General features: G+C 62.8%; 27 protein-coding genes. 11 read left to right on the forward strand and 16 right to left on the reverse strand.

What is annotated here, in order from left to right:
• Positions 1–1,233 (forward strand): LamG domain-containing protein (locus BV071_RS18750; RefSeq protein WP_035610598.1); only part of this gene is annotated, 1,233 nt, incomplete at its 5' end.
• Positions 1,234–1,470: 237 nt separating this feature from the next.
• Positions 1,471–3,870 carry an autotransporter-associated beta strand repeat-containing protein gene (locus BV071_RS18755; protein ID WP_035610600.1) on the forward strand — a complete coding sequence of 800 codons (2,400 nt, stop codon included), beginning with the start codon at positions 1,471–1,473 and terminating at the stop codon, positions 3,868–3,870.
• 60 nt (positions 3,871–3,930) lie between these two features.
• Here the strand turns inward: BV071_RS18755 and BV071_RS18760 are convergent, their stop codons facing one another.
• The 8 genes from BV071_RS18760 to BV071_RS18790 form a co-directional block, all read right to left on the reverse strand.
• Entirely contained in the window at positions 3,931–9,732 is a 5,802-nt protein-coding gene (locus tag BV071_RS18760; RefSeq protein ID WP_035610602.1) for an AAA domain-containing protein, read from the reverse strand.
• 166 nt (positions 9,733–9,898) lie between these two features.
• Positions 9,899–10,930: a recombinase RecA gene (gene recA, locus BV071_RS18765; RefSeq protein WP_035610604.1), complete on the reverse strand. Its 1,032-nt coding sequence runs from the start codon at positions 10,928–10,930 to the stop codon at positions 9,899–9,901.
• A gap of 174 nt (positions 10,931–11,104) precedes the next feature.
• On the reverse strand, positions 11,105–12,139 hold the full coding sequence (locus tag BV071_RS33260) for a thioredoxin family protein (protein ID WP_265594600.1): 1,035 nt from the start codon (positions 12,137–12,139) through the stop codon (positions 11,105–11,107).
• A gap of 185 nt (positions 12,140–12,324) precedes the next feature.
• Positions 12,325–12,504: a hypothetical protein gene (locus tag BV071_RS35520; protein WP_265594601.1), complete on the reverse strand. Its 180-nt coding sequence runs from the start codon at positions 12,502–12,504 to the stop codon at positions 12,325–12,327.
• Positions 12,505–12,578: 74 nt separating this feature from the next.
• Positions 12,579–15,005 (reverse strand): DUF87 domain-containing protein, encoded by a 2,427-nt coding sequence (locus tag BV071_RS18780; protein ID WP_035610608.1) that lies wholly within the window; start codon positions 15,003–15,005, stop codon positions 12,579–12,581.
• Positions 15,006–15,056: 51 nt separating this feature from the next.
• Complete coding sequence (locus tag BV071_RS18785; RefSeq protein ID WP_265594602.1) at positions 15,057–15,350, reverse strand: energy transducer TonB; 294 nt, start codon at positions 15,348–15,350, stop codon at positions 15,057–15,059.
• 67 nt (positions 15,351–15,417) lie between these two features.
• On the reverse strand, positions 15,418–15,558 hold the full coding sequence (locus BV071_RS35525) for a hypothetical protein (RefSeq protein ID WP_265594603.1): 141 nt from the start codon (positions 15,556–15,558) through the stop codon (positions 15,418–15,420).
• A gap of 67 nt (positions 15,559–15,625) precedes the next feature.
• Positions 15,626–17,878 (reverse strand): glycosyltransferase family 4 protein, encoded by a 2,253-nt coding sequence (locus BV071_RS18790; protein WP_035610612.1) that lies wholly within the window; start codon positions 17,876–17,878, stop codon positions 15,626–15,628.
• 359 nt (positions 17,879–18,237) lie between these two features.
• On the opposite strand from BV071_RS18790, the gene BV071_RS18795 reads away from it, so the two are divergent.
• Both BV071_RS18795 and BV071_RS18800 read left to right on the forward strand, forming a co-directional pair.
• Positions 18,238–18,546 carry an RNA-binding protein gene (locus BV071_RS18795; RefSeq protein WP_035610633.1) on the forward strand — a complete coding sequence of 103 codons (309 nt, stop codon included), beginning with the start codon at positions 18,238–18,240 and terminating at the stop codon, positions 18,544–18,546.
• A gap of 186 nt (positions 18,547–18,732) precedes the next feature.
• Positions 18,733–23,664, forward strand: a complete 4,932-nt coding sequence (locus BV071_RS18800) for a chitobiase/beta-hexosaminidase C-terminal domain-containing protein (RefSeq protein ID WP_081886094.1) — start codon at positions 18,733–18,735, stop codon at positions 23,662–23,664.
• A gap of 39 nt (positions 23,665–23,703) precedes the next feature.
• Here BV071_RS18800 and BV071_RS18805 read toward each other — a convergent pair whose 3' ends face one another.
• Together BV071_RS18805 and BV071_RS18810 are read right to left on the reverse strand one after the other, a co-directional pair.
• Positions 23,704–23,970, reverse strand: a complete 267-nt coding sequence (locus BV071_RS18805; RefSeq protein ID WP_035610616.1) for a hypothetical protein — start codon at positions 23,968–23,970, stop codon at positions 23,704–23,706.
• 95 nt (positions 23,971–24,065) lie between these two features.
• Entirely contained in the window at positions 24,066–26,021 is a 1,956-nt protein-coding gene (locus BV071_RS18810) for a hypothetical protein (protein ID WP_052573558.1), read from the reverse strand.
• Between the two features lie 110 nt (positions 26,022–26,131).
• Here BV071_RS18810 and BV071_RS18815 point away from each other — a divergent pair, with 110 nt between their 5' ends.
• Together BV071_RS18815 and BV071_RS18820 are read left to right on the forward strand one after the other, a co-directional pair.
• Positions 26,132–26,365 carry an AbrB/MazE/SpoVT family DNA-binding domain-containing protein gene (locus BV071_RS18815; protein WP_035610637.1) on the forward strand — a complete coding sequence of 78 codons (234 nt, stop codon included), beginning with the start codon at positions 26,132–26,134 and terminating at the stop codon, positions 26,363–26,365.
• On the forward strand, positions 26,362–26,769 hold the full coding sequence (locus tag BV071_RS18820; RefSeq protein WP_035610617.1) for a PIN domain-containing protein: 408 nt from the start codon (positions 26,362–26,364) through the stop codon (positions 26,767–26,769). The genes BV071_RS18815 and BV071_RS18820 overlap by 4 nt, the downstream gene beginning before the upstream one ends.
• A 21-nt stretch (positions 26,770–26,790) precedes the next feature.
• Here the strand turns inward: BV071_RS18820 and BV071_RS18825 are convergent, their stop codons facing one another.
• Entirely contained in the window at positions 26,791–27,324 is a 534-nt protein-coding gene (locus BV071_RS18825; RefSeq protein WP_081886095.1) for a methylated-DNA--[protein]-cysteine S-methyltransferase, read from the reverse strand.
• A 150-nt stretch (positions 27,325–27,474) separates the two neighbouring features.
• Here BV071_RS18825 and BV071_RS18830 point away from each other — a divergent pair, with 150 nt between their 5' ends.
• Positions 27,475–28,932: a DNA-3-methyladenine glycosylase 2 gene (locus tag BV071_RS18830; RefSeq protein WP_035610640.1), complete on the forward strand. Its 1,458-nt coding sequence runs from the start codon at positions 27,475–27,477 to the stop codon at positions 28,930–28,932.
• Here the strand turns inward: BV071_RS18830 and BV071_RS18835 are convergent.
• The 3 genes from BV071_RS18835 to BV071_RS18845 are packed head-to-tail and all read right to left on the reverse strand — an operon-like array spanning position 28,915 to position 32,986.
• Positions 28,915–29,586, reverse strand: coding sequence for a metallophosphoesterase family protein (locus BV071_RS18835; RefSeq protein ID WP_035610642.1), 672 nt, complete (start codon positions 29,584–29,586; stop codon positions 28,915–28,917). The two genes, BV071_RS18830 and BV071_RS18835, sit on opposite strands and share 18 nt — an antisense overlap.
• Positions 29,587–29,591: 5 nt before the next feature.
• Positions 29,592–31,655: an ATP-dependent DNA helicase RecG gene (gene recG / locus BV071_RS18840; RefSeq protein ID WP_052573560.1), complete on the reverse strand. Its 2,064-nt coding sequence runs from the start codon at positions 31,653–31,655 to the stop codon at positions 29,592–29,594.
• Positions 31,652–32,986, reverse strand: coding sequence for a hypothetical protein (locus BV071_RS18845; RefSeq protein WP_035610619.1), 1,335 nt, complete (start codon positions 32,984–32,986; stop codon positions 31,652–31,654). The genes recG and BV071_RS18845 overlap by 4 nt, the downstream gene beginning before the upstream one ends.
• A 129-nt stretch (positions 32,987–33,115) precedes the next feature.
• Here BV071_RS18845 and lepA point away from each other — a divergent pair, with 129 nt between their 5' ends.
• A complete protein-coding gene (gene lepA, locus BV071_RS18850; protein ID WP_035610621.1) occupies positions 33,116–34,915 on the forward strand; it encodes a translation elongation factor 4 in 1,800 nt (599 codons plus the stop codon).
• Positions 34,916–34,951: 36 nt separating this feature from the next.
• Here lepA and BV071_RS18855 read toward each other — a convergent pair whose 3' ends face one another.
• Positions 34,952–35,689, reverse strand: a complete 738-nt coding sequence (locus BV071_RS18855; RefSeq protein ID WP_265594604.1) for a hypothetical protein — start codon at positions 35,687–35,689, stop codon at positions 34,952–34,954.
• A gap of 459 nt (positions 35,690–36,148) precedes the next feature.
• On the opposite strand from BV071_RS18855, the gene BV071_RS18860 reads away from it, so the two are divergent.
• The 3 genes from BV071_RS18860 (at position 36,149) to BV071_RS18870 (ending at position 39,278) form a co-directional block, all read left to right on the forward strand.
• A complete protein-coding gene (locus BV071_RS18860; RefSeq protein WP_265594605.1) occupies positions 36,149–37,219 on the forward strand; it encodes a hypothetical protein in 1,071 nt (356 codons plus the stop codon).
• Between the two features lie 105 nt (positions 37,220–37,324).
• A complete protein-coding gene (locus BV071_RS18865) occupies positions 37,325–38,032 on the forward strand; it encodes a hypothetical protein (RefSeq protein ID WP_265594606.1) in 708 nt (235 codons plus the stop codon).
• 157 nt (positions 38,033–38,189) lie between these two features.
• Positions 38,190–39,278: a class I SAM-dependent methyltransferase gene (locus BV071_RS18870; protein WP_052573562.1), complete on the forward strand. Its 1,089-nt coding sequence runs from the start codon at positions 38,190–38,192 to the stop codon at positions 39,276–39,278.
• A gap of 114 nt (positions 39,279–39,392) precedes the next feature.
• Here the strand turns inward: BV071_RS18870 and BV071_RS18875 are convergent, their stop codons facing one another.
• Positions 39,393–43,049, reverse strand: coding sequence for a LamG-like jellyroll fold domain-containing protein (locus tag BV071_RS18875; protein WP_035610629.1), 3,657 nt, complete (start codon positions 43,047–43,049; stop codon positions 39,393–39,395).
• Between the last annotated feature and the right edge of the window lie 227 nt (positions 43,050–43,276).

Here is a 43,276-nt window from a genome sequence, read left to right on the forward strand (position 1 = left end):
ACGGTCACTTATTCGAAGGTCGGTGGGCCCTCATGGCTCACCGTGGAAGCGGATGGCCGCGTCTCCGGTGTGCCCGGCATCAATGACAGCGGCAACTCGCCCTTCCGCGTCCGCGCCACCGCATCCGGCGTCCTGTGCACCGACTTCGAGTTGCGCATCCCCGTGACCGCACCCGCGGATCTGCGTGCGCACTACGAATTGAACGGCGCTCTCACCGATACCGCGGCCAGCTATCATGGCAGCGGGCAGGGCGGCGGCCCGACCTACCTCAGCGGCTGGTTCGACAAGGCCGCCGATCTCGACGGCACCGATGACTATGTGCAGCTTCCCGCGGGCTTCCTCAATGGCGTAACGGACTGCACCTTCGCCGCGCGCTTCCGCTGGGATGGCGGCAACAGTTGGCAGCGGGTCTTCGACTTCGGCAATAACACCACCCAGTACATCGTCCTCACCCCGAATTCCGCGGCGGGCACCCTGCGCTTCACCATCTCGACGACGGGCAATGCCAGCGAGCAGATCCTGGAGACCCCCATGCCTGCTCCCGGCGACTGGACCACGGTGGCCATCGTGCTTTCGGGGGATACTGGCACCCTCTACGTGAACGGAGCTGTCGCGAGCACAGGGACCATCACGCTCGACCCCGCGAACATCGCGCCGGTCTTGAACTACCTCGGCAAGAGCCAATGGCCGGATCCCTATTTCAACGGCGCGATCGATGACCTCCGCATCTACAACCGCGCGCTGAATGCCACCGAAGTCCGCAGCCTCGCCGTGCCACCGGCAGCCACCATCGTGCCACGCAGCGGCTACTCGGCCTGGAAGGCCGGCTTCACTTTCCCCGTCGGCCAAAGCCAGCCGGAGGCCGACCCCGATCAAGACGGCCAAGCCAACCTCATCGAGTGGCTCCTCGGCACTGATCCCCTTGTTCTCGGCCCGGACAGCGGCAAGACCCTCGCTGCCCAGCGCCTCACCGCGGAACAAGTCGGCCTCACGGGTGACAAGACTTACCTCGGTCTGGCCGCCCGCATCCGCAAGGACCGTCCCGCGACCACTCTCATCCCCGAGGCGGCCGCGACTCCCGACGGCCTCGCTGCAGCCCAAGCCGCCACCCAAGTCCTCCAAGCCGGCCCACCTGTGGACGACGGCGACTTCGAGATCATCACCTGGTACTACACCGTCCCCATCGAGGACGGAGCGACCGGCTTCATTCGCCTCCGCGTCATCCAGAACTGATCTCAATCCCCCACGAAGGGGCGAAAAGATCTACTCCAACAAAAAGGGGATAACTGCCCGGACAGACAAAAGCGTGGCCAAAATCAGCCTGAAATAGCGGATTTCACCCAAAGCTCATCCGCTATTCCAACAGCTCCATCCTCGGTAATTTGGCGAAATCATACCAAGCCGGGCAGTCCCATACAAGCATCCGGAATGCTATGATTTTCGCAACCCAAGACCTCCCAAGTAAGCCCCATGTACCAGCCCAAGTTCCGTACTGTCTGCCGCTACCTCGGCGTAAGCGCCCGCATCTCGATCGGCGCCGCCATCTTCGCCACCCCTGCTCTGGCAGGCAATCTCTGGGTCGGCGGCACCGTCGGTGCCGAGCAAGACTGGAATGACATCGGCAACTGGGGCGGTGCTTTCCCCGTCGGCAATACGAGCGTCAATGTCGCCACCGGCAACTTCCCGATCATCACCGCGACCCCGTCCTTCACGCCCGTCGATCTTCTCGTCGGCACCGCGGGTGCAAGCGGTCGCCTCGATCAACGCGCGGGCACCGTCGCCACGGGCAACGGCAACTGGCTCTTCGTCGGCCAAGGCAATGCTGGCAATGGCACCTATAACCTCGCCGATACCTCGCTGACCACCGGTCCCGCGATCGGCTCCCTCACTGGCTTCGGCGTGGGCAGCGGCAGCATCAATGCCGGCGGTACCAGCACCACCGGCGGTCGCCTGGTCGTCGGCGATGCCGGCAGTTCGGTCGGCAATTTCAACATGAACACCTCGGGCACGCTGAAGACCGAGGAAGACGCCATCGGCATCATCCTTGGCAACGGCGGTACCAGCACTGGCAACTTCAAGCTCGATGGCGGCACAGTGCAGGTGAACTCACTTGCCACCACCGGTATCGGCATGCTCGTCGGCACCAACGGTGGCGATGGCAATTTCCGCATGAGCGGCGGCACCGTGACCGTGACCGGTGGCATCTGGGCCGGTGACAACAACGTGGGTAGCCAAGGCCTGTTCGAGGTCAGCGGCGGCAACTTCAGTGCGACTGCCAGTGGCACCAATGCCCAGAATGGCCAACATGCGATCGGGCGTGGCCTCGGCCAAGGCACCCTCAATGTCAGCGGCACCGGCAATGTCTCGCTCACTGGCCTGACCCACGTCGGCTATTCGGGCACGGCGACTGCGGGCACGACCGGCATCGTGAACGTCACGGGTGGCAGCTTCACCAATACCGGCGAACTCCGTGTCGGCTCCGGCCTCTACAACAATGGCGCGGTCATTTCCGCTGGCAGCGGCACGCTGAATGTCTCCGCTGGCTCCGCCACCGTCACCGGCAACCTCAAGATTGCCAGCGGCAATGACTCCAGCGACGTGGTGACCGGCACTGCCAACATCAGTGGCACGGGTACCTTGAACGCAGCGGGCGATCTGATCCTCGGCTACGCGGGCAACAGCAACCTCGGCAAGCTCGTCATCAGTGAGAATGCCACCGTCAACGTCGGCACCTCCGCGGAGCGCTGGCTCATCGTGAGCCAATACGATACCGCCAAGGGTCAACTCGACATCAGCGGCGGTAACCTGCGTTTGCTGAACAACTCCGACATCCGTTTCACCACCGGCAATACCAGCACCAACAGCACCAACGTCATCAACCAGACCGGCGGGGCAGTGACTTCCTACGCGGATGGCACCGGCACCACCTTGGGTGGTTCCGGAGTACTGGACATGCAGTACAGCGGCGCCGCCGGGGTCAACAACACCTACAATCTCAACGGCGGCACCCTGACTCTCTCCGGGGTTGGCTCGACCCTGGCGACCGGCACCCGCACCTTCAACTTCAACGGCGGCACCCTGCGCGCCACCACCGCGACCGCGAACTTCATGAGCCTTGGTGCGGGCAATGCGCGCGCCAATGTCCGTGACGGCGGCGCGATCATCGATACCAACGGCGTCGACATCACCATCGGCCAGTCCCTGTCGCACAGCAATATCTCCGGCGACAACGCGGTCGACGGCGGCCTGACCAAGAACGGCGGCGGCAAGCTGACCCTCACAACCACCAGCAACTACACCGGTGCCACCACGGTGAATGGCGGCACTCTCTCCGTGAATGGCAACATCGCCACTAGCAGCCTCACCACCGTCAATAGCGGCGGTACTTTGGCTGGTACTGGCACCGTGGGTGCCCTTACCGTGGGCTCCGGCGGCTTCCTGACCCCTGGTAACAGCGCTGGCATCCTCAACACCGGCAGCGTCAATCTCCAGTCCGGCGCTCAAATGGGCATCGAGGTGCTCGGCGCGACCGCAGGCAGCGGCTACGACCAGCTCAATGTCACCGGTAGCGTGACCTTGGCCGGCTTGCTGAATGTCACCAGCAGCTTCACCCCGACCGAGGGCAACCTCTTCTTCATCGTCCTCAACGACGAGACAGATGCCATCAACGGCACCTTCAGCGGCCTCGCCAATAACTCCATCTTCAATGCTGGCGGCCAGCTCTACCAGATCAGCTACTTCGGTGACAGCGGAACCAACAGCTTCACCGGCGGCAACGACGGCGTGCTGATGGCTGTCCCCGAGCCCGGGGCTCTGTTCCTCGGGACCATTGGTATGCTCGGCCTGCTGCGCCGCCGCCGGGCGGCTTGAGGCTCGCGCGATCTCCGGAGGAGGATTCAATCCTTCCTCCGGATACGAATTCCGGCCGCCTCAGTTCGAGCCGGGGTCTGACTCGAGCATTCCGCGGATCCGGCGGATCACTCCGGCGGGATCACGGTGCCATTGGCGGCTGGTGATCCGCAGATGACGCCAGCCGCGGTGAGCCAGGACATTCGGGACGTGGACGTAGTCCTCGTAGATATCGGCTTCCTTCTCGCCTTCCTCACACAGGATGGCTAGGGCGTAGCGGTGATGATCCCCGCGGGATACGACTGCTACGGGCAAACGGAACTCTGAAGTTCCGACCAGGGTTTCGACCGTGAGTCCTTCTTTTTCCAGTGCGAGCGAGAGCTGGTGGTGCAGGGGCAGGTGGGTATCGCCTGCGGATTTCGATGCCTTGTTTTGTCCAGTTTTGGGCAAGTCGTTGACTAGGGAGAGAATCTTCTCGGCCTGGGTGCGGCGGCCTTCGCCGAGGTGGCGGGCGAATTCGACGAAGGCTTTGAACATGCGCGGCCCGTCATGCTTGGTATTCGCGACCGAGAGCATGGAAGGCTCAAAGGATGAGACCACGATGATCTCGGACTTCGCGCGGGATACGGCGACGTTGAGCCGTCGCTCGCCGCCTTTCTGGCCGAGCGGCCCGAAGCGGGCGGGCACATAGATCTCGTCGCTGCCGTCCTTCCGTTTCCGCGGCACCGGCGCGTAGCCGAGCGAGAAGAGGATCAACTCGCGCTCATCCCCTTGGACGCTCTCCAGGTTTTTGACGAAGGGCCGCTCGTCGAGTGATTCGCGGGTGCTCGCTGCATCCCACAGCGCGGAGAAGGCGGGATCGCTGCTGCGCCGCGCGTCGATCTCGTCGAGGATCGTGCGGCGCTGGGAAAGGTTGAAGGTGACGATGCCGACGGTGGGTGGCTTGGGCCGGGCCAACAGATCGGCCAGCAGATCGACCACGCGTTTCGCCTCAGGAGCATTCGATCCTTTGTCCCAAGTGCCATTCTCTACCCGCACCCAGCGGATGGCAGGCGGGGCGGAACGCGAGAGTGTGGCGGGAATGGTGAGCAGCGAGCCGCCATACATCGAATGGTTAGAGAAGGCGATCAGCTCTTCGAAGAGCGCCCGGTAGTGCCAGCGGAGCGGGGCTCCAGACCCTGTGGCCCGGGCGAGGACCAACAAGGATTCGGAATCGAAGGCATCGGGTGCGACCTCCGCCTCGCTCATTTCATCGATCTCCAGGCTGCTGCCGGCTTTGAAGAAAGATGAGGGCGGCATCTGCTTGTCATCCCCGGCGACCACCGCGCGCTGGGCACGGGTGAGAACCGGCAGGCCATTCTCCACGGTGCACTGCGAGGCCTCATCGATGATGAGAAGGTCGAAGATCGGCTCGCGCGGGAATAGGATCGCAGTGGTCTCCGGTGACATCAGCCAGACCGGCACGACATCCAGGATTTCGCGGGCATGCTGTCGGACCAAGGTGCGCATCGCCGTGACCCGGCGCTGCTTGCGGGTCTCCTTGATCAGATTCTCGCGGGCGGCTTGTTCGGGGCTGCGGCGCACCCGGGCCTCTGCGGGCAACACGGCCATCAAGCCGGTCCGATCACCTGCGGCGGAGATGCGCAGCGATTCTTCCGCGGCGATGAGTTGATGAAGCTCGAGCAGCCGGCTCGAAGCGGCTTCCGGCGAGCCCAGGGGAATCGCTTGGTCGAGCATCGCCAGCGAGGGATCGGTGAACTCGGCGGCTTTCAAGTGGGCCTCAGCCCATGCGCGGTCGGCTAGCTCGCACCATTGCTGGGGTGCAGCATCCGCAAAGGAATCGGCGAAGCTTGCCACCAGTGGCAAAGGATTGGGAAGGGTAGCAGTCAGTTGCGCGAAGGATTGATCGGCGAGCCGCAGTGACACCGCCTCGGCATGAAAGGCTGCTTCGAGCGCTGCAAGACCAGCCGGAGGCAGCTTTCCTGCTACTGGGAAATGAAGTGCCGCGATCCGGGCGGCATCGAAGTAGGCCTGTTGCGCGGCGAGTAGATCGAGTGCTGCCTGGCAGCGACTGGACCAAGCGGTCCAGCCACCTGCCGGGCTATCCGTTCCCGTGGCGAGCGGCCAGAGGCCCAGCGATTCGAGTGAGGGCCGGGCCGCCGACAGGCGATCGGCGGTTTCCCACAGCCCGAGCATCTCCGAATGGCGGGTCGCCAGCGTGGCGGCATCGGCAGGCAGTCGGGAAGGCATGCCGAGGGCCTCGAAAAGCTGGGCGGCGGCGGTCCAACCACGAGCGGCAGAAAGGCGGCGTTCGATCGCGGCGAGCAGTGCCGGGTCGAGCTTCGCGGCTGCCTTATCCGGCCAGTCGCGGTGAAGTGCTTCGAGCACGATCGCGCGGGCACGCCGCCAAGCGGGCTTGAGGAACTTCAGCCAGGACGAGACGTGCTGGCGGGCAGTGGCCAAGGCCGCCGTGAGTTCCGGGCTGTCGGCGAATTGGACTCGGGATTTCTCTTCCAGCAGCAGCGGCAGGCTCTTGCCCACCGCGGCGAAGGAATTCTCCAGCGTGGCATGAGCCGGCGGATCGAGGCGGCGGCCTAACAGAACCGGGAACAGCGGATCCGCGACCGGGGTCTGCACCGCAAGCTGAAGCGCCTCGCGGGCGGCGCTGAGGGCGGGAGCAGGAAGTGGCTGTACGGCGTAGGCGCGCTCGTAGGCCTCCGCCGTTTCGCGAGTCGTGCGAAGCGCTGCCAGAATGCTCCTCAAGTCATCATCGGTTGAAGTGGCGAGCGAGGCGCGTGGCGGCTCGCTGTGAAATGGCGATGACTTCGCGAAGTGCCGCGAGTGCGGATGCAACTCCCGAAGGTGTCGGTGCAGCGCGGGCAGGCGATCCAGCGGGAGGCTAGCCAGGGAAGGGGAGTCGCAGCCGGGGAAATCGGGCTTCGCCGCGGCGAAGGAATGCAGGCCGCCAACGCTCAAACCAGAGGCCGTGGCGCTTGCGAGCAGGCGCGAACGGGCGGCCAGTTCCGTCTCCAAGGCGCGGGCCTCCCGGCGGAGTTCCGTAAGACGTGCCTCACCGAAGCTCCGCCGCTCAGGATTCTCCAAACGATCGGCGATGTGGGTGTAGAGCGGCTTGCGGTCCTCATGCACATCGTGGACCACGGCGGCGAGATGGCCGAGCCCGGCGGCATCCAGCCGCTGCTTCACCACATCCAGAGCGACACGCTTTTCGCAGACGACGGCGACCTTCCCGCCACGGGCGAGGGTATCCGCGACGAGATTGACGATCGTCTGGCTTTTGCCAGTGCCCGGCGGGCCATCGACCACCAGCAAGCGGTGGGCGCGGGAACTGCGCACTGCGGCCCGCTGGGAAGGATCGGAGTAGATGACCGGCTGATCCGGCTCCCCCGCGTGGGCAGGGATCGCAAAGGCCGGACGATGCGAGGCGGGCAGGATGTCGCAAGCGGCATTCAGGGAAGATTCCAGGGAGCTGCTGGAAGCCGGATCGAGACGCGTGAGGAGTTCGTCGTAGTCCTGCAGCAGGTCGGAGGACGATTGGGGGAAGAAGCCGATCACCGCATTCTCGGACAGCGCGATTCCCTCCGGCAGCAGCTCGGTCGCGGCCGGTGAGAGGTCTTCAAATTGGCCGACCGCGCCGGTGAGCGGGCGGGCATCCAAGCCCAGATTGCGCAGTGCGGCGAGCAGGGCTTCAGGAGACTCCGCGGCTTTCTGATCAAGCTCGGTGGCGAGTTCCTCCGTGAAGGGGAAGCCCTTCTTCGCGAACAGCAAACGCAGCAGAGCTTGGTTGGCGAGTGGTGTGTCATCGCTGGCCCGCTTGAGCTGATAGTGCCCGCCGCCGCGCGAATCGCCGTGCAGGGCGAAGGGATGAAGGATGAGAGGCGCGCGGACGAAGAAGGGGCCGACCTTTCCGATCAGGAAGGGATAGCCGAGATGCAGGTCGCGGGCACCGGTTTCCTCGACCCGGGCGCGTGCCTCGCGATCCAGCGCGCGCAGGCTGCTCGCGAGTTCCGCGGAGGTCTTTGATAGCCCGGCTTCGTCCCCGCCGAGGAGTGGCAGCGTGGTGGAGTCATAGAGCTGGGTGACGATCCGCTCGGAGCGACCGGCGATCACCGCGTCCAGCCGCGCGAGGTCGAAGTGCCGGCCTGCGCTGGCGCGGTACAGACGGATGGAAGGACTGCGGCCGTCACCGGAGACAAGCCGCTCGCGGAGATGTTTCAGCGCGGTGAGCAGGGAGTCCCGGTCCTTGGCATTGGCCAGACCGTCCGTGGGCTGGAGTTCGGCGGCCTTCTCGCGACGATGCCGCTCCGAATCGGTTAGGCGGAATAGCAGCGGCTGCTCCAGTCGGATCCTGCCATTCTCATCGGTAATCGGCCCGGCAGCGGGCTCCAGGTGATGGGGCGCGGCTGCCGTGACCAAGGTCTGGAGCAGCGCGGGCTGCCATACTTTCTCGCCGAGGATGCGGAGCAAACGGGAAAGGGCGACGCTACCACCGCCCCGCCGTGACAAGCCCGCGAACAAGCCTCCCAAGGCCGCTCGCGTTTCGCCAGTCCCCGGTGGCAAGGCGGGTAAGGGGCGCTCTACCGGACGCTGGGAGCGGTCCAGCCGCAAATCCTGTGCGACCGCGGCCAATAGATAGTGGAAAAGATGCTCCTGTTGCAGGGAGCGGCCGACTGCGGCGAGGACCTCAAGCTCGCGGATGTGGATTTCCCGGTCGGCCAGCGTGATGTGGAGCAGGATGTTGAAGATCGCCAGGGCCACCGGCTCTCCGCCGGAAATGGCCAGCGGCAGCAGTTCATCGAAACGTGCCAGCGCGACGGCGGGATCGAGCAGGTCCTTCCAATGGGGGAGCAGGTTGGCGAAGGTTTCCTCCAATGCCTTGGCTTCGGATTCGTCGAGATCATCGTCCGATGTCGCGACGAGTACGGCGGCCGCGAGGGCAAACTCCTGCAGTTCGGGCGGCAGCGTGGCCTCCTCGGTTTTGTCGAAGAGCTTCTCTCCGGATGCGGTGAGGATGCCCGCTAGGATCGCATCCACATCGGCGATGGAACGCGTCCCGGGACCTTGGCCGGTGATTGAGCGGAACAGGTCACTCTCTCCGAAAAGCGATAGGGCGTAGGCGCGCAGCAAGTGTTCCGGATGAGAGCCCAGCGCGGCGGTAGCAGACTTCGCGGCATCGTCGAAGATGGCGTGAGCTTGGGCCAGATAGGTCGGCACATCATGGCCCAGGCGTTCCGCGGGAAGTCCGGTCACAATCGCCATCAGCAAACGGATCGGACCTTCGATGCTGCCGGCGGCAATGGCACCGAAGCGGTCGGCGGTGAACTCCATGGCCATCGAGACCCGCGAGCCGAGGACCCGCGCCTCCAAAGGCAGGCCGGTATCCCGCGCGATCGCCGCGGCATGCCGGATGGCGGCTAGCCGCGGTGTCCCGGCGAACGAATCGGTATGCGCGAGATGATGTCCGAACTCATGTCCCAACAGCGCGAGAAAGGAGCCCTCATCCAGCGATGAGATCAGCCTGCCTTGCAGACTGACGAAGACGACGTCGGCACAGATGTGATTGGCGGCATTCTCATCCCCGGCAGCCTGATAGAGCTCGACCGGCTTGGTCAGGCCAAGCGCGGCAACCGCACGGGCGGACCATGCGAAAATCTCGGGCGCCATGTTTTCGGAAAGCCGGAGATGCCCCGTCAGCAAGCCACGGCGGATCTGATCGGCATCCGGCAGCACGGGCACCGCGGCCCGGGGGAAGAAGCCGGTGCCAGCCAAGGCATCGGCGAAGGCAACCTCTCCCGAGAAACGGAGACGCTCCGGATCGGGAGCGGGTAGAGATGTCTCTGGAGCCGGCGGAAAGGGTGCAGCCATAAGTCAGCGGGATGTGGCAGAATGATAAGGAAAAGTCCAGTATCTGGCAGAGCGCCCGGACCCTGCTGTCGCTAGTAGCGCGCGCTGCGAAAACGAAAAAGCGGCGGTCAATGACCGCCGCCCCATCGAACGCGAACTCGATGTGAAACCGTTTATTGTTCGCTCCTTACTTCTTCTTCGCTGCGTCGAGCTTCTCGCGGACCTTGTCGGAGAGCTCGGTGTAGAGCGCCTCGTCCGCCTTGAGGGCGTCCTTGGCGGCGTCGCGGCCTTGGGCGAGCTGGCTGCCATTGTAGGCGAACCACGAGCCCCGCTTTTGGATCAGGTCCATCTCCAGCGCGAGGTCGAGCAGAGAGCCGACCGAGGAGATCCCCTCGTTATACATGATGTCGAACTCGCACTCCGTGAAGGGCGGCGCGACCTTGTTCTTCACTACCTTGATCTTGGTCCGGCTGCCTTGGACCGAGCCATCGGTGGACTTGATCTGGCCAATGCGGCGGATATCCACACGGACCGAGGCGAAGAACTTCAGCGCCCGGCCACCAGGAGTGGTTTCCGGATTGCCGAACATCACCCCGATCTTCTCGCGGATCTGGTTGGTGAAAATACAGACGGTGCGGGCCTTCGAGATGAAGCTGGTCAGCTTGCGCATCGCCGCGCTCATCAGGCGGGCTTGGGCGCCCACGGTGGAGTCGCCGATTTCGCCGTCGAGTTCCTGCTTGGTCACCAGCGCGGCCACCGAGTCGAGGACGATCACGTCGATCGCATTCGAGCGCACCAGCGCCTCGCAGATTTGCAGCGCTTCTTCACCGGAGGAGGGTTGGGAGACCAGCAGGTCGTCCAGATTCACGCCCAGCATCTTGGCATACTGCGGGTCGAGCGCGTGCTCCACGTCGATGAAGGCGGCTAGGCCACCCTTCTTCTGGGCTTGGGCGATTGCGGTGAGGGTCAGGGTCGTCTTACCGGAGGATTCCGGGCCGAACACTTCGATGATACGGCCGCGGGGGAAACCACCCACGCCCAGCGCCCGGTCGATCAGCAGGTTGCCGGTCGGGATGACATCCACGTCGACGCGGTTGCCATCGCCCATCCGCATGATGGCGGCTTCTCCGAACTCCTTCTGGATGCTGGAGATAGCCATGTCGAGGTTACGCTTGCGGGCGTCGGCGAGCTTGTCGGATGCGTCATCGGTTTTAGCCATAAGTCAGTCTGGTTGGGAATGCCGGGTTCTCTCAGGCCTGAACACCTACGTCAACGAAAAAGCTGTTCGCTCGAACAAAAATGAGACTTTTGGATGCTCCCGTGCGGGCACAAAAAAGCCGCCCGGCTGGCTGCCGGGCGGCTGGAATTCTTTGAATTTCAGAGCGATCAGCGATTATTCGCCAGCCTTCTTTTCGGCCGGATCTTCCGCTTCCTCTTCTTCACCGCCTTCGGCACCACCACCGTTCTTGGCGGCCTCAAGCTGCTTCTTGAAGCCCGGGATGCGGGCGGCCAGATCGCTGTTCGGAGCGGCAGCCAGCGACTCGTCGATCGCCTTCAGCGCGTCGTCGAACTTGCCGGAGTTGGCGTGGATGCTGGCCTTGGCGAGCAGGACCTTCTGCTTGTTCTCACCGGTGAAGGAACCGTCGGCCAAGGTCTTTTCCACGAACTTGATGGCGTCGCCCATGGCGGACTCCATCGCCTTCTTCATGTCTTCCTCGGACTCGGCTTCCTGGCCCTTCTCGAAGAAGCCCTTCAGCTTGGCATCAAAGTCGGCGAACTTCTTGCCTTCTTCCATCTTCTTCACGTAGCCGGTTTCGTCCTTCGGATCGGCGGCTTTGATCTTCTCGACGGTGTCGCCGTAGAAGGTGGCGACCATCGCGCCTTCCAGTTCCATGGCATCGAGCGCGGCGATCAGCGCCTTCGACTTGGCCGGACCTTCTTGCTTGTCGGCTTCGGCGAAAGCCTTGTCACGGGCTTCGCGCTTGGCGCGCAGTTCATCGAGGTGCGCCACGTACTTCTCCGGGCCACCTTCCTGGTAGCCGGTCTGGGCGTAGGGCTTGCCGCCCGCGTCGCAGAGCATGATCGTCGGGAAGCCTTCGATCGCGAACTTGTTCTTCAGTTCCTCGTTCTGCTTCTTCGTCTCCTCGGAGAGCTTCGAGTCATCATTCGGGAAATCGACTTCCACCAGGACGAACTTGTCCTTGGTGCCTGCCTTGAAGGGATCCTTGCTGAAGACCTCGTCGTTCAGCTTGATGCACCAGCCGCACCAGTCGGAACCGGTGAAATCCATCAGCAGGTCCTTCTTTTCGGAGGCAGCCTGCTTCTTGGAGGCTTCAAAGTCGTGAGACCAGCCTTCGCCGCCGGCGAAAGCGGAACCAAGGCCGAGGGAGGCGGCAACGGCTGCCGCGAACAGATATTTGGTTTTCATGATCATAGGGGCGGGCGGCCCGGAGCCGCAAAGGGACGCCGCTTCAGCGTTCCCCGCTAGGAAATTTCTCGAAATTATTTCATCCAGCGATGAAGTACGGATTCGAGCAAATGGGGAGGCCAGCCCCCTGAAAAGCGAGCGGCCCCGAATCTTCGGGGCCGCCTTCAAACCTGGGGAAATCCGCGTCAGGTCTTCGGTTCCTGCACTTCGTGCGGATGCTTCATTTCATGCATCTCGTGGAGCCGTTGTTGATGACGCTGTTGCCCTTCGGCTTTCTGTTTTCTCTGAACCTCCTGCTGGGCATGGAGCTTCTTCAGTGCTTTTGGATTCTTGTCTCCCATGGTTGTGATGGGTTGTTCGCCCAAACCCTCCGCGTGAATCGCGAATCCGCCACATGGAATTTTCCAAGGGAATTGTAAGTCACTGGCGCAAAGTGACATCACCAGGCCCTTTCCCCGCGTTCATCGTATGGCAGCCACAGCAACGCGACCGAATCCACCGTGACATTGGTCTTGGCTGGCTTGAGGGTCTCGGTCTCAAGCTGGAGCGCCGTCGGGTCGTAGGAACGCGAGAGCTCTTCGATATCTGCCTGCAGCTCCTTTTCGATCGTGGCGATGTCAGCTTGAACGCCCTCAACCTTGTCCTCGGCGACGTTCACGTCCTCGTGCTGCTTGTAGGCGGAGGTGCCCTTGGAGATCAGCGAACCGCCGCCGCCTTTGCGGCCGAGCAGGCCGCCCAGCAGACCGCCTAGAATGGAAGCACCCGCCTGCACCAAGGCGCCTTGGGATTCGGCCTTCTGGCGGGCCAATCCGGCTTCAGCGGTCTGGAGCTTGCCTTGCAGGGTGCTGAGTTTCTTTTGTGCGGCGTCGCGGAGTTTCTCCACCGCGGCATCCCGTGCTTCGCGGGCCTGCTGGGTCAGGCGGGCGCGGAACTCGCCCTCGGACTCACCGAGCTGCGAGTAGGCTTTGAGCGAGGGGCAGGAGAAGAGATCAGCGCGCTGGTTGCGGTAGAGCCAGTCGGCGAAGTCCTTCTGCACCTGCTTGTAGTTCGCGGCGTTCATTGCGAAGCCCGGCAGGTTGTCGAAGCCCGCGCCTTCGGCAGGATCGGAGCCTAGATCCTCCGGCTTCAGCGGTGGGGGCAGGTCGTGGTCCCAGTCGATCGCCTCGGGCAAGATTGCGTTCACCTTCCGTACCTTGACGGCACCATCTGCTCCGGTCTTGGCGGAGCTGAAATGAACCGTGCCGACGCGCAGGAGGTGCGGTTTGTAGGTGACCTCGGAGGCATCGCCGGCGGGCGGCGCGAATTTCTCCACGATGCCGCTGCCGACCAAGGGGCGAGCGGAAGGCTTGGCGGCCGGTTCGGGAGCAGCTCCCGGCATCGCCATCGGATTCGCCGCTGCAGCGGCCGGGGTGGCGGCTGCGTCTTTTCCCCCGAAGGCCCCGCGCTTTGGGTCCATCAGGGCCTTGATGCTGGTCCGGGTGAGGGGACCGGTGAGGTAGCTCATCACCCAGCGCACGTGGAAGAGCACCGGGTGGTCCTCGTGGACGTTGTTCATCAGGAAGACGCGGTTGCCGAGGGCAGAAAGCAGCTTCTCCATCTCACCGCGGTCGAACTTTGCGTTCTGGGCCCCGGCGGCACCTTCCAAGCCGTCCAGCACGCGCATCTTATCCCGCTCGGTCTGCAAGCGCCCGAGGAACCAGGTGCCGATGTTCGAGAGTGCCTTGTAATCGAGGTCTACCGGGTTCTGAGTCGCCAGCAGGCAGCCGAGACCGAAGGCGCGGGCCTGCTTGAGCAGCGTCATCATTGGCCGTTTGCTCGGCGGATTCTGCGAGGGCGGCAGGTAGCCGTAGATCTCGTCCATGTAGAGCAGAGCCCGCAGCGAGGTGGTGCCGCTTTGCGCCCGCATCCAGCCGAGGGTTTGGTTGAGCAGCAGGCTGACGAAGAACATCCGCTCGGCATCGCCGAGGTGCGCGATCGAGAAGATCGAGATCCGCGGCTTGCCCTCTGGTGTGTGCAGCATCTTGGCGATGTCCAGCGGCGGGCCCTCCAGCCAGGTCGCGAAACCCGGCGAAGCGAGCAAGTTGTTGAACTTGAGCGCCAGCGCCTGGCGGTCCTTCTGCGGGAGGAAGCTATCGAGATCGATCACGCCGACCTTGTCGAAGGACGGCTTCTGGATGTGCCGGATCAGGGTTTCCAGCGTGATGCCGCGCTCCGCCTGCCACTCCTTCTGGAAGATCGTGGAAAGCAGGATCGCCTGCGGGCTTTGGATCGGATCGGCATCCACGCCCACCAGCGAGAGCAGGGAGGACACCGTGCTTTCGACCCGCTCGCCGAGCAGCTCGGCGTCGTCCATGATCTCGAAGGAAGGCGCGTCCAGCGAACTGAGGATAGAGACCGGGATGCCAGCCTTCGAGCCAGGGGTGAAAATGTTGATGTCGACCTTGTCGCAGAACTGGGCGATGCGCTCGGGCCCTTGGCCCCACTCGGCGAGGCCCTTTTTCCACATCTCCGCCGTGCTGGCGGCGAAGTCATCCGGCGAGACGCCCTTCTTGGCCGCGTCGTCCTCATTGATCCACGGGCGGAAGTCAGCGGCGCTGAGATTCGGGAAGCTGAGCAGCAGGTTCGAGATGTCGCCCTTGGGATCGATGATGATCGCAGGGATGTTGTCCATCGCCGCCTCCTCCAGCAGGGCGAGGCAGAGGCCGGTCTTGCCGGAGCCTGTCATCCCCAGCACCACGCCGTGGGTGACGAGGTCCTTCGAATCGTAGAGCACCAGCCCGCCGTCAGCGGCCTTGGTGTCCAGATCGTATTCGCGGCCGATGTAGAAGGTGCCGAGCTTTTCGTAGTCCGAGACTGCCGGGGTCATGAGTCCGACAATCTAACCGGAAACCCGCTTCTGGCGAGCGGGAAGCGTGCCTCACTGGACCGGATCCTTCTCCGCGGCGAACTCGATCCGGCGGCGCGCGCGGGAGGGATCGGCGGAGCGTTCCGCGTGCCAGCGATAGACTTCGGCCAGAGCTTCCTTCTGGAGCAATTGCGGGGCGTCGGTATTGATTACCTTGGCGTTGCTGGTCTTGCCGTCGGTGCCGATCGTATACTCCACATCGACGAAGTAGGACGTTTTGTTCGGGTCGACGGGCGGCTCCGGCGCGGCGCAGCTGGCGGCGAGCAGTGCGGCGAGGGCGAGAGGGGAGCGCAGGACGGGTTTCATGGCGGCATCAGTGAGCAGGCAGCCGCCGTCCGTCAATCGGCTTCCGCTTCCAGGCGCGGCGGACCACCTACTTCTTTTTAGGTGGAGCGCCGGCCGCTGGCTGGTTCCGGGCGTCGGTCTGGCGCTGCTTCGCCTGTGAGGCGGCGTTGTCCTTGCTAGCCTTCTGGGCTTGGTTCTTTTGCTTCGATTTCGGGGATTTGTCGCCCATGGGATTGGATGGTTTGGTTTGGGTAGAGAGATGATGAATGCCGCTGGGGGGGGAGCAGCCGCCGCGGTCAGGGTGTGGCAAGGGAGGGCTTGCAGCGGCTTAGCTCGGTGCGGGAAAGGTGGAAGGCGAGGGTGGATTCAGCTCCCTGGTTCTGGTTGATGTGATCGCGCAGCAAGGCATCGCGGCAGCCGCCCGAATTCTCGTCATAGAGAGGGACACCGAGGTCGTTGCGGCCGAGGAACCACTCGAAGCAGCGGCGGGCATGATCGGCCCAGACCTTCTCGCCGGTGACTTCATACGCGGCTGTGCAGGCGGAGATGATGGCGTGTGCCTCTACCGGTTGCTGGTCGAAGCGTGCCTTTTCCCCGTCGCGTGGCCAGAAGCCGTGGCAGCCGATTGGCGAGAACTGGCCGCCGTCACCGGTCTGTTCTTCGATCAGCCAGCGCAGGGAGATCAGGCCGGTTTCGATCGCCGGGTGCTGGCCGGAGAGGATCAGGGCATGCGGTAGCTTGGCATTGTCATAGGTCGCGATCCGCTCGAACCACAGCCAGCCCGGCGCAGAGTTCGCCTGGAAAAGGTCCATCAGCCGGGCGACGAGGATTTCCTGCATCTTGCCGACCTCGCGGTCCCCGGAGAAGGCGCGGAGATATTCATGGATGGCGACCAAGGTGAAGGCCCAGGCCCGCGGGGAGCTGAAGTGCTTCACTGATGCCAGCCCGCGCTGAAAGAGCAGGGCGCAAAGATTGCGATAGCCTTCATTCGGCGAGCGCCCCAAGGCGGTGCCCGCGGCCCACAAGGCTCGCGCGTGGCTGTCCTCTGAACCCTTGCTCTCAAGCCACTGCCGCTCGTGGCTCATGAAGTTCCGGAAGCGTCGCGTGTTCGCGTCGAAGGCATACCAGAGGAAGGCGAGATAAGAACTGGCCAAGCGATCGAGTTCCGGATCCGGGCCATGTTCTTCCTGATGAAGGATGGTGAAAATGAAGGCCCGCGCATTGTCATCGGTGCAGTAGGCCTCGTGATAATTGGGCACATTGTAGATCGCGTGCTGGAAGATGCCGGTGTGGTCGGTCATCCGGAACAGATGATCGAGCTTCGGCTCCGGGATCGGATAGTGCGCGTTGTCAGTCTCGCGTTCTTCCATGACTGCGACGGAGGGCACGCTTAGCCCCGCCCGTGCACGGTCGAAGCTGTCCATGTAGCGGCGAGCCACTTCCGGCCAAGTCATCTTGCGGCCTTCCTTCCACGCCTTCTTGCGCATGGCGGTCATCCGGGTCGGATGGGCGAGCAGATCATTCACTGCCGCGGAGATGGCCTCCGCATCGGCAAAGGGCACGAGCACCCCGCGGTCGTCGGCGAGCAATTCCAAGGCGTGCCAGTAAGGAGTGGAGATGATCGCCTTCCCCGCCCCGAAGGTGTAGGCCAGCGTGCCGGAGGTGATCTGTTCTTCATTCCGGTACGGCGTGATGTAGATGTCCGAGCCGCCGATGAACTCTTTGAGCTCATCCATCGAAACGAAGCGATTGTGGAAAACCACCTGATCCTGCACGCCGAGTTCGCAGGCGAGCGCTTCGAGCCCTTCCCGGTAGGCTTCTCCTTGCGAGGCGATGAGATGCGGGTGAGTCGCTCCCACCACAAGATAGACGACATCCGGATGGGCGGCGAGAATGGCTGGCAAGGCCTTGATGGCCGTTTCGATGCCCTTATTCGGCGAGAGCAGGCCGAAGGTGAGGAGCACCGTCTTGCCCTCTGCATCGAACACGTCCTTGTAGAAATTGGAATCAACAAAGGGCATGTCGATCACCCCGTGGGGAATGAGGTCGATCTTCGCCGGATCGATGCCATAGACGTCCACCAACAGGCGCTGGCCGCGCTCCGCCATTACGATGAAACGGTCGGAAAGCCGGTCGAGTTGCTCCATGACCTCGCGCTGTGCCGCGTCCGGTGCCTTGAGCACGGTGTGCAGGGTGGTCACCACCGGCTTCTTCAACTGGCTCAGGAAGCCGAGCAGATGAGATCCGGCAGGGCCCCCGAAAATCCCGAATTCATGCTGCACGCAGACGACCTCGACATTGTTGATGTGGAGGAAGTCCGCCGCCCGGGTATAGGATTCGGGATCATCTTGCTCGATCTCGAAGCGGACCCGCGTTGGATAGTCGTAACCTTCCGGCCGGTCATTCATCGCTCCAGCAATGCAGGTCGCATCCGGAAACTCATCGGCGATGGCCTCGCAAATGTCGGTGGTGAAGGTGGCGATCCCGCAGCGGCGGGGCGAATAATTGCCGATAAAGGCAATGTGGCGGGTGGACGTCGGGGCTTTCATGGCACGGCGCGTGAAATCTCGCGCTCTCCATGGCGGCAGGGCTTGGGAAACCCCGACAAGCGGCCTTTTTTTGGCCTCCTGCGAAACGGGTGACGCTACGCCGGGTGCCGGAAGCAGTCAAAGTATATCAAATTTTAGCCCCCGGGTCAGCCGCGTGAAGCGGCCCGGGTGCAGGTATTTTCGGAATCTTGTCGCTTATCGACCCTAGCGCCCCTACCGTGTCCTGTTGGTTCCCGCCTTGGCAAGATCAAGACTTGGAGTATTGCCAGGCGAGTTTGCAGAATTCGGTGGTGATCTGAGACCCGATTCACGGGAACAGCTCAGAAGGTCCTGCGATGCAGGAACCAGCGGATGATGTTATGAAAATGTATGTAGGCAATCTGTCGTTCCAGACGACCAAACAGGACATCGAAGCCCTGTTTTCCCAGCACGGCCAAGTGACCGATGTCCACCTGCCGACGGACCGCGAGAGCGGCCAGCCCCGCGGATTTGCATTTGTGACCATGGACTCCGCCGCCTCCATGAAGAGCGCGATCGCGGCCCTCAATGGCAAAGAACTCGATGGCCGCAACCTGAAGGTGAACGAAGCCCAGGCCCGCGAAGAGCGTGGCGGCGGTGGTGGCGGTGGAGGCAGACCAGCCGGCAGCGGCGGCGGGCGTCGCTATTGAATCGATTTTCCGGCGGACCTTTTCCGAGCGGCACTCCTTATGGGGTGCCGCTTTTTTGGGCTCCAGAGGAGTGTCTATAAACTTATGATTATCAGAATTCGCCAATCAATCGAATCTTGCAGGTGACGATTTCTTCACCCATCGTCTCATCGCCCTTTACCCACCCTCCGGCTGGTTCATCCCCCCATGAAGCCTTGGCGCCCCCCCACCCTGGCGCTTGTCGGCTGGCTTGCATTCGCAGGTCTGTCGAGAAGCGATGTCGTGATCAGCGAGATCCAATCGTCGAACGAGACTGTTCTCGACGACGATGGCGATGCTTCGGATTGGGTGGAGCTGCTCAATCGCGGCAGTTCCACGGTGAATCTTGAGGGCTGGGGCATTTCGGACGACAGCGAGGACCCCTTCAAGTTCGAGCTGCCAGCGGTCGATCTGGCCCCGGGCGCGCGACTTGTCATCTGGTGCTCGGGAAAAGACCGCACGGGCACGGGCAGCGGACTGAGCGTGGATTCGCCCGATGACATTCCGGGCCTGGTTCTTTGGCTGAAGGCGGAAGGCGAGAGCCACTCGGATGGCGAGGCGACGAGCACGTGGAAGGACCTCAGCGGCAAGGCCAACGATGGCACCGCATCATCGAGCAGCACGCGGCCGGTCTTCCGGACCAATCGCCGCAATGGCAAGCCGGCCTTCCAGTTCACCCGCAGTTCCTCGCAGGCCTTCAAGCTGCCGGTGGCTCCCTTCAATGGTCTGACCAGCCTCAACAATTTCACGCTCTTCAGTGTAGCGAAGTGGACGGGCAATGGTTCGCCCTCCGGGATCTTCGGTGCTTGGAATCCGAGCGACAGCACGACCGATACCAGCCTGGCGATCGACGTGAACGGCGAGGCGCGCTTCCGGGCCGGACTGATGAGTCCCATCGGCAAGACCGCCGCGGTCGCCAGCAATGAATGGTCGGTCCTTTCGACCACGATGGCAGGCAATCTGGATTCACCGCGGGCCCGCCTGTTCAAGAACGGCCAGTTGATCGGCTCGCAAGCGGAGAGCCCGGGCTCGGTGCTGATTTCCGGGCTTCAGGAAATGGCCGTCGGCAGCGCGAAGACCGGCCAGGCTCTCGATGGCGAGATCGCAGAGGTGTTGCTCTACGACCGCCCGCTGGCGGCGGCGGAGTTGGCATTCCTCGATGTCTATCTCGGCACACGCTACTCGCTGCCCGGTGCCACGCTGCCGCTGACGCCGAAGATCCACACAAACTTCAGCATCGACTCCGACGGCGAAGATCTCGTGCTGACCCGTCCGGAGGGGATCACGGAAGACCTGGTCTCCGGAGCCAAGATCCCACAGGGTGCGAGCCGTGGCCGGAGTCCTGAAAGTGGCAATACCTTCGTCTGGTTCGCCACGCCCACGCCGGGGGCGGCGAATGGCAGCACGGCCTACGCCGCACCGGTAGGCAAGCCGGTGCTCTCCGAGCCCCGCGGCTTCAAGGAGAGCAGCTTCAAGCTCATCATCAGCCATCCGGATCCGGCGGTGTCGCTGCGTTATACGCTGGATGGCAGCGAGCCCTCGCTGACGAATGGCAGCACCTACTCCGCGCCGATCACCATCGCCTCTACCAGGATTGTCAGAGCGGCGGCCTTCAAGAACGGCACCTTGCCCACGCGGGAGATCGCGACCTGTTCATACTTCTTCCTCAACGACATCGTGAACCAGTCGGGAACCCCCGCGGGCTACCCTGCGACTTGGGATGACTTCACGTCCGTCAGCTACGGCATGAGTCCGGCGGTGAAGTCGCAATCCGGCTACGCGGCCCGGATGAAGACAGCTCTGTCCAGTTTGCCTACGCTCTCGCTCTCGCTTTCAGTCACCGATGCCTTCGGTGCTGACAACGGCGTTTATTCGAATCCGGAGAGTCCCAACATCGAGAAAGTGGTCTCCGCGGAGTGGATGAGTCCCGACCGCTCGCTGGACACGCAGATCGATGCGGGGCTGAGCATCCATGGCGGTGCCAGCCGCTACTTCGCGAAGACCCCGAAGAAATCGATGCGGCTGCACTTTCGCGGCGCGCTCGGCGAGGGACGGCTGCGTGTGCCGGTGCTGGCGGACGGCGGCAGCACGGTGGCGGATTTCAACACGCTGGTCCTGCGGGGGAACTTCAATAATTCCTGGCTGCACATGGCGAGTTCGGAGCGCGCCCGCGGTCTGATCTTCCGCGACCAGTGGATGCGCGACACCCAGGCCGCGATGAATGGAATGTCGGCGGAGGGCAACTTCGTCCACCTCTACATCAACGGGAATTACTGGGGGATCTACAATCCCTCCGAGAAGCCGGACGACGCCTTCTCTGCCACCCACTTCGGCGGCGAGCGGGAAGACTACGATGCGATGAATCACAACGGGGTGGTGAGCGGCGACAATATCGCCTGGGATGCCATGCGCGCGATTGCCTTGGCGGGGCTCGCCACTCCCGAGCAGTACGCGGCGATCCAAGAGTATCTCGATATTGATCCCTTCATTGACTACATGCTGCTCAATATCTGGGGCTCCAACCAGGATTGGCCGGACAACAACTGGACCGCCACCCGCTTGCGCCAGCCGGGAGCGGGCTATCGCTTTTTTGTCTGGGATGCGGAGAAGACGATGGAGAGCGTAACCTCCGGCAGGACCAATCCGCCCAACAGCGATTCCAGCCACGACAATCCCGCGGTGTTCTACATGGCGCTGCGCCAGAATGCCGAGTTCCGCCTGCGCTTCGCGGACCGGGTGCAGAAGCACTTCTTCAACGGCGGCGCGCTGACCTCTGCCGCAAACATTGCTCGCTTTAACGCGATGGCCACGAAGGTCCAGCCCAGCGTCTTTGCCGAGCAGGCGCGCTGGGGTGCCTACCGCAACACGATCCTCGATGCGGACGGGCCTTCGCCGATTTACACCGCCGATACGCATTGGGTGGCGGAGCGCGACCGGCTGCTCAATTCCTACTTCCCGACGCGGACCACCAACGTGCTGGCGCAACTGAAGACCGCCAGCCTCTACCCGAACGTGAATGCCCCGGCCTTCAGCCAATTTGGCGGGCAGCTTGCGGCCGGGCAAACCGTGACCATCACCGCGAGTGCCGGCAGTGCCATTTACTACACCCTCGATGGCAGTGACCCGCGCGTGCCGGTCAGTGGTGCGGTCTCGGGAATCGCCTCCACCTACGGCTCCGCGGTAGCCATCAGCGGGTGGAAGACGCTCAAGGCACGGGCGCTCAGCGGCGGCGTGTGGAGTGCGTTGACGGAAGCGGCGTTCTATTCGATCCAGCCTGAATCGAAGTATGTTCCTTACATCAGCGGCGACTGGAACGCGGATGCGAACTGGTCACCCGCGCCCTTTCCCGACGGCCCGGGTGAGCGCGCGGTGATCGATGCTCCGCCCGCGGCGGAGCGTGCCATCAGTCTGCGCACGCCGGTTACCATCGGCAGCATCCGCTTCAATGAGGGCAGCGACATCTACCGCAATCGCATCCGCGACCAAGCTGCCGGAAATATCCTCACCTTCCATGGCGGTGGCCAGGAGGCAGTGCTGCAAGTGGATGGCGATGGCACCGGCTACGCGGAACTCGAGGTCAGCTCAGGCACGGTGCTCGCGACTGATCTCAACGTGAAGGTCAACCACTATGGCGGGAATCCGGAATACGGGTCCCTGCGCCTGCGGGGGCCTTGGAGCGGCAGTGGCGGTCTTCGCAAGACCGGCATCGGCGTGGCTTCCCTCAGCGGGGAGGACAAGGACTTCACCGGCCCCCTGCTGATCGAGGAAGGGGTGCTGGCGCTCACGGAGTCTGCCACGCCGCAGCATGTCTCATCGGTGGTGGTGAGTCCAAATGGGCAACTGCGCCTGACCTCTAGGAGTGATCCCGGGGAGCCGAGCGTCTACGCCTTCGACATCCCGATCAAGATCGCGGGCAGCGGCCGGAGTCCCTTCATCCCCGTGAATCCCAACGGCCCCTTGCTTGGCCGATCCGGCGCCCTTCGCTACGAGCCCGGCATCGCCTCGCCGAACCACTGCGTCTTACCGGTGGCGGTCGAGCTCACGGCTGCAGCGGGGATCCATGTGGAAGGCCCGCTCAATCGCTTGGAACTTGCTGAATCGCTGACCCCGGTTTCGAAAGCACTCACCAAAACCGGTAGTGGCATCCTGCATCTCAATGCGGACAATACCGGCTTCACTGGGCCGATCACGCTGTCCGAGGGAACGCTCGAACTTTCCGGCGCGATCGGCTCGGTCGTGACCTTGGGTAGCAGTGGCACGCTCACCGGTTACGGCCGGACCGGCCCGCTCAGCGGGAGTGGGACCATCAATCTCGGCGGGAAGATCTTCTCCGCGCCCAGCTTGAGCGGCAATTTGATCTCCGCCGTGCTCGCGAGCCCGGGATCACCGTCCTACCGGGATCCTGCCGTTGCCTTGAATGGCTTGCTGGCAGTGGATGCCATCACCGCGGCACCGCAGAAATGCCGGATTTATCTGCCGAATGCCGGAAGCGCTTTTCGCGGGGTGCTCTTTGCGCCCGCCGAAGTGGATCTTGCCGCGATCATTCACGCAACGCCCTGTGAGGTCTATCAGCCGAATGGTGCGAACTGGTCGCTGGTCCCGCTGGCCCAAGTGCTGACGGTGCCGGAGACGGCTGACTTCGGCAGTGGCCCGGTAGCGGGGAGCATCGTGGAAGTCCGTCTCGGCGCGCCGCCCGCTTCCTTCCCGGCGTGGCAATTGCTGGCCTTCCCGAACGCCAGTGATCGCAATTCGCCATCGATTGGCGGGCCGGATGCCGATCCGCGGAAGGCGGGCACCTCAAACTTGCTCCGCTATGCGCTGGGGCTCGGCTTGAACGACAATCCGGCGGAGGCGCTGCCACGTCTCACCAGCTCCGACTTGGGTGATCACTGGGAGTTCCGCTTCCCCTTCGATCCCGGTCGAGACGACATCATCTGCCTGGTGGAGGCGACAGAAGAGCTCGGGAACTGGGCCAACGCGGAGTTAGTATTCGATTCGCGCACCGACTCTGCAAAAGAACGTGAGAACGGCTGGGTGATCCTTGATGGCCCAATCACCGGCAAGCAGCGCTTCTTCCGGCTGCGCGTCATTCAGAAGTAGCGATAGGAGCTCCTGCCCAAGGTGGTCCGCTCTTCCGGATCAGCTCCCGGCAAGGTGTGCCGAGATGCGGTCTTCCAGAAGATTGGTGATCGCAGACAGGGATTGGGTTCCGGATTGCGGGGCATCAAAGATCGATGCGCTCTCGCGCTCGGCCTTGTCTTCGGGACCCGGTTCGATCAGCATCACGTAGCGCGGGAAGCGGCTGGGCATCCACAGGATCTGCGGTGCCTTGATGAGAGTCTTCACGAGGGCCTCCACCCCGGCTCGCTTGGCCGGCGGAACTGAATCGTTGAGAGTGATTTTCACGGACTTTGGATTGATGCCGTTTCGCGTGAGGCACCAAGAGACCGGCGGTAGACCCTGCGGTAGACCATTGCGAGGTTTTTTCGCGAAAATCGGGGTCAGCTGCCCGGCGAGCTCGGTGCCACACGCAATTCTAGCACTGACCAATCCACTGCCACGTTATTTTCAATGGCGAGGTTGAATTTGCCGTCGGCAAGACGCGGAAGCTCGGCGGCGAGGTCGATGCGCAGGACCGTGGAGCCGGTGGTGGGAATGCTCTCCACGTACTGGGAAAGCGGCTTTGAGTTCGCCAGATCGTCGAGGAAGATCCGGCCGTTTTGGGCACCGCTCGCCATTCCGCGGACGCTGACTGACAAGGTGGCGCTCACGATGGAATCGCCGGGATCGAGCTTGAAGCCGTGGGTCCATGGCACACGGCGTCCGCCTTCAAGTGTGTCGAAGGCACCAGTCTTCCCCGGGGGCGCCGTTTTGGACAGCCATGCGGGATCAATTGGGACGCTGGCTCCGGAGTCCGCGGCAAATTCATCGAAATCGCCGACCACATATTCGCGGACTTGGAGCTTGGGGCGTGCTTGCAGGTCTTCGCGCTGTTTGCTCCACAGCGAGGCCGGGGTGACCTGGGCGCCGTTCGAATCGTAGGTGCCGGCCGTGCCGGAAATCTTGCCGATGCTGCCAATCAGCCAGTTTTGCGCGGTCGGCGGATTCTGGATAATGTAGGAGTCGGCTTTGCAGTTCCAGACCACGCAGTTGGCACCGGCCCAGCCGTGGCCGGTGCCCATGTTGCCGCGGTTGCGGATGTTGATGGCGTTTCCCTCCACTGTGACGCCGTCGTAGAGGAGGCCGCTAGCCCAGCGGTGGTGGGGGCCGGCGTCATTACGCGCCAATTCGCTGCTGCAGTTGACGAAGGCATTCGGCCCGGAAGTGGCAGCACCGGTGACAAACTGGTGGCGGTCATTGCGGGTGTGGCAATCCATGACGAGGCACTGCGACGCGCCATTGATGCCGAAGCCGTAGCGCCGGGCTCCAGTGACCTGCGAGACCGGATCCAGGCAAGTGGAGTCCATGACGCTGAGCTGACGCCCGCCATCGCCGAGCGTGACGCAGGCATAGCCGAAGTGCTCCGAGACGATGCGGCGGGCCCAGCAATCCTCCGCCCGGCTGATACTGACGAAGGTCCAGCCGTGCTCTTCGTCGTCCTTCACCGCGGCATTGAAGAGGGAGATGCCCTTGATGTCCTCGATGCCGCTATTCGTGATGCGACCGCTCCAAGTGAAGCGGTCCAAGGTCCCGCCGCCGAACTTGGCATCGAGCGCCGTAGTGATCGGCGCATCGATGAACACGCGCTGACCCTCGATGCGGGTGACTGTGCGCTCCATCTTGAGATCCTTGGAGCCCGGTTTCCACGGCTGTTCGAGCTTGTCCATGCCGAGGGCATCGATCCACGCCTGCGTCGAGGGACGGTGGACCATGATCTTTTGGCCGGCCACGAGGCCCTGCGGGTCATCAACATCGAAGTTGCGCGAGCCGACCGGGACATACTTGTCGGTGATCTTGCGGGTGCCGCCCTTCTCGATGGCCGGCGAGCCCTTGCTGGAAATCTCCACCAAGGTGTATTGGCGCGGCGCGGTGGCGATCAGGCGGGTGCCCTTGTCGCTGTCATTGGCTCCTGCGCCGCGCAGGACCACGCCGCTGGCGCTGATCTTGAGAGGGGCATCGAGCTGGTACTCGCCGGAGCTGAGGAGGACGGCACCGCGAATACCCTTGGCATCCAGGGGCAAGGCGCTGACTTGGTCGATCGCGGCTTGGATCGCGGCACGGTCATCGCCCTCGCCGGGTTTTACCGTGGCTTTGACCGGTACCTCGGGAATTGGCACGCGGCCGGCCATATAGCCACAATCGCCGAAATCCGGGATCCGGTTGCCGAGGGCATCGCGGGTGTAGAGCAGGCGGCCATCCGCGGCGAGATTCACCCAGGAACTTTGGGGCGGGGCGGCGTGGACCTTCGCGATCAGAAGGGCACAAGTGGCGATGCCGGGAATGAAGGACAGACGCATGCGGAACTCATGAAACCATTCTTCCGAGGTGGATGCCAGCCCCCCGCTTGAGCAGGAAAGGGCGGGAAGCTCCATTTGACCAAACACTGCAAGACTGGTATATACCGTATATGACAACGACGGTATTCTTCAACGGTCGTTCCCAAGCGGTGCGCATTCCGAAGGAACTGCGCTTGGAGGGGACGGAGGTGCGGATTCGTCGTTTGGGAGATGGCGTCTTTCTTGAACCTGTGAAGGGCTCTGAGTGGCCCGTCGGATACTTCGAGTCGATCCATATTAGCGATCCAAGCTTCGAGCGTGTGGATCAGGGAGAGATCCCAAGCATTCCTGATTTGGGAGAATGAGGTATTTGCTCGATACCAACGCCTGCATCCGGGTGATGCAGGGGCATCTCCAAATGCTCGCGAATATTTGCCGGTTTTCGCCGGATGACTTCGGTGTCTCGATGGTGAGCGTCTTTGAACTCCTCTCTGGCGTACAGAGATGCAGGGATCCGAAAGGTGAGCGAGTCAAGGTCGAGCGATTCTTGGCACCACTCCATCTTCTTCCCTTCGACTATGACTCCGCGGAGCGCGCGGCCGTCGTTCGCTGCGAGCTGGAGAAGGCAGGCAACAAGATCGGCGCCTACGATCTGCAAATCGCCGCGCAGGCATTGGCTCTTGATGTCACCCTGATCAGCCACAACGTCCGCGAGTTTTCGCGGGTAAAAGGCCTCTTGCTTGAGGACTGGGAAGCTTCCATGACATAGCAGGCCAAGGCCTGCTTGTTCTCAAAGCAGCTCCGGCTGTGGCGCGCACTTTGACTCGATGCCGAGCAGAAGCGCCTTCGCCTCCAGCCCTCCCGCAAATCCGGTCAGCTTGCCATTCGAGCCGATGACACGGTGGCAAGGGGCGATGATTGAGATCGGGTTCTTGCCATTCGCGGCACCCACGGCGCGGACGGCATCGGGGTGGCCGATTTGCTTGGCGATCTGCGCATAGCTGCGGGTTTCGCCGAAGGGGATGGTGATGAGGGCGGCCCAGACCTTCCTCTGGAAATCCGTGCCAGTGGCGAAGTCGAGCTTCACGCTGAAGCGCTCGAGCTTGCCGGCGAAATAGTCGCTAAGTTGCCGTTCGGTTTCGAGGAGGACAGGATGATTCTGGTTTTCCTCGACCTGGCCGAGGCGGACGCGCTTCGGGTCGTCGTTTTCCCAAAGGATCGCGGCGAGACCCTTGTCGCTTGCCACCAAGGTGAGCAGACCCACCGGTGAGGGCATGGTCTTCTGGAAGAAGCGGGTCGTTCCGGTTTGCGGGTCGAGTTTCATGATCATGCCGCAGTCTGGCGTATTTCCGGGCTGATGCTGGCCGTTTTCGGACACTGAAGTGAAAAAGATTCCGATGTCCGAAAATGGCCAGCACTGGAGCGGGCTTGCGCTATGGTGGCGCTAGCAACCCGCGAGAGCAAGCCAGTCGCCATGATCGATCCTCAAGTCGCATACAACGCCATGACCTCGCGCGATCCGCGCTTTGATGGCGTATTCTTCGTCGGGGTGACCTCGACCGGGATTTATTGTCGGCCGGTCTGCACGGTGAAGGCACCGATGCGGAAGAATTGCCTCTTCTTTGAAAGTGCGGAGGCAGCGGAGAAGGAAAGATTCCGGCCCTGCCTGAGATGCCGGCCGGAGCTGGCGCCCGGGCATGCACCCTTGGATCAAGCGCAGCGGATCGCGCACTTGATCGTGCAGCGGGTGAACGAGGGGTTGAGCGATGAAGGTGCCAGCCTGGAGGAGATCGCCGAGCAGTTCGGGATGAGCTCCCGGCAGTTGCGGCGGATCGTGCAGAAAGAGCTGGGCGTCTCACCGATTGAGCTGGTGCAGACGAGGCGGCTTTTGCTCGCGAAGCAGCTGCTCACCGAGACGAAGCTGCCGGTCACGGAGATCGCGTTTGCCAGCGGCTTCTCGAGCTTGCGGCGCTTCAATGATGCTTTCAGTTCGCGTTACCGCATGCCGCCGACGCGTTTGCGGAAAGAGGCGGCGGAGGTGGATTTGATGGCGGGGGATACTTCCACGCTGCAGCTTGGCTACCGGCCGCCTTACGATTGGGAAGGCACACTGGCTTTCTTGAGAGGAAGGGCGATTCGTGATGTGGAACTGGTGAGTGAGGATGCCTATGCGCGCACGGTGCAGCTGGGGAAGCACACGGGCTGGGTGAAGGTGGGCCATGCTCCGGCGAAGCATGCGCTGGTGGTGGAGTTCACCAACTCGCTTGTGCCGGTCTTGCCTGCTCTGTTAGGGCGCTTGCGGAATCTCTTCGATCTCGCTGCGCGGCCGGATTTGATCGCGGCTCATCTGGGGCAGGATGAGCTGCTAAAGCCGTGGGTGGAGAAGAATCCGGGGCTGAGGGTGCCGGGAGCTTTCGATGGCTTTGAGATGGCGATCCGTGCGATCCTCGGCCAGCAGATCACGGTGAAGGCCGCGACGACGATTGCGTGCCGATTTGCAGAAGCTTTCGGGGAGAAGATCACCACGCCTTTTCCGGAGCTCACGCGCTTGTCGCCTTTAGCGGAGACGGTCGCGCGGGCGAGCCTAGATGATGTCGCGAGGCTGGGGATTATCAGCGCGCGGTCTAACAGCATTCTCGCGATGGCGCGGGCTTTCCGGGCAGGTGACTTGACACTTGATGCGGGATCGAACCCGGAGAGCGCGATCGCGAAGCTGGTGGCCCTGCCGGGGATCGGGCAGTGGACCGCGAACTACATCGCGATGCGGGCACTGCGCTGGCCGGATGCCTTTCCGAAGGAGGATATTGCAGTGAGAAATGCGTTGGGCCGGGTGAGCGCGAAGCAAGCGGAGGAGAGGTCGCAGGCGTGGCGGCCGTGGCGGAGCTACGCGGTGCTGCACTTGTGGCGCAGCCTCTCAGCGCAGGTGGCCTGAATTCATGCTGCCTTCGGCATCCGCTTGCCAGAAGTCGAAGCTGTCCATTTCAAGGCAGGTCAGCTTTCCACCCTTGGAGATTCCGGTGTCGATGCAGATCGTGTGTCCCAGATCGGCGATACGAGCGAATTCATTGCGGGTGTGGCCACATACCACGGTCTTTCCCGATAGATGGGGCGTGGCCATCGATAAGGTCATCCATTGCAGCCGCTCGATCTCTTCCTCTGCCGGTGATTTGAAGGCGCGGATCCCGCCGTGCACGAAGATGAAGTTCTCCGTCTCGTGCCAATCCACGCAGGTGTTCTCCAGGAAATACCAGTGGTGGAAGGGCACGACCCGGATGAGGTCTTCGCTACTGCCCGCACCGTAGCTGGCAAGGGAGTTTTCACCGGCGAGGGTTTCCCAGACCAAGAACTTCGTGGGGTCGAGGTGGGCATCCAGGAAGATCTGATCGTGGTTGCCGCGGAGGAAGACGGTGTGGGGGCGCGAAGCGAGGCCACAGAGAAGCTCGAGAGTGCCTTTCACATCCGGGCCTTTGTCCACGTAGTCGCCGAGGAGGATCAGGCAATCTTCGTCGCCCAACGGGATCGCGGCGAGCAAGGCTTGCAGGGCCCGAGTGTGGCCGTGGATGTCACCGATGACGAATGTTCGCATCTTGCTCAATCTCGCCGGACGCTTTTGGCTTGGGGTTCTTGGATCATGCCGGCGAGCGCGGTATGCTGCCCTTTAAGCATGGGGTCCTCCTTGATCACCTGATCTGCCAGTGCCCGCGCCTCGCGCAACAAAGCGGTGTCGGCGAGAAAGTCTGCAAACTTCAGATCTCCCAAGCCACTCTGCATGGTGCCTAATACGTCGCCTGGTCCGCGGATGCGCAGGTCCTCTTCCGCGATGACGAAGCCATCGGAGGTCTTCTCCATTACCGTGAGCTTCTCCATGCCATCGGCGCTTTTGCCATCGGTGAGAAGGATGCAGTAGCTCTTGTGCTCGCCGCGGCCGATGCGGCCGCGAAGCTGGTGGAGCTGCGCGAGGCCGAAGCGCTCGGCGTGGTGGATGATCATCAGGTTCGCGTTCGGGACGTCGACGCCTACTTCAATCACCGAGGTGGCGACGAGGGCATGGATGCTGCCATCACGGAAGCGCCGCATCACTGCCTCCTTCTCCTCGGCATCCAGCTTCCCATGCACCAACCCGACCGCGTAGCCGGACAAGCGCTTCTGCCACTTCTCGAATGCCTCCGTCGCGGACTCGGCCTTCAAGGCCTCGCTCTCCTCGACCAGAGGATAAACCAGATAAGCCTGCCGCCCCGCCTCAAGCTGGTCTTTCACGAACTTGGTAACCTCCGTCTGCTTCGCGGCAGTGCGTAGCGCCGTGATCATCTTGCCGCGGCCAGCAGGACGCTCATCGAGAACCGAGACATCCAGATCCCCGTAGATCGTCATCGTCAGCGTGCGCGGGATCGGCGTGGCGGTCATCACCAGCACGTCGGGGGTTGTGCCTTGCGCGATCAGGCGCGAGCGCTGGGTCACGCCGAACTTGTGCTGCTCATCGATCACCACGAGGCCGAGATCGTTGAAGAGGGTCTTGTCAAAGAGCAGCGCATGCGTGCCGATTAGCACCTGGGGCTCGCCTTCCAGCGCGAGGTGGGTGTGTTCCTCCTTCGCAGCGGTGCGCAGAGCCACGCGCACGCCGAGCGGCTCCAGCCATTTGCGGAAGGTCAGGAAGTGCTGCTCGGCGAGGATCTGCGTGGGCGCCATCAGTGCGGCCTGGCATCCGGAGTCGATCGCCAGCAGCATCGCCGCCATCGCCACGAAGGTCTTGCCCGAGCCGACGTCGCCTTGCAGCAGGCGGTTCATGGGGCGCGGCTCGCGCATATCCGCCACGATTTCCTTGATCGAGCGCTTCTGGGCGCCGGTCAGGTCAAAGGGCAGGCTCTCGTAGAAACGCTTGAGCAGCGTGGTCTTGGTGCCCAGCACTCGGCCGCTGTGGTCGTGATGCCGTGCCCGCCGCCAGACGACATTGAGCTGGAGCGTGAAGAACTCCTCCAAGGCGAAGCGCCGCCGCGCTGCCTCCGCTTGCTCCAGTGCCTCGGGGAAATGCACCTCGCGAAATGCCTCCGCCCGAGGGTAGGTCGGATCGACATCGAAGGCCGGCACCAGCGCCGCCGGATCGATCCGCTCTAACAGGATATGCTGGATCTCCCGTAGCCGCCGCTGCGCGATACCGGAGACATTGCGGTAGATCGGCACGATGCGTTCCAGGTGGATCGAAGGCCCGCCGTCCTCGCGGATCACCTCGAACTCGGGGTGATCGATGACCAGCTTGCCGTTCAGGTCCTTGGGCTTGCCGTAAAGGATCACCTCCTGGCCGGAGGCGACCATCTTGTGGATGAAGGGCATGTTGAACCAGCGGCAGGTCACCTTCGAGGAACCGAAGACGCCGCCGGTGCCGTCCATCACCACCGCCTCATAAAACTGCCGCCGCGGCCCGAAGGCTCGCTTCATGGAGTCAACCACGGTGCCACGCAGGCAGACCGCCGGGCCGCCCGCTTGGGCTGGAAAGGCATCGAAGCGGCGACGGTCCTCGTAGCGCCGCGGCAGCCAATCGAGCAGGTCCTTGGGGGCATGCAGTCCGGCGGTGGCCAGCGCAATGACCTCCTTCGGGGCGAGAAAATCGAGCGAGGCTAGCGGAGCGGTCGGTGCGATCACGGCGGTGCCAGCCCTCATTGCTGCACGTCCATCTTGTCGATCTGCAGAACCTTGCCGCGCTTGCCGCCTTCGTCCTTGAAGGTGCCGGTGAAAAGCACCTCCTTGCCACGCAGCTTGTCCAGCTCACCCATTTCAAAGCCCTTTTTGTTGTTGGAGACCGCGTAAACGGCCCAGCGCTCGGTCTTTTCGTGGCGTAGCATGATGTAGCGGACCTGATCCTTGCCGCTGCCTTCCTCTTTGATCTCTGAGAGCGTGCCGGTCAATTGGTTGTCCGGATGAGCTTTGAAGGTCGGCGAGGGGGAAGGGATGTTGGACGCGGGGAGGGCTGAGCCTTTCGTGGCCGCAGCGGCCTTTTGGGCGGCGGCATTCTTTTCCATGTCGCTGGAGCCAAAATCGAGGGCGCTTTTCGCGGGTTCGGGTGCCGCTTCCGAAGCGGTTGCGCTCGCCTCCTGCTTGCCCGAGAGAAAGGCAGGAAGCTTCCCGCCGGTTTTCTTGAACCAGATGACTCCGCCAGCAGCTGCCCCGGTGATCAGCGCAACTGCGAGCAAGGCCGGCAGCGGTGACTTCTTCTTCGGAGCGGCCTTCTCCTTGGGCTGCTTTTGGGCAGCCTTCATGGGAACTGTGGGCACTCCGCCGGGCTGCGTGGCGGTGGCCATGGACATCGCCGGGGCGCTGGTCATGGTCAGGGGCTCAAGCAGGGCTTGGATTGCCTCGTCGAGTGACCAGCGGAAGGGATTTTCACGGACTGCCTTGACCCAACTGCCGAGGCCTTCACCGACACCCGCCACCGGCTTGCCGCGCCAGTGGAGCGCCCGCTCGGCGAGCTTCGCCAGCGGCAGCAGGCCGCCGCGGTTTTCCGGGGTGGAGAGCCATTTGATCGGGCAGACCCAGAAGGTGATGTTTTCTCCGGCGACCGGGAGAACGATCGAGTCGGGTGTGGTCTCGACCCAGACCGCTTCCTCGCCGAAAACCGCGGAGAGTTCCTTGGAGGCGTCGAGCGCGTGGGTGAGCAGGGCCTTGGTCGAGCCGGGGCTGAGTGGGCGGGATTTGAGGAGCTCGCCGAGGCGCTGGCCTTCGACCCACTCACTCACCAGGAAGGGCATGCCGTCCACCGGATCGCAACCACCGTCGAGAATCGTGCGCAGGGTGGGGTGGCGGAGTTCGCGGACCCTTTCGAGCGCCGCCATGTAGGCCGCCCGCTCGGCTTCCTGCAGGCCGCCGCCCTCCGGGCCGTAGGGAAAAAAGCGGCGGAGCACCACGGAACGGCCGGATTCGCGCTCCTCGGCATGAAAAACAATGCCGCTCTTGTCCTGCGCGAGGATATCCAGGATCTCGTATTTTCCAGCCACCGCTCTTGCACTACCAGACTGCGGGCGGCTCCGCCAACCCCCACGTGAAAGTTCCGGGACTTTCTTTTTCCGTGATTTCCGTGTATGAGGTGCTTTCCTCCGCGCGCCCGAGAGCCCGTCCCGCCCGCTATGCCTACTTCCCTGACCCGCAATTTTTCGATCATCGCCCACATCGACCACGGGAAGACCACGCTCTCCGACCGTCTGATGGCCGCCACCAACACCGTGGCCGAACGCGACCAACAGGCGCAACTTCTTGATGCCATGGATCTCGAGCGTGAGAAGGGCATCACCATCAAGTCCCACCCGGTGGCGATGGAATACACGGCGAAGGACGGCAAGACGTACAAGCTCAACCTCTTGGACACGCCAGGCCACGTCGATTTCTCCTACGAGGTCGCCCGCTCCCTGGCCGCCTGCGAGGGCGCGATCCTGATGATCGATGCCGCGCAGGGCGTAGAGGCCCAGACCGTGGCAAACCTTCACCTCGCCCACCAGCAGGACCTCCTCATTATCCCGGTTCTCAACAAGATCGACCTGCCCGCCGCGGACGTCGAGAGGTGCAAGAAGCAACTCGAGGACATCCTCGCCATCCCCGCGGAAGACGCGATCCCCGCCTCCGCGAAACAAGGGATCGGCATCGAGGCCATCCTCGAAGCGGTTGTGAAGCGCGTGCCGCCTCCGGTCGAGAATCCGGACAAGCTGCTGCGTTGCTCCGTTTTCGACTCCATCTACGACACCTACCGCGGTGTGGTTTCCTACGTCCGCGTTTTCTCGGGCACCGTGAAGAAAGGCCAGCGGGTCAAGCTGATGCACACCAACAAGACCTACGAGGTCAAGGAAGTGGGCGTCTTCACCCCCAAGATGAGCGCCCGCGACAAGCTCGTCGCCGGCGATGTCGGCTACGTCATCGCCAACATGAAGTCCGCGGACGAGGCGAAGATCGGCGATACCATCACGGACAACACCCATCCCTGCCCCGAGCCGCTGCCGGGCTACAAGGAGATCCAGCCGATGGTCTTCTCCGGGATCTACCCGATCGATACTTCCGACTACGAGGCGCTGAAGACGGCGATGGGCAAGCTGCAGATCAATGACGCGGCCTTCACCTACATGTCGGAAAGCTCGACCGCCCTCGGCTTCGGCTTCCGCTGCGGCTTCCTGGGCCTGCTCCACATGGAGATCATCCAGGAGCGCCTGCGCCGGGAGTTCAACATGGACGTCATCTCCACCTACCCCTCGGTGATCTATCAGGTCACCAAGACCAATGGTGAGGAACTCATCGTCGACAATCCCTCCTTCTTCCCCGAGCAGCAGACCATTCAGGAAGTCCGTGAGCCCTTGGTGAAGGTCTTCATCATGATCCCCGGCGACTACATCGGCGATATCATGTCGCTGGTGATGGAGAAGCGCGGGGAGGTGGAGAATACCGAGACCATCGATGACACTCGCGTGATGCTGACCTGCCTGCTGCCGCTGGCGGAGATCCTCGTCGATTTCAATGACCGCCTGAAGTCCTGCACCCGTGGCTACGGCTCCATGGACTACGAGCACGCCGGCTATCGCGCCGCGAACATGGTCAAGATGGACATGCTCATCGCCGGCGAGCCGGTTGAGGCCTTCTCGACCATCGTCCACCGCGAGAAGGCCGAAGGCTACGGCCGCGCCCTCGCCGCGCGCCTGAAGGACGTCATCCCGAACCAACTCTTCGTCGTCGCCATCCAAGCCTGCATCGGTGGCAAGATCATCGCCCGCGAAAGTATCTCCGCCATGCGCAAGGACGTGACCGCCAAGTGCTACGGCGGTGACATCTCCCGTAAGCGCAAGCTGCTGGAGAAGCAGAAGGAAGGTAAGAAGAAGATGAAGGCCATTGGCAAGGTGAACATCCCGCAGGATGCCTTCATCAAGGTGCTGAAGAGCGGGGATTGAGTGAGCTTGATTCCTGCAGCGCAGGAATCACTCCCTTCATTCAAACTCTACCTTATAGAAGCGCCGCGGGGCCGAGTAGACCGTGTCAAACACGGTCTTGAGGGTGCCATCGCCAGAGACCGGAGCGCCGAGATCGAACCAGGTGATCTGGTCGTAGCTGTATTTCGGTTGGTAGCTCACCCCCTGAGCGCTCTGCCACTGGATGCTCATCGCTCTCTCGATGTTCAATTGGGGCACCACCTTCGGCACCGGCGATGGATCGACCACATCTGACCACACATAACCGACCCGCAAACGATCCACCAGAACCGAGGATGCCGGTCCACCGGTATCGTCCGAAGAGGTGCTGAATCCGAAGCTGGAGATTTTTTCGGTGCTACCGACAGCGGCACTGACACTCCCGGCCCACCCTCCTGGGAATGCTGCAGGCGGATTGACCCAAAAAGCGAACTGGGCCGTGGTGCTCGAAAGTCGGATCACCTGCACCACGATGAGGTAAGTCTGGCCTGGCGATAGGGATGGCACGACGCCACCGCCGCTTCCATTGGCCTTGTAAGCGCCCGCAAGAAGCTTCGAACCCTGCTGATCCGGTCTGAAGGCGATGCGTCCCCAAGTCGAGGTGTCCGACCCGAGGCGGAACTCGATACTATCCGTGCCAGTTCCAGCGGAAAGCGGATGAACGAGAAAGCTACAGTAGAGGGTCGCATTGAGATCGGGAATCTTCCTGAAGGTGTGCAGAACCCCGGCAACCGGCTCGGGTGCCGTTTTGATCAAAAGTGCTCTGGAACCACCATCGGCGCTGCCTCCGGAAGGCACCTCGTAGCGTAAAGCCGTTGCCGGCTGCACAATTTCAAAACGGGAGTCGAGACCTCCACTCCACGATGCCTCCCATCCCGTGGCATCGCCTCCGCTTCCTTGGAGCGATGCTCCTGTCGGCATCCCTTCGAAAGACTCGCCCGCGATCAACTGGCCCGAAGCCGATTCCACGAGAAGCAAAAGGGGAAGAAATGCGGAAGCGGACAGAGCGCGGGGGAGCATTGCAGATGACGGTGAAGTGCTGGAATCGGAGAGTCAATCCGCCTTCGGCCACCAGAGAACCGACGACAGTTCTCTCCCAAACGGGTAGGCTTGTTCCATACTGACAAAAATCATGCCTGGGTTCATGTATCTGGATCGGAGACAGGCCGAATGTCTGCGTCCTTGCCTCCATTCCCGCCCCTAACACGAGTGAACATGAAAAACCCTTCTTCACCGGCGATTCTATCGACCCTTGGCTTGATTGCTTCATTGGTCGGTGCGCCCCTGGCCTCCGCAGTGACGCCGTGCATGGATGTCCTGCATCTCTTTACCGCAGAGAACGTGCCGGCATTTGCTCCGACCGAAATCAAGATCCCGGACCGCGGGACCAATGGAGTCACCCGTTCCGATTTGCCGGGCAAGGGCCTCGCGCAGCACCCGATGCTCTACGTGGGGGAGAACTGCAACCGGATGTTCCTCGTCAAGGATGGCAAGGTGATCTGGACCTTTGACACGGGCAATGGTCCGGAGTTCGACGACGTGTGGATGCTCTCCAACGGCAACATCCTCTATAGCCGCATGGCCTATGTGGCGATGATCTCACCGGACAAGAAGGTGCTGTGGCGCTACGATTGCAATTCATCCAAGGACAAGCACACCGAGGTCCACGCCTGCCAGCCGATTGGCTTGGACAAGGTGATGTTCGTGGAGAATGGCCAGCCGCCGAAGCTGAAGGTCATCAACATCAAGACGGGCGCAGTCGAGGTGGATCACGAGCTCCCGATCGAAGCATCGCAAGGAGTACACGGGCAGTTCCGGCGCGCTCGTGTGACCGCGCAGGGAACCTATCTGGTTTCCTACCTCGTCGGGAATCGCGTCGTGGAATACGACAAGGACTTCAAGGAGATCTGGAAGTACGAGATCAATCAGCCTTGGGCCGCGATCCGTCTGAAGAATGGCAATACGCTCATCACGAATGAAAAGGATAGCCTCACCCGCGAGGTGAACTCCAAGGGTGAGACGATCTGGGAGTTCAATTGCAACACGGACCTGCCAGCGGAGTACCGCTTTACCTCTCCGCCGCAGAGCTGCACCCGCTTGGCGAATGGCAATACCATCTTCACCTCGCGCGGTAAGAATGGCGAAGGCCCGCAGCTCATCGAAGTGACTCCCGAGAAGAAAGTCGTTTGGGTACTCCAGGACTGGAAGGCTCTTGGCGATGGCACCGCCGTCCAGATCCTGGATGATCCCGGCATTCCCGAGGTTCCGGGCGAATCGGAGCACTGACCCGGTTGGGCCACCTCGCGGGTTCGATGAAATTTCTGTGAAGCCTTCCCGGCGGGAGCGATTTGCCTTTATCGGGTGCTGTCCTTGGCAAAGACACGGCGCCTCATGAGATATCTCCTCCTCGCTGGCGCATCGCTTCTCCCCTTGATCTTTGGCTCCTGCGCCAACAAATGGACTGAAGCTCAGAAGGCCCAGATAACATCACTGTCCGTTGCGCCGGGCGTTGCTCCCGATGCCTATAGACCGCCGATCGGAAATGAGGTTCACTCCGCCCCCATCGTTGCGGTCGGCGGCGGTGGGTTCGGGGCCGGAGCTGCGGCAGGAGCGGGTGCCCAGCTGATCGTGGAGATCGCTGCCCTCGCCCAGCAGAAGATGTTTGAGAGCAACTACGCGGATGCAATCGCCCGCGCGCCCGGGACTGTCCCTGGCGACATTTCCACCCGCATTCACAAGGAGGTCTCGAAGTCGCTCGGGGCTCATCCTTTCCTCAAAGGTAAGATCAACAATGCCTCCCCGAATCACTTCGTGGTGAGCGTGGACACCTTCCGCTACACCCGGGCCGGCAAGGATGACGATGTGCTGGTGACCCCGATGATCGGCGGCAAGTTCGAGTTGATCGCAGCGGATGGAAAGAAGCTGCTCACCACCAACTTCGTCGCCGTCGGGAAAACCGCCAAGTCCTTGAACGCCTTCGTGGCGGACAAGGCACTCGCCAGCCGGGCCTTCGATGAAGCGATTGCCCGGGTGGCCCTGAGGGCTCGCAACGCGATTGAGGTGAAGCTGGGAGAAACCCCGACCAAGGAGACACCCTAGTAGGAGCTATCGATCGCCGCCGGGCGAGAGCCGGAGGGCTTCCGCGAATGCTGCCCGGCCCGGCAGGAACTACAAAATGAGACCTTTTGCTGCATTCCACTGTGCCAGCGAATGGGTATGGTAGTTTTGCGTCCCTTCTTTCCGGGCGCGCACTGCCATGCAATCGACACTCGAATCCCAAGCGCGGCGGACCGAGCTCCGCCCCGATCTCCTGGAAGCATTCGCCGGTAAAATGATGGTCGAAATGGGTGCTGCCGTCAGTGGTGCCCTGACCGTCTTGGGCGACCGCCTCGGCATCTACACCGCACTGGCGAAATCCGGCCCGATCAACTCACAGGATCTGGCCAAGGCCACCAGCCTGGACGAACGCTATCTCCGCGAATGGCTCGCCGCGCAGGCCGCCTCCGGCTACGTCGACTGCGATCCGGAGGCCGGCTTGTTCTGGATGAATCCGGAGCAGATCGCCGTCTTCGCCGATCCGGACAGCCCGGTGGCAATGAGCGGCGCTTTCTACAGCATCTCTGCAGCCTATCATGATGTGCCGCTGCTCGAAGCCGCATTCAAGAGCGGCAAGGGCGTGGCATGGGGCGATCACCACAATTGCCTCTTCTGCGGCACCGCCCGCTTCTTCCGCCCCGGCTATGCCGCGAACCTTGTCTCCTCATGGATCCCGGCACTCGACGGAGTGGAAGCGAAGCTGAAGAAAGGTGCCCTGGTGGCGGATGTCGGCTGCGGCCACGGGACATCCACTCTCATCATGGCGGCGGCTTACCCGCAGTCCAAGTTCATCGGCTACGACATCCACGAGGGCTCCATCGAGGCCGCACGCCAGCATGCCGCGGAGGAGGGTGTTAGCAACGTCGAGTTCCAGGTCGCCACCGCGAAGGATTTCCCGGGCAGCGGCTACGACTTCATCACCATCTTCGATGCGCTGCACGACATGGGCGATCCCGTGGGCGCGGCGGTGCACATCCGCAAGGCGCTCAATCCGGATGGAACCTGGATGATCGTCGAGCCCTTGGCCGGCGATAAACTCGCGGAGAACCTCAATCCGCTGGGACGAGTTTACTACAGCTTCTCCACGGTGATCTGCACGCCTGCCTCACGCAGCCAGGAAGTCGGCCTCGCGCTTGGTGCCCAGGCCGGAGAGAAACGCCTGCGGGCCGTGGTGGAGGAAGGCGGCTTCACCCGCTTCCGCCGCGCCTCGCAAACGATGGTGAACATGATCCTGGAGGCGAAGCCCTAGCCAAGAATCACCGGCATCCGTCTTTAGGGCGGTGCCTGCAAAAAATAGCACCCTGCCTCGCGACCTCGTCGAAGCAGGGTGCCGACCTTATCCCGAATCCCCCGGTGGATCGGGTCAGGGAGTGAACTCGATGCGGAAGAACTTCGCACCGGAGCTGAAGGGGCCCGAGGACCACGAGGTGGTCACAGCGGGTGCCGCGGCGGCGGGCACGGTGGCCTCCAGCGTCGGGAAGGAGTTCAGGTTGCTTCCGCTACGCACCTGGAAGCTCAGGCCCGGCTGGCTCGGCCAGGTGAGGGTGATGCCGGTGGCCGCGCTACCGCTGATCTTCGCATCGAAGCCCGACTTGCCATCCACCGGAGAGAGGTTGAGGGCAAACTCCACTTCGTTGATGGTGCCGTCGTGATCGGCATCCCCAGTGCGTGATCCAGCCGGAGTCTGTGGATCCAGCCCGTAGCTGGCGGCCCATGCGTCGTAGGAAGGAGCGTTGCCGATCAGCGCCGACTCTTGCGAGTGGATGTTCGAAACCTCACTGGCGGGGAGTGCGCCGGAGTAGATCTTGAACTCATCCATCAGCCCGGTGAAGCCGCGGTCCACTCCGCCTTCCGCGCCGAAGTAGATCGGCAGGAGCGGTGCCGAAGGCGTGATCATCGGCTGGGAGCCGACCTCCACGCCATTCACATAGAGGCGGGCGGTGGTGCCATCGAAGGTTCCGCAGACGTGCTGCCAAGTATCCGCGACGATGGTGCCACCGGCGAGGTTGAAGTTGTTGTTCACGATGAACTTCCAATTGTTGGTCCCGCCGTCGCGGCCGAGGAAGAAGCCATCCTGGAAGCGCGAGGTGATCAGGCGCGCCCAGGTGGCTTGCGCTTCCGTGCCGGGCTTGATCCAGCCCATGACCGTGAAACCATAGCTCAGGTTCAGCGCGGGGATTTCCACGCGATCGGTATTGGCCGTGCAAGCCAGCGCTCCGCCGATGCCCTTGCTGCCGTCCCACGCCATCGTCACCGGCTGGTTCTGGAAGTTGGCAAAGGTCCCGTTGGAAGTGGCGTCCGGAGTTGCCGGTACCGTGGTGCCGGAGGTCTCGTTCATGCTCCAGCGCGCCATCAGTCCGTATGCCGGCGGTGTGGAGGAGGCGCTATTTGGATTCGAGCCGCGGGCCACCTCAAGGGCATCGGCATAGGTATCCCCGTCGCTGTCCACCGCCAGCGGATCGGTGCCGGTATTCGCGCGGCTGACATAGATGCCGGTCCCGGTTTCAACCAGATCGCTCAGCGTGTCGTTGTCGCTGTCCTTGGAGCGCGGGTTGGTGGGCGCAGACACACCGTTGACCTTGCGGTTGACCTCGATGTCATCGTTCAAGCCATCGCCATCGGTATCGGCCTCATTGGGGTTGGTGAGATTCGCGTATTCCACCTGGTTGTTGAGGCCATCGCCATCGGGATTGCCGAGCGGATCCGCAGTGCCAGGACCGGTGAAGTAGGTGAACTCCCAGCCATCGCCAATGTGGTTGCCATCCGTATCCGGCTGTGAGTGTGCGTCCTTGGGATCGCTGGCATCGGTGGCCCAGTCGGCGGGATTCGGGGTATTGCCGAGGAATTCGTCGATGTTGAAGGAGCCGTCGCCGTCGCTGTCGTCGAAGGGTCCCGCGGCGGTTGAGCCGAAGTGCTGGATTTCCCAGGCATCGGCCATCGAGTCGGCGTCCTGGTCGGTGGGCAGCGAGTTGGCATCGTTGGGATTGGAGCCGCCGAGGAATTCCTCGCGGTTGCTGAAGCCATCGCTGTCCGTATCGCTGGTGCCGCTGTACTTCGCGAGGATCACCGCATCCGTTTCGGCGGGGTTAGCGGTGATGTCGCGGAAGTTCGCGATCTCCCATTCGTCGAAGAGGCCGTCGCTGTCGGTATCGGGATTCGCCCACACCGGGTTGGTGCCGAGGCGATACTCGATCAGCGAGGAGACGCCGTCGCCATCTGGATCAAGTGCAGCATCGGCGTTGCTAGCGGGATTGAGTCCGTAGAAGACTTCGTAGAAGTCCGGCAGGCCATCGAGGTCGCTGTCGTTGTTCTTCAACTCCGAGGCGCTCAGCGCGCGGTCATGAACCACCAGCTTGGCGATCGTCATGCTGGCAGCGGGAGCCACCAGCACCCCGGTCGGACCGTTCTGTGCGCCGATGCGGATTGGCAGCGGGTTGCCTGCCAGATCCGTGGCCCAAGTGTTGAGCGTATTGGTTTCTTCCGCGGCTAGGACGCCGTCATTGTAGACCTTGAAGGCCTTGCCGGTGGAGTCGTAGGTGTAGGCCACGTGAGTCCAGCGGCCGGTCTTGGGCGGCACCGTACCCCAGCCGACGTCCGCTGCGGCACCCCAGCCACCGAAGGCGCCGAAGGTCGCATTGGTGCCGTGAATGAATGAGCTATGGGTGCCATCTGGACCATCGCGGTGGCCCCAGGAAACGATCGTCTCCTCGGTCGCCGCGGCGGGATTGTAGATCCATGCTTCCACCGTCCGCGAGCTGCCGCCGGTCAGGATGCTGGGAGCCGCCGGTCCGACCAAGGAGGCCGCCTGGCCATCCAGGGTGACGCCCTTCACTCCTTGCAGGGTGGTGACCGTTGGTGGCGTTTCGGAGACGGCATTGAAACTGCGGGTCAGCAGGCCGGTGTTCGTCCAAGTGGTAAGCGGTCCCAGCGGCAGGGCGCTGGCATCCAGCGAGACCAGGGGACTCGCGGCGTGACCGGTGGGGACGCTCGCGGCATTGTTCGGATCCGAGCCTAACAGAACTTCGATCTGGTCCTTGAAGGTATCGCCATCGCTATCGTCGGAGAGCGGATTGCTGCCGGTATTTGTCGCGCTGACGAAAGTGCCGGTACCGGTTTCCTCATTGTCGAGCAGACCATCCTTGTCGCTGTCTTTGGAGTTCGGATTGGTGGGCGCTGCGACACCGGCGACCTTGCGGTTGATCTCCGTGCCATCCGTCAGGGTGTCTCCATCGCTGTCCGGGTTGGTCGGATTGGTGGAGGCGTCATACTCCTGCTTGTCGGTGGCACCATCGCCATCGAAGTCGCCGCTGCCGGAGAGCTTGGTGAGATCACCGGGGAAGTAGCCGTATTCCCAGACGTCGAGGAGCTGGTCGTTGTCCGAGTCCGGATTCGCAATGGTGGTCACCGCGATGCCACTGAGCACGGCACCATCCTGGGGGCCGGTGCCGCCGTAGCTGCCGGAGGGCCGCAGGCCGAGCGCGATCTGGCCGCTGCCATTTGCGGTGGCGACGAGGGTGGTGATCTTCGCGTTGTTGCCCTGCGTGAGCATCACGTTCTCTTGCCAGGTGCCATTGAGCAGGATCGCTTGTTCGCGTGGGCCGAAGCTTGTCGTGACGGACTGGATCAGATTGAGCTGATAGGAAGTTCCCGCGGTGAGCCCGGTGATGGCGACATCCATCCCGCCGCCGCCAAAGAAGAGCGTCCGCGCCAGTTCGGTCATCGCCGTGTCATTGGCGGAGGTTTCACCCGCGCCGAAGTTCAGATTACCGGTGAAGTTCCCGGTGAAACCGCCGAGCCCGGTGACCGTGAAGCCCGCGGCGGGCGCGCCAGTGAAGGTGGCGCCTTGGACGGTCCGGGCGGTGCCGACTCCGAGATTCACGCCCTTGAGGTACTGGGCGGTGACGGTGAGGCCTTGCCCTGCGTCGCCACCGGTCAGGGGCGCGGTGGCGGCGTGCAAGGAGGAGAGATGCGAAACACCGATACCGGTGCAGAAGTAGATCAGGCAGCGTTGGGTCTTCATGGCAGTGGGGTAGCGGAGGCTTGGGCTCCTCCGGAGATCGGGGAGGTCGCGACAAGGGCGACATCCGCCGATGGGAGGCTAGTACGACCCAAGCGCGGCAATCCACCGGCTGATTGCCGTGGACTGGTGCCGGATTGACAAGGGGCGGCCCGCCCATGGGGCCGCCTCTTACCTATATCTTCCGGAGCCTAACACGGACCGACGTGCAGGCAGGGTGGGAGCATCTG

It is taken from the genome of Haloferula sp. BvORR071 (assembly GCF_000739615.1).
In the GTDB taxonomy this organism is placed as follows: domain Bacteria; phylum Verrucomicrobiota; class Verrucomicrobiia; order Verrucomicrobiales; family Akkermansiaceae; genus Haloferula.

Excerpts from the sequence above, each read along its gene's own strand:
- BV071_RS18755 (WP_035610600.1), top strand. The coding sequence starts at position 1,471 with ATGTACCAGCCCAAGTTCCGTACTGTCTGCCGCTACCTCGGCGTAAGC.
- BV071_RS18760 (WP_035610602.1), bottom strand. The coding sequence starts at position 9,732 with ATGGCTGCACCCTTTCCGCCGGCTCCAGAGACATCTCTACCCGCTCCC.
- recA (WP_035610604.1), bottom strand. The coding sequence starts at position 10,930 with ATGGCTAAAACCGATGACGCATCCGACAAGCTCGCCGACGCCCGCAAG.
- BV071_RS33260 (WP_265594600.1), bottom strand. The coding sequence starts at position 12,139 with ATGAAAACCAAATATCTGTTCGCGGCAGCCGTTGCCGCCTCCCTCGGC.
- BV071_RS18780 (WP_035610608.1), bottom strand. The coding sequence starts at position 15,005 with ATGACCCCGGCAGTCTCGGACTACGAAAAGCTCGGCACCTTCTACATC.
- BV071_RS18785 (WP_265594602.1), bottom strand. The coding sequence starts at position 15,350 with ATGAAACCCGTCCTGCGCTCCCCTCTCGCCCTCGCCGCACTGCTCGCC.
- BV071_RS35525 (WP_265594603.1), bottom strand. The coding sequence starts at position 15,558 with ATGGGCGACAAATCCCCGAAATCGAAGCAAAAGAACCAAGCCCAGAAG.
- BV071_RS18790 (WP_035610612.1), bottom strand. The coding sequence starts at position 17,878 with ATGAAAGCCCCGACGTCCACCCGCCACATTGCCTTTATCGGCAATTAT.
- BV071_RS18795 (WP_035610633.1), top strand. The coding sequence starts at position 18,238 with ATGAAAATGTATGTAGGCAATCTGTCGTTCCAGACGACCAAACAGGAC.
- BV071_RS18800 (WP_081886094.1), top strand. The coding sequence starts at position 18,733 with ATGAAGCCTTGGCGCCCCCCCACCCTGGCGCTTGTCGGCTGGCTTGCA.
- BV071_RS18810 (WP_052573558.1), bottom strand. The coding sequence starts at position 26,021 with ATGCGTCTGTCCTTCATTCCCGGCATCGCCACTTGTGCCCTTCTGATC.
- BV071_RS18815 (WP_035610637.1), top strand. The coding sequence starts at position 26,132 with ATGACAACGACGGTATTCTTCAACGGTCGTTCCCAAGCGGTGCGCATT.
- BV071_RS18820 (WP_035610617.1), top strand. The coding sequence starts at position 26,362 with ATGAGGTATTTGCTCGATACCAACGCCTGCATCCGGGTGATGCAGGGG.
- BV071_RS18825 (WP_081886095.1), bottom strand. The coding sequence starts at position 27,324 with ATGAAACTCGACCCGCAAACCGGAACGACCCGCTTCTTCCAGAAGACC.
- BV071_RS18830 (WP_035610640.1), top strand. The coding sequence starts at position 27,475 with ATGATCGATCCTCAAGTCGCATACAACGCCATGACCTCGCGCGATCCG.
- BV071_RS18835 (WP_035610642.1), bottom strand. The coding sequence starts at position 29,586 with ATGCGAACATTCGTCATCGGTGACATCCACGGCCACACTCGGGCCCTG.
- recG (WP_052573560.1), bottom strand. The coding sequence starts at position 31,655 with ATGAGGGCTGGCACCGCCGTGATCGCACCGACCGCTCCGCTAGCCTCG.
- lepA (WP_035610621.1), top strand. The coding sequence starts at position 33,116 with ATGCCTACTTCCCTGACCCGCAATTTTTCGATCATCGCCCACATCGAC.
- BV071_RS18860 (WP_265594605.1), top strand. The coding sequence starts at position 36,149 with ATGAAAAACCCTTCTTCACCGGCGATTCTATCGACCCTTGGCTTGATT.
- BV071_RS18865 (WP_265594606.1), top strand. The coding sequence starts at position 37,325 with ATGAGATATCTCCTCCTCGCTGGCGCATCGCTTCTCCCCTTGATCTTT.
- BV071_RS18870 (WP_052573562.1), top strand. The coding sequence starts at position 38,190 with ATGCAATCGACACTCGAATCCCAAGCGCGGCGGACCGAGCTCCGCCCC.
- BV071_RS18875 (WP_035610629.1), bottom strand. The coding sequence starts at position 43,049 with ATGAAGACCCAACGCTGCCTGATCTACTTCTGCACCGGTATCGGTGTT.